Source organism: Neobacillus dielmonensis (assembly GCF_000612665.1).
GTDB classification, from domain to species: Bacteria; Bacillota; Bacilli; order Bacillales; family Cytobacillaceae; genus Neobacillus; species Neobacillus dielmonensis.
The window spans coordinates 19,661-77,331 of record NZ_HG942085.1 but is presented as its reverse complement, the minus strand read 5'-3'; the positions used below and the strand labels follow the sequence as shown (position 1 = coordinate 77,331).

General features: G+C 41.7%; 49 protein-coding genes and 1 riboswitch (1 of these 50 cut by a window edge). Of the genes, 31 read left to right on the top strand and 18 right to left on the bottom strand.

The features are described from left to right. From BN2425_RS21865 to BN2425_RS21830, 8 genes are all read left to right on the top strand, one after another. A protein-coding gene (locus tag BN2425_RS21865) for a helix-turn-helix transcriptional regulator (RefSeq protein WP_042464177.1) crosses the window boundary here: on the top strand, positions 1-641 show its 3' portion. 322 nt of this gene lie to the left of the window's left edge; 641 of the gene's 963 nt are visible here — the last part of the coding sequence; the start codon falls outside the window, past its left edge; it ends in the stop codon at positions 639-641. A gap of 418 nt (positions 642-1,059) precedes the next feature. Beyond that, on the top strand, positions 1,060-3,720 hold the full coding sequence (locus BN2425_RS21860) for a PBP1A family penicillin-binding protein (protein ID WP_042464175.1): 2,661 nt from the start codon (positions 1,060-1,062) through the stop codon (positions 3,718-3,720). Between the two features lie 200 nt (positions 3,721-3,920). Then, a complete protein-coding gene (locus BN2425_RS21855) occupies positions 3,921-4,292 on the top strand; it encodes a hypothetical protein (protein ID WP_042464173.1) in 372 nt (123 codons plus the stop codon). Then, entirely contained in the window at positions 4,279-4,803 is a 525-nt protein-coding gene (locus tag BN2425_RS21850; RefSeq protein WP_042464171.1) for an RNA polymerase sigma factor, read from the top strand. Before BN2425_RS21855 ends, BN2425_RS21850 begins: the two co-directional genes overlap by 14 nt. Beyond that, complete coding sequence (locus BN2425_RS21845; RefSeq protein WP_042464168.1) at positions 4,800-5,036, top strand: hypothetical protein; 237 nt, start codon at positions 4,800-4,802, stop codon at positions 5,034-5,036. Before BN2425_RS21850 ends, BN2425_RS21845 begins: the two co-directional genes overlap by 4 nt. Before the next feature lie 103 nt (positions 5,037-5,139). After that, a complete protein-coding gene (locus tag BN2425_RS21840) occupies positions 5,140-6,129 on the top strand; it encodes a LacI family DNA-binding transcriptional regulator (RefSeq protein ID WP_042464166.1) in 990 nt (329 codons plus the stop codon). 224 nt (positions 6,130-6,353) lie between these two features. Then, positions 6,354-7,757, top strand: a complete 1,404-nt coding sequence (locus BN2425_RS21835) for a sucrose-specific PTS transporter subunit IIBC (protein WP_042464164.1) — start codon at positions 6,354-6,356, stop codon at positions 7,755-7,757. 63 nt (positions 7,758-7,820) lie between these two features. Beyond that, on the top strand, positions 7,821-9,233 hold the full coding sequence (locus BN2425_RS21830; RefSeq protein ID WP_042464161.1) for a glycoside hydrolase family 32 protein: 1,413 nt from the start codon (positions 7,821-7,823) through the stop codon (positions 9,231-9,233). An 81-nt stretch (positions 9,234-9,314) separates the two neighbouring features. Here the strand turns inward: BN2425_RS21830 and BN2425_RS21825 are convergent, their stop codons facing one another. The 4 genes from BN2425_RS21825 to BN2425_RS21810 form a co-directional block, all read right to left on the bottom strand. Continuing rightward, a complete protein-coding gene (locus tag BN2425_RS21825) occupies positions 9,315-10,037 on the bottom strand; it encodes a GntR family transcriptional regulator (RefSeq protein ID WP_042464159.1) in 723 nt (240 codons plus the stop codon). A 205-nt stretch (positions 10,038-10,242) separates the two neighbouring features. Further along, on the bottom strand, positions 10,243-10,980 hold the full coding sequence (gene nagB, locus BN2425_RS21820) for a glucosamine-6-phosphate deaminase (protein WP_042464157.1): 738 nt from the start codon (positions 10,978-10,980) through the stop codon (positions 10,243-10,245). Next, entirely contained in the window at positions 10,967-12,175 is a 1,209-nt protein-coding gene (gene nagA / locus BN2425_RS21815) for an N-acetylglucosamine-6-phosphate deacetylase (protein WP_042464154.1), read from the bottom strand. Before nagA ends, nagB begins: the two co-directional genes overlap by 14 nt. Before the next feature lie 372 nt (positions 12,176-12,547). Next, a complete protein-coding gene (locus tag BN2425_RS21810; protein WP_042464152.1) occupies positions 12,548-13,729 on the bottom strand; it encodes a NupC/NupG family nucleoside CNT transporter in 1,182 nt (393 codons plus the stop codon). A gap of 235 nt (positions 13,730-13,964) precedes the next feature. Here BN2425_RS21810 and BN2425_RS21805 point away from each other — a divergent pair, with 235 nt between their 5' ends. Further along, positions 13,965-14,522: a phospholipase D-like domain-containing protein gene (locus tag BN2425_RS21805; protein WP_052352991.1), complete on the top strand. Its 558-nt coding sequence runs from the start codon at positions 13,965-13,967 to the stop codon at positions 14,520-14,522. 221 nt (positions 14,523-14,743) lie between these two features. On the opposite strand, the gene BN2425_RS21800 is transcribed toward BN2425_RS21805, so the two are convergent. Beyond that, the gene (locus BN2425_RS21800; RefSeq protein WP_042464150.1) at positions 14,744-15,541 is read right to left on the bottom strand and encodes an AIM24 family protein; all 798 of its coding nucleotides are present in this window, start codon (positions 15,539-15,541) and stop codon (positions 14,744-14,746) included. A 253-nt stretch (positions 15,542-15,794) separates the two neighbouring features. On the opposite strand from BN2425_RS21800, the gene BN2425_RS21795 reads away from it, so the two are divergent. Further along, positions 15,795-16,151, top strand: coding sequence for a nucleotide excision repair endonuclease (locus BN2425_RS21795; protein ID WP_042464148.1), 357 nt, complete (start codon positions 15,795-15,797; stop codon positions 16,149-16,151). A 69-nt stretch (positions 16,152-16,220) separates the two neighbouring features. Here the strand turns inward: BN2425_RS21795 and guaD are convergent, their stop codons facing one another. After that, positions 16,221-17,585: a guanine deaminase gene (guaD, locus tag BN2425_RS21790; protein ID WP_042464146.1), complete on the bottom strand. Its 1,365-nt coding sequence runs from the start codon at positions 17,583-17,585 to the stop codon at positions 16,221-16,223. Between the two features lie 104 nt (positions 17,586-17,689). After that, positions 17,690-17,791: riboswitch (purine riboswitch) on the top strand. 152 nt (positions 17,792-17,943) lie between these two features. Here guaD and BN2425_RS21785 point away from each other — a divergent pair. The 3 genes from BN2425_RS21785 (at position 17,944) to BN2425_RS21775 (ending at position 21,347) form a co-directional block, all read left to right on the top strand. Beyond that, positions 17,944-19,311, top strand: coding sequence for a nucleobase:cation symporter-2 family protein (locus BN2425_RS21785; RefSeq protein WP_042464145.1), 1,368 nt, complete (start codon positions 17,944-17,946; stop codon positions 19,309-19,311). 24 nt (positions 19,312-19,335) lie between these two features. Continuing rightward, positions 19,336-20,325 carry an aromatic ring-hydroxylating dioxygenase subunit alpha gene (locus BN2425_RS21780; RefSeq protein ID WP_042464143.1) on the top strand — a complete coding sequence of 330 codons (990 nt, stop codon included), beginning with the start codon at positions 19,336-19,338 and terminating at the stop codon, positions 20,323-20,325. A 179-nt stretch (positions 20,326-20,504) separates the two neighbouring features. After that, positions 20,505-21,347, top strand: a complete 843-nt coding sequence (locus BN2425_RS21775) for a sulfurtransferase (protein WP_042464140.1) — start codon at positions 20,505-20,507, stop codon at positions 21,345-21,347. A 157-nt stretch (positions 21,348-21,504) separates the two neighbouring features. On the opposite strand, the gene BN2425_RS21770 is transcribed toward BN2425_RS21775, so the two are convergent. Together BN2425_RS21770 and BN2425_RS21765 are read right to left on the bottom strand one after the other, a co-directional pair. Further along, the gene (locus BN2425_RS21770; protein ID WP_042464138.1) at positions 21,505-22,014 is read right to left on the bottom strand and encodes a GNAT family N-acetyltransferase; all 510 of its coding nucleotides are present in this window, start codon (positions 22,012-22,014) and stop codon (positions 21,505-21,507) included. A gap of 21 nt (positions 22,015-22,035) precedes the next feature. Further along, the gene (locus BN2425_RS21765; protein WP_042464136.1) at positions 22,036-23,019 is read right to left on the bottom strand and encodes a glutathione S-transferase family protein; all 984 of its coding nucleotides are present in this window, start codon (positions 23,017-23,019) and stop codon (positions 22,036-22,038) included. A 234-nt stretch (positions 23,020-23,253) separates the two neighbouring features. Here BN2425_RS21765 and hprK point away from each other — a divergent pair, with 234 nt between their 5' ends. Further along, positions 23,254-24,201: an HPr(Ser) kinase/phosphatase gene (gene hprK / locus BN2425_RS21760; protein ID WP_042464134.1), complete on the top strand. Its 948-nt coding sequence runs from the start codon at positions 23,254-23,256 to the stop codon at positions 24,199-24,201. Between the two features lie 146 nt (positions 24,202-24,347). Here hprK and BN2425_RS21755 read toward each other — a convergent pair whose 3' ends face one another. Further along, positions 24,348-24,926 (bottom strand): hydrolase, encoded by a 579-nt coding sequence (locus tag BN2425_RS21755; protein ID WP_216628816.1) that lies wholly within the window; start codon positions 24,924-24,926, stop codon positions 24,348-24,350. 293 nt (positions 24,927-25,219) lie between these two features. Between BN2425_RS21755 and BN2425_RS21750 the strand changes: the two genes are divergently transcribed. Together BN2425_RS21750 and BN2425_RS21745 are read left to right on the top strand one after the other, a co-directional pair. Beyond that, the gene (locus tag BN2425_RS21750) at positions 25,220-26,722 is read left to right on the top strand and encodes a malate:quinone oxidoreductase (RefSeq protein ID WP_042464293.1); all 1,503 of its coding nucleotides are present in this window, start codon (positions 25,220-25,222) and stop codon (positions 26,720-26,722) included. Positions 26,723-26,987: 265 nt separating this feature from the next. Beyond that, complete coding sequence (locus BN2425_RS21745; protein ID WP_042464131.1) at positions 26,988-27,491, top strand: 2'-5' RNA ligase family protein; 504 nt, start codon at positions 26,988-26,990, stop codon at positions 27,489-27,491. Positions 27,492-27,688: 197 nt separating this feature from the next. Here BN2425_RS21745 and BN2425_RS21740 read toward each other — a convergent pair whose 3' ends face one another. Beyond that, entirely contained in the window at positions 27,689-28,840 is a 1,152-nt protein-coding gene (locus tag BN2425_RS21740) for an MFS transporter (RefSeq protein WP_042464129.1), read from the bottom strand. Positions 28,841-28,922: 82 nt separating this feature from the next. On the opposite strand from BN2425_RS21740, the gene yeiL reads away from it, so the two are divergent. From yeiL to BN2425_RS21720, 4 genes are all read left to right on the top strand, one after another. Further along, positions 28,923-29,594 (top strand): transcriptional regulator YeiL, encoded by a 672-nt coding sequence (gene yeiL, locus BN2425_RS21735; RefSeq protein ID WP_042464127.1) that lies wholly within the window; start codon positions 28,923-28,925, stop codon positions 29,592-29,594. A 34-nt stretch (positions 29,595-29,628) separates the two neighbouring features. Further along, positions 29,629-30,750 carry a sugar diacid recognition domain-containing protein gene (locus BN2425_RS21730; RefSeq protein WP_042464125.1) on the top strand — a complete coding sequence of 374 codons (1,122 nt, stop codon included), beginning with the start codon at positions 29,629-29,631 and terminating at the stop codon, positions 30,748-30,750. 121 nt (positions 30,751-30,871) lie between these two features. Further along, a complete protein-coding gene (locus tag BN2425_RS21725; RefSeq protein WP_042464123.1) occupies positions 30,872-32,146 on the top strand; it encodes a GntP family permease in 1,275 nt (424 codons plus the stop codon). A gap of 27 nt (positions 32,147-32,173) precedes the next feature. After that, positions 32,174-33,316, top strand: coding sequence for a glycerate kinase (locus tag BN2425_RS21720; protein WP_042464121.1), 1,143 nt, complete (start codon positions 32,174-32,176; stop codon positions 33,314-33,316). A 61-nt stretch (positions 33,317-33,377) separates the two neighbouring features. On the opposite strand, the gene BN2425_RS21715 is transcribed toward BN2425_RS21720, so the two are convergent. From BN2425_RS21715 to BN2425_RS21695, 5 genes are all read right to left on the bottom strand, one after another. Then, entirely contained in the window at positions 33,378-34,607 is a 1,230-nt protein-coding gene (locus BN2425_RS21715; protein WP_154663585.1) for an MFS transporter, read from the bottom strand. Positions 34,608-34,760: 153 nt separating this feature from the next. Beyond that, positions 34,761-36,290, bottom strand: a complete 1,530-nt coding sequence (gene ahpF, locus BN2425_RS21710; protein ID WP_042464117.1) for an alkyl hydroperoxide reductase subunit F — start codon at positions 36,288-36,290, stop codon at positions 34,761-34,763. Positions 36,291-36,303: 13 nt separating this feature from the next. Further along, a complete protein-coding gene (ahpC, locus tag BN2425_RS21705; RefSeq protein ID WP_042464115.1) occupies positions 36,304-36,867 on the bottom strand; it encodes an alkyl hydroperoxide reductase subunit C in 564 nt (187 codons plus the stop codon). Positions 36,868-37,282: 415 nt separating this feature from the next. Continuing rightward, positions 37,283-37,987, bottom strand: coding sequence for a DUF421 domain-containing protein (locus BN2425_RS21700; protein WP_042464113.1), 705 nt, complete (start codon positions 37,985-37,987; stop codon positions 37,283-37,285). An 87-nt stretch (positions 37,988-38,074) separates the two neighbouring features. Continuing rightward, positions 38,075-38,899, bottom strand: coding sequence for a TetR/AcrR family transcriptional regulator (locus BN2425_RS21695; protein WP_042464111.1), 825 nt, complete (start codon positions 38,897-38,899; stop codon positions 38,075-38,077). A gap of 97 nt (positions 38,900-38,996) precedes the next feature. On the opposite strand from BN2425_RS21695, the gene BN2425_RS21690 reads away from it, so the two are divergent. The 10 genes from BN2425_RS21690 (at position 38,997) to BN2425_RS21645 (ending at position 53,241) form a co-directional block, all read left to right on the top strand. Beyond that, positions 38,997-42,080 carry an efflux RND transporter permease subunit gene (locus BN2425_RS21690; protein ID WP_042464109.1) on the top strand — a complete coding sequence of 1,028 codons (3,084 nt, stop codon included), beginning with the start codon at positions 38,997-38,999 and terminating at the stop codon, positions 42,078-42,080. A 342-nt stretch (positions 42,081-42,422) separates the two neighbouring features. After that, positions 42,423-43,085: an acetate CoA-transferase subunit alpha gene (gene atoD, locus BN2425_RS21685; protein WP_074433115.1), complete on the top strand. Its 663-nt coding sequence runs from the start codon at positions 42,423-42,425 to the stop codon at positions 43,083-43,085. Continuing rightward, positions 43,082-43,738 (top strand): 3-oxoacid CoA-transferase subunit B, encoded by a 657-nt coding sequence (locus BN2425_RS21680; RefSeq protein ID WP_154663584.1) that lies wholly within the window; start codon positions 43,082-43,084, stop codon positions 43,736-43,738. The genes atoD and BN2425_RS21680 overlap by 4 nt, the downstream gene beginning before the upstream one ends. A 198-nt stretch (positions 43,739-43,936) precedes the next feature. After that, positions 43,937-45,121, top strand: a complete 1,185-nt coding sequence (locus BN2425_RS21675; protein ID WP_042464106.1) for an acetyl-CoA C-acetyltransferase — start codon at positions 43,937-43,939, stop codon at positions 45,119-45,121. Positions 45,122-45,365: 244 nt separating this feature from the next. Next, complete coding sequence (locus BN2425_RS21670) at positions 45,366-46,805, top strand: GntP family permease (RefSeq protein WP_042464105.1); 1,440 nt, start codon at positions 45,366-45,368, stop codon at positions 46,803-46,805. A gap of 51 nt (positions 46,806-46,856) precedes the next feature. Then, on the top strand, positions 46,857-47,642 hold the full coding sequence (locus BN2425_RS21665; RefSeq protein WP_042464103.1) for a 3-hydroxybutyrate dehydrogenase: 786 nt from the start codon (positions 46,857-46,859) through the stop codon (positions 47,640-47,642). 136 nt (positions 47,643-47,778) lie between these two features. Beyond that, positions 47,779-49,212: a sigma-54 interaction domain-containing protein gene (locus BN2425_RS21660; protein ID WP_042464101.1), complete on the top strand. Its 1,434-nt coding sequence runs from the start codon at positions 47,779-47,781 to the stop codon at positions 49,210-49,212. A gap of 170 nt (positions 49,213-49,382) precedes the next feature. Beyond that, positions 49,383-50,795, top strand: coding sequence for a L,D-transpeptidase family protein (locus tag BN2425_RS21655; protein ID WP_052352990.1), 1,413 nt, complete (start codon positions 49,383-49,385; stop codon positions 50,793-50,795). Positions 50,796-51,456: 661 nt separating this feature from the next. Further along, on the top strand, positions 51,457-52,629 hold the full coding sequence (locus tag BN2425_RS21650) for a ParM/StbA family protein (protein WP_042464098.1): 1,173 nt from the start codon (positions 51,457-51,459) through the stop codon (positions 52,627-52,629). 12 nt (positions 52,630-52,641) lie between these two features. Then, positions 52,642-53,241, top strand: coding sequence for a hypothetical protein (locus BN2425_RS21645; RefSeq protein ID WP_042464095.1), 600 nt, complete (start codon positions 52,642-52,644; stop codon positions 53,239-53,241). 50 nt (positions 53,242-53,291) lie between these two features. Here the strand turns inward: BN2425_RS21645 and BN2425_RS21640 are convergent, their stop codons facing one another. Next, positions 53,292-53,417, bottom strand: coding sequence for a DUF4023 domain-containing protein (locus BN2425_RS21640; RefSeq protein ID WP_154663583.1), 126 nt, complete (start codon positions 53,415-53,417; stop codon positions 53,292-53,294). An 82-nt stretch (positions 53,418-53,499) separates the two neighbouring features. Beyond that, positions 53,500-54,882, bottom strand: a complete 1,383-nt coding sequence (gdhA, locus tag BN2425_RS21635; protein WP_042464092.1) for an NADP-specific glutamate dehydrogenase — start codon at positions 54,880-54,882, stop codon at positions 53,500-53,502. A gap of 170 nt (positions 54,883-55,052) precedes the next feature. On the opposite strand from gdhA, the gene BN2425_RS21630 reads away from it, so the two are divergent. Next, positions 55,053-55,991: an aminoglycoside phosphotransferase family protein gene (locus tag BN2425_RS21630; protein ID WP_042464089.1), complete on the top strand. Its 939-nt coding sequence runs from the start codon at positions 55,053-55,055 to the stop codon at positions 55,989-55,991. A gap of 126 nt (positions 55,992-56,117) precedes the next feature. Here the strand turns inward: BN2425_RS21630 and pepT are convergent, their stop codons facing one another. Continuing rightward, positions 56,118-57,350: a peptidase T gene (pepT, locus tag BN2425_RS21625; RefSeq protein ID WP_042464086.1), complete on the bottom strand. Its 1,233-nt coding sequence runs from the start codon at positions 57,348-57,350 to the stop codon at positions 56,118-56,120. Positions 57,351-57,671: the final 321 nt, after the last annotated feature.

Genomic DNA, 57,671 nt, shown 5'->3' with positions numbered 1-57,671 from the left:
GCCTCATCTCAGAAAATCAGCAAGATGACCTGGTTCATTTAAATCAAATCTTACTTTTTGAAGGGACCAACCCCAATAATCCCGACCTGCTTGAGCTTTCAGACCTTCCCCACCCCATGTTAGAAAAACTTATCCAGATTCTCCTTTTGGATAGTTACTTATTGGTGACGATGAAAGATGAAAAAGTAATAAACAGTTATCATATTTATCTCTTGCACCTTTATCATGAGAATAGCCTGTGGCTGATTGAAGGATTTGACCTAAAGGAAGAAAAGAGGAAGATTTTTAATGTTGACCATCTCCTTCATGTTGAACCCTTCCAGCCACAAACTAGATTAAGTAAGAAAAAGATTTTAGAAAAACTAAGTGAGCGGGAAGAAGAAATAAACCTTGTTCTTGAACTTGGTCCAAAAGCAATTGCCCAGTTCAGAAAATACCATCCTTTAAAGGTTTCTATTTCCTATACAAATCCTTATCAAACTACAGCCATTCTAAGGACTTTTATTCATGTGGATCATCCTGAGGAATTGGCCGAAATAACAAATTGGCTGCTGTTCCTAGGTGGAGATATTAAGGTAAGGGCAATACCAGAAGAAGTCTTAGAAGGTATACAAGAGAGGTTATTATCATTTTGCCCATAAGCAGTGTCAGTTAAAACCTAAATATTTTGAGTTAGTCCAGTTTCGTCTCCAATGCCGAAGTATAGTAAAATATCACAAGAGGGGTAGGATACTGTCTCTATTTTTTAAACAGTCATCTTATTAGGACTAACTTGTTTCCACTTCTCTATGAAATTCTATTAAGGGCTTAAATAATAAAAAACAGCATGTTAAACTATTACCAGCTTACCATTCCGTTTATGAATGATACTTGTTACCTCTGACAAATTGAAAAAATGTCTTATATTGAAAAGGGAGCTAAATGTTCAAAAACATTGAGAATAAAATACTTCTTTTGATAAACTCCAAGTGTAATTATTTTAACAAATGAATACGCCATGGAATAATAGAATACAGATGGTTTACTGGAAGCCATTTTGAAAAGGGAGGAACGCGAACCATGTCAGAAGAGTATCGCTCTCGCACAGAGCGAAGGAAAATACAAGAACAGCAAAAAGCTTCAGGACAAAAGGGGAGCAAGAAGACCGGAAAGAGCGTATGGAAAAAAGTTTTTTATATTTGTCTTACCCTAGGGCTTGTTATGATTTTAGTGGGCGCAGGTGCTTTTCTATATATCATCAAAGATGCGCCGAAGTTTGACGAAACGTTATTAAAAGACCCGTTATCCTCTGAAGTATATGCGGCTGATGAGAAGACTTTAATAGCCGAGGTTGGTAAAGAAAAACGGGACGATATTACGATCGATCAAATACCTGATGTCCTCAAAAATGCGGTGTTGGCAACTGAAGATGCCCGTTTTTACCAGCATCACGGGATCGATGTAAAACGGACACTTGTTGCAATTGGGACGAATATCACTTCTGGTACTTCTCAAGGCGGAAGCACGATAACCCAGCAAATTGTCAAAAATTCATTTTTAACTACTCAAAAAACAGTTACACGAAAAGTGCAAGAATGGTATTTGGCTATCCAATTAGAAAGACAATTTACGAAAGATCAAATTCTTGAAATGTATTTTAATAAAAATTTGTATGGCAGTGATGTATATGGGGTGGCAAAAGCGGCCCAACGATTTTTCGGCTTAGGTCCAGATGAGTTAGATCAATTGACGCTCGAACAAGCGGCCTTACTAGCGGGGATTCCGCAAAGCCCAAATAACTATATTCCTACTGTTGAAAGTAATCTTCCGAATGCAGAAAAGCGAAGGAATTTAGTTCTTCAGTATATGAATAGACATGGTTATATTTCTAAAGCGGAAATGCAAAAAGCACAAAGTACACCGATAAAAGATACGTTAAATATTCAACAAAAACAAACGAATAAATACCAGGCATTTGTTGATACGGTGATACAGGAAGTTCAAACCAAAACAAAAGCGAATATTTTTGAAGACGGGCTAAAAATTTATACAACGATTGATCCGAAAATCCAACAAGTAACGGAAGATGTCCTATCAACCAATGAGTATATCAACTATCCAGATAATGATATGTTACAGTCAGCTGTTGTCATTTTGGATACACAAACAGGCGCCATCAAAGCAATCGGCGGCGGAAGGAATTATCAAACCGGGGGCTATAACTATGCGACAAAGATTAGACGCCACCCAGGCTCAACGATTAAGCCAATTCTTGATTACGGGCCAGCCATTGAAAAATTCCAATGGTCGACCGGACACATTATAAAGGACGAGCCTTATCAATATTCGACTGGTACTCCAATCCGCAATGCCAACCGTTCCTATGCTGGAAATAAGTCGATAAGAGATCACTTAACATGGTCGCGGAATATTCCAGCGTTAAAAACGTATCAAGAAGTAGGGGCTGACTATGCTACAGATTTTGCCAATAGTCTTGGTTTCCCAATTTCAGATACACAAAAAGCAAATGAATCGAATGCCATTGGTGCCATTGATGCCGCATCACCGCTGAATATGGCTGGTGCGTATGCTGCATTTGGAAATGGCGGCTATTATATTGAACCATACACGGTTTCAAAAATTGTTTATGCAAATGGAACAGAAGATAAATTGGCTTCAAGTAAAAAGAAAGTAATGGAGGATTATACGGCATTCCTCATTACAGATATGTTGCGCTCGGTTATGGATTCCGGTACAGGGACCATGGCCAATATTTCAGGTCTTGATTTAGCGGGCAAAACGGGGACCACCAGCTTTGATGAATCAGCCATAAAAAAATATGGATTACCGGGCAATGCAACGCGTGACGCCTGGTTTGTAGGATATACGCCACAGTACACCGGTGCGGTTTGGACAGGATATACCGAAACAAAATCGAAAGATGACTATTTAGGAACCACAAGTGCAAACTTTTCTAAGTTAGTGTTTAAAGCCATCCTGTCACGGGCAGATGCCAGCACAGAAAAATTTAAGCAACCTAGCAGTGTGGCAAAATCCGGGAATGAATACTACGTAAAAGGCGGGGAAAAACCGAAGCCGCCAAAACCGGATAAACCGACGGATGTGAAAGCAGCCTATGATGAAGCTTCCGACAGCATTCAATTAACATGGAATTACAATTCAGGAGATTCCGGGACAACCTTTGAAGTTTCTTATACGGTGGACGGAAAAGCTGCAAGCTTGCCGTCAACGGGTGAGAAGCAAGCAGTTCTGCAAGGCCCTGAGAAAGGAAAAACCTATGTGTTTAATGTCGTTGCAGTTACGGGAGGCACCAAGAGTGATGCGGCTTCTGCTTCCTTAACGGTTCAAGGTACAGAAGAAGCGTTAAAAAGTCCAAGTGGATTGCAAGCTAAATATGATAAAAACTCGAACCAAATTACAATCAGTTGGGGCAACAATAATGCCAATGCACAAAATGTGAGCTATGTAGTTTCTTTTACAGTAAATGGCACTACCCAAACTTTAGCGCCAACATCCGTGACGAATGCAACATTGAGTAACCCGCTGCCAGGTCAAACGTATGTCATTAAGGTAGTGGCTTCCAATAATACAGGAACAAGTGAACCAGCTTCCACATCTGTTACAGTAGATCACCAAGAGAAGAATGACAACAACAATGGGAAAGGGAATACTGGAGAGGCAGAACCAGTGACTGGAGAGACGAAACCAACAAATCCTTAATGTATTCAGTTAGGGAGACCGTCTGGCTTTAGACGGTCTCCTTTTATGTTTTCTTAGTACTGGATTTACTCCACAGGGACGGTTCTTATGGCATTCTCCGGAAAAATATCCACAAGAACCGTCCCCATGGTTCCCAAATGAACCTTTTTATCTGCTCAGTTGTATATGTTTATAGATGAATTAGAGGGAGTGGATGAAAGATGGCGTTAGGCTGGTTAATAGGGACAATTGCAGCAGCAATAATTGGGACGACTTTTGCAATACTCATTGCTACAATGAATAAAAAGGTAGTTAGGGATTACAAAGGGAACATTGATTTCTGTAAGTCTGACATTTATTTTTACTGGACTAGATGGGATTATACGATCATATTAGCTGCTGTTTACACATTTTTGTGTATCATGGGCCTTTTTATATTTTTGCTTCGGGGCGATAATATCAAAAGCCCGTGGATCCAGTTTTTTCTGCATCAAACCTTTGTATTTTCATTAATCACCTTTATTTGGTTTATTACCCGAATATCCTATGTTTTTAAAGGGATTAAAGAGCGGTGGTCTGATGAATTCAAATAGTGAAAAAGCATCTGATGTTGTAGAAAATCAGGTGGAGTATTCGATAGAAGAATTATTTATTACCTACAAAGCTCCCATTTACCAATTTGTTTATCGGTATTGCCAAGATGAACAGCTTAGTATTGATCTTGTCCAAGATACTTTTGAAAAATTTCATAGATATCAGGCACAATTTGATTCACAAAAGTCCAGCCTAAAAACCTATTTATTTCGGATAGCCTACCAGCTGATGATCAATCGGTTAAAAAGGCGAAGCCGCATGAATAAATTGCTGCCATTCTTATACAACCAGAATCATAAAACACAAATTTCACATGATGAGATACTCAGCATCCAAGCAGCCCTCCAGCAGCTGCCTGATGAACAACGTTCAGTTATTTTATTATATTATTATCATGATTTGTCACAAAAGGAGATTTCAAACATTCTTGAAATCCCAATCGGTACAGTGAAATCAAGGCTGCACGTATCACTAAAAAAATTAAAAGGTCTATTGGAGGAGAACGGATGAGTAAAAATGAGATAACGGATGAACTTCAAACCAGGCTGGATGAATTTCATGTGAAAGTTCCGGATATATCCATTAAAAAGAGTAAGCTAAATCGTTTGGCAAACTGGATTTATGCTCCGGCTGCAGATCCGCTTGAAGCACTTTCAATCAATAGAAATTCAATAACTCGAATTGTCTTCTACCCGCTTCTTTTCGTACTGGCATTATTATTTGCCCCGTTCTTCTTTATTTGAAGCCACCGCTTAAAAAAAGGAATGGAGAAAATTCAATCTACCTTAAATAAAATAATTGTGTAAAATAGGGATATGATCATTTGCTGCCCAGGAGGACCCGTACATGGCAACAATTAAAGAAATAGCTGAAAGGGCAAAGGTTTCGCGCACCACCGTTTCAAGAGTTATAAATAATTCTGGTTACGTTAGTGAGGAAGCAAAAAAGAGAGTATTACAGGTAATAGAAGAGACAGGGTATATCCCAAGTGAAAATGCAAAATCGTTACGGACGAAGAAGACAAAAGTAATTGGCGTGATTCTTCCTAAAATTAGTACAGAAACATCGAGCCGTCTTGTAAAGGGATTGGACCATGTATTGGCAAAAGAGGGTTATCAAATTCTTTTAACAAATACAAATCTCGAAACTGAAAAAGAGATAGAATATCTAAGGTTATTGAAAAGTAGACATGTGGATGGAATTATCTTGTCTGCGACTATTATTAACCAGCCTCTAATAGATGAAATTAATCAATTGAATATCCCGTTTGTCACAGTTGGACAATATATCTCGGGACTTGCCAATGTGCTTTTTGATGATTACCAGGCCTCTAAAGATATGGTTAATTACATCGTTAATAAGGGCTATAAACAGATCGCATTTATTGGGGTAGATGAAAAGGACCGTTCCGTAGGTTATCTACGAAAAGCTGGTTACTTAGATGCAATGAAAGAAAATCATTTACTTGTTGAAGATAGCTGGGTGCAAAAAGGAATATTTGATGTAGAATCCGGGTATCATTGCATGAAACAAATGATGGATTTTTCCAAACAAAAGCCTTCTGCAGTACTTGCCGTAACCGATCGGCTTGCGATTGGAGCTATGCAATATATAAAAGAAGCCGGACTTTCCATACCTGCTGATATAGCAGTGGCAGGAATGGGTGCGTCAGAGCTGTCCAAATTTATTTCGCCAGCCTTAACTACCCTCGACTTCTCAATGGAGGAGGTAGGGCGCGAAGCAGCGGGTTTATTATTAGAGCAAATAAACGGAGAAATTTACCATGAAAAAATTAAGATGGTAAAGTATAGACTTATTGAACGTTCCAGTATATAATGACTGTGTAATCGATTTCATATTTGTTTTCTCGGTTACACTTTATTTTTTTGAAAAAGTGGAATCGATTCCACAATGATTGCTTTGTAACAAATCAAAAATTTTTTCTTCTTTATGGAATCGATTCCATAAAAATAGGGTGGAATCTTCTTAATAATAAAAAATAACTTTTATCTTTTATTACGACAGTCCATTCCACAAATTAAAAATAGGGGTGAGTATAGATGACGGAAAATCGCAAAATTGCTGAAGAAGTGATAGAAGCAGTTGGAGGAAAAGAGAATATTCAATCCGTGGCCCATTGTGCGACCAGACTTCGAATTATGGTCAATGATAAAGAAAAAATCGACCAGGAACAAATAGAACAGATTAGCAAAGTAAAAGGAGCTTTCTTTAATTCCGGTCAATACCAAATCATCTTTGGCACCGGTACTGTCAATAAAATATATGAAGAGGTATCGAACCTTGGCCTTGAAACCAAGTCCACATCTGAGCAGAAAAAAGAAGCTGTAAAAAGCGGAACGAAATTCCAAAGAGCCATTCGGACCTTTGGAGATGTATTTGTTCCAATTATACCTGTACTAGTTGCTACTGGCTTATTTATGGGTCTTCGCGGCTTAGTAATGCAGGATCAAATCTTAGCTTTATTTGGAATGAAACCGGATGATGTATCACAGAACTTCTTATTATTTACCCAGGTATTGACTGACACGGCATTTGCCTTCCTGCCGGCTCTTGTTGCCTGGTCCACTTTCAGAGTTTTCGGTGGAACTCCGATTATTGGATTAATATTGGGACTTATGCTGGTCTCGCCTTCCTTACCAAATGCTTATGCCGTTGCAGGCGGTGACGCAGAGGCGCTTCGATTCTTTGGCTTTATTCCGGTAGTTGGTTATCAAGGATCTGTAATTCCAGCCTTTATTGCTGGTATTATAGGGGCGAAACTTGAAAGGGCAATTAGAAAGCGTGTTCCAGAATCATTGGATTTAATTGTTACACCATTTTTGACGCTTCTTGTCATGATTGTGCTTTCCTTATTAATCATAGGACCAATTTTTCATACAGTTGAACAAGGAATTCTACATGTTGCTACGAGTGTTCTTTCATGGCCGTTTGGCTTGGCTGGTCTATTAATTGGTGGATTGAACCAGCTTATTGTCATCACAGGTGTTCACCATGTCTTTAATATGTTAGAGATCCAGCTATTGGCTGAGTATAAAAACAACCCATACAACGCCATTGTAACGTGCGCGGTTGCAGCACAGGGCGGTGCCTCACTGGCTGTTGGCTTAAAGACAAAGTCTGCAAAATTAAAAGCGCTTGCCTTGCCATCCTCTTTCTCAGCATTTTTAGGCATTACGGAACCGGCCATTTTTGGGGTTAACCTTCGTTATGGTAAACCATTTATTATGGCTTTAATTGGCGGTGCCGTAGGTGGATTTACGGCTTCAATCCTTGGACTTAAGGCAACAGGGATGGCGGTTACGGTTATTCCTGGTACCTTGCTTTATTTAAATGGGCAGATATTGCAATATATCTTAGTAAACCTAATTGCCATTGCCGTAGCCTTCATTTTGACATGGCTGTTCGGCTATTCAGATAAGGAAACAAACGAAATTAAACAATAAAGGGGAAAAGGCAAGAATACAACTTGCCTTTTCTTTTTAAGAGAACATACAGGAGGTTCACCTATGACTGAACAAGAAGGTCTCCTCATTCAAAAAGCTTACAATGAAGTGAAAAAATATAAGAATAAGGTGATAAATGACCCTTATCGTTTAAAGTATCATCTAATGTCACCCGTTGGATTATTAAATGACCCGAATGGGCTAATTCAGTATAAAGGGGTTTACCATGTTTTCTATCAGTGGAACCCATTTGACACGGCGCATGGTGCTAAATTTTGGGGACATTATACATCTACAGATATGGTAAATTGGCGTGAGGAACCGATTGCCTTGGCACCGAGTAATTGGTATGAAAGAAACGGTTGTTACTCTGGAAGTGCTGTTGCATCGGATGAAAAGCTCTATCTCTTTTATACAGGGAATGTAAAGCAAGAAGATGGGACTCGCGAGACTTATCAATGTCTTGCAGTATCTTCAGATGGAATCCATTTTGAAAAACACGGTCCTGTACTAAAGCTCCCGGAGCATTATACCCCCCACTTTCGCGATCCAAAGGTTTGGAAAGAAGGGAATCGCTGGTATATGGTTGTGGGCGCCCAGACTTTGGATGAAAAGGGTGCGGCTGTTTTATTTAGTTCACAAGATTTGTATCATTGGGAGGAATTAGGAAAGATAGCCGGATCAGCAATGAATGGTATCGGCGATTTTGGCTATATGTGGGAATGCCCAGACCTGATTCATTTAAATGGGAAAGACATATTATTGGTTTCGCCCCAGGGGCTTGAGCCAAGCGGCCATTTATATCATAATTTGTTCCAATCTGGCTATTTTGTTGGAGAATTAAATTATCATTCCCTTGATTTTCAACATGGAGCATTTACGGAGTTAGACCGCGGCTTTGACTTCTATGCTCCACAAACCTTTACAGATGAACAGGGGAGAACAATTCTTTACGGCTGGATGGGAATTACCGATGAAACGGAGTCGTATCAACCGACTATCGCCAATCATTGGGTGCATGCCTTAACGATTCCAAGGGAATTGGAGCTAAGAGACGGCAAAATTTATCAAAAGCCGGTGGAGGAATTAAAAAAACTTAGGAAAGATCAACAAGAGTATGAAGGGAATCATATCCTACTGAATGGAGTATCAGCGGAATTGCTGCTGCAATTAGACGGGAAAGCTGTTCCATTTCAAATTTCATTCCGGAATGAGGCCACTTTATTCTTTGAGCCGGATAAAAAGGAAATCAGTCTGCAAAGAAGAAATGTGAAAACAGATGCCATTGAAACTAGAACCTGCAAAATAGATTCTGTTTCTAAGCTTCAGATTTTTATCGATCATTCTTCCCTGGAGATTTTCATTAATAATGGTGAAGAAGTTTTTACCTCGCGTTATTTTCCAAATTTAACGAATGAATTGATTAGTTTTGATAGGGAAGCGGTATGTAAATTGACCAAGTGGAATCTTGGTTAGGTGTTCTCCATAAGTCTAGGCACTATTAAAAAAGGTGTGTACAAAAATAATTACACACCTTTTTTAGGTTTTAACAGGCTTTTATCTTTTCATTTGAATCATAAACTTATAGCGGTCAGCCCGATAAGACGAGCGAACATATTCAACTGGCGTTCCGTCCTTTAGAAAGGTTTGCTGCTGAATTAGCATAATGGGAGACCCCTTTTTAATCCTTAAATATTCGGATTCAACATCGCTGGCAATCGACGCTTCAATGACCTGTGATGCATGATCAATTGTAAAATTCAATTGTTCCTCAATAAATGCGTAAACAGATTTTTTTACAATTTGTTCTGTCAGTCCTTTAACCAGGTTTGCTGAAATATAATTCGATTCTAATGCCATTGGAACATCATCAGCCAAACGAATGCGTTTAATTTCATAAACAGGTCCATATTCCTGGATACCTAATTGGCTGGCGATTTGGATGGTTGCAGGGATCACTTCAAAGGAAATGAGTTGGCTTCCCGGTTTAAGCCCTCTAGAAACCATATCCTCGGTAAAGCTTCTTAATTGATGAAGGGGCTGTTCAATCTTTCGCTCTGAGACGAACGTTCCTTTGCCTTGAATTCGATATAAGTATCCTTCATTGACAAGCTGGGTTAAAGCTTGTCTTACTGTCATCCGGCTGATTTGCAGTTTTTCTGCATATTCTCTTTCCGGAGGAATTAAATCGCCAGGTTTTAATTCCCCTTTATCGATTAAATCCTTTATAAGCTCTTGTAGTTGATAATAAATGGGGATTGGGGAATCCTTTCTAATCATTCTCCTCTCAACTGCATCCTTTCTATTTAAACTGAAAACTGTTTGCTTTTCATTAGGCTCTGTTAAACGGAAATGTTTATTTTCTTAACTGATGATTTGGAGCGGAAGGTGCCCCATGCCTGCGGATTCGCTGAGCACCGGGAGCGGAAAATCAACAGCCAAATTTAACAAAGCCTTTCATTAAAGGACTAAAGAGATGAAGATGTTAACAATGGACCTTTAAATCAGCAATCGCAGCCTTATCTGCAATAATTGTAACATATGGATGACTTTTCAGAATGGAGGCTGGAAAACTTTCATCGACATTTCCAGTCACCAGCCTTTTTAAGGCCTCTCTTTTTTGCTCTCCAGAAATAAGTAAGAGAATTTCTTTGCTCTTCATAATTGTGCCGATTCCCATTGTAATGGCTTTTGTTGGTACTTCCTCTAAGCTAGTAAAGAATCTTGCATTCGCTTTTCTGGTTGAAGGAGTTAATTGAACTAAATGGGTTTCGGAATCAAAGGATGTACCGGGTTCATTAAAGCCGATATGGCCATTTGCTCCGATGCCAAGAAGTTGTAAGTCAATGCCTTTATGATTTGCAATTAGTTGCTCATAATCATCGCATTCCTTAAGGACATCATCCACATCCCCACGGGGAATAAAGGTGTTATTCTTCTGAATGTCAATATGATTAAATAAGTTAACGTTCATATAATACCGATAACTATTTACATGATCCCCTGTGAGTCCAACATATTCATCTAAATTGAAGGTTGTGACTGATTGGTATGAGGTTCCATTCTCTTGGTGGTCAGAAATTAATTTAGAATACACACCGATGGGGGTTCCACCTGTTGCAAGCCCAAGTTTTATTTTTGGATTCTCATTCACCTTTTTAATGATATAAGCAGCAGCGATTTTACTCATATCTTGATAATCTTTTGCTTCAATGATTTTCATTGTGTTCTCCTCCTTTAGAGTAGGCAACCTCACCACGGCATAGAGTCATATAGACATCCATGTTCTCGTCAAGAATGACAATATCTGCATCTTTTCCCTCTGAAAGGCTTCCTTTGCGGTCAAAAATATTTAGTTGTTTAGCAGGGTTGACAGCCGCCATTTCAACGGCATCCTCCAGTTGGCAGCCAGCAAAAGAAACGATATTTTTAACACCTTGGCCTAACTTCAAAATACTTCCGGCCAGTGTTCCGTCACTCAAAACAGCCTTTCCATCCTTCACTGTGACATCTTGGCCGCCTAAATCATAATTTCCGTTCTTTAGACATTTTGCCCGCATAGCATCAGTAATTAGAATGATTCCCTTTTTCCCTTTTTGTTTATAGGCAAGTTTCACCATGTCAGGGTGGACATGAACTCCATCAACAATTAACTCTGCTTTTAATTCATCTTTTAGAAATGCAGCCCCCACGACACCTGGTTCACGGTGGTGCAATCCCCTCATTTGATTGTATAGATGGGTAACATGGTTTACTCCTGCCTCAATGGCCTCGATCACTTCTTCATAGGTTGCATCCGTATGACCGATGGAAGCAATAATTCCTTTTTCTTTTAAGTATTTAACCAGCTCGATTCCATTAGGCAGTTCGGGTGCCAATGTGACGAGCTTAATGGTGTCAGCTGAGACTTCTTCCCACTTTTTAAACAATTCTAGATTTGGGTCAATAATATGCTGGATTGGTTGAGCACCAGCCTTGGTTTTATTTACAAAGGGACCTTCAAGATGGATTCCCAGTATTTCTGCTTTTCCGGGTGATTGATATTTGTTGATGTATTTTCCCGCATTATTTAAGGCAGCTTCAATTTGACTTTCTTCCTGGGTAATGGTGGTTGCCAAAAAGCTAGTAGTGCCCTCACCAGGTAATGCATGTGACATGATATCCAGGGCTTCTTGCGTAGCATCCATCGTATCTGCTCCGTTTGCTCCGTGGATATGGACATCGATAAAACCAGGGATGGCTTTGTATCCTAAAGGAAGGTCGATTACTTCAAATTCTTCCTGGGAGGATAGGGTTTCCATCGCTCCTAGTTCAACTATTTTTTGATTCTTTATTTTTAAATACCCATTGTTAATCCATTTATCTTCAGAATAAATTTGGATACCTTTGAGCAATATACTGTTAGATTTTGTCTCCATCAAAGTTCCATCCTTTCCGTTCACCTTAATCTTATCATTCCTATAATATAGATGTCTATACCAATTTAAAGGAAAGAAAATCCGCACCTATATAAAACCCTCACTTACAAGGAATTTTAAATTAGACAGATATCGGGTGGTATATACAACTATATGATATTATGATTAATGGTCTGTTGGAATTGACATTAATCCTATAATAGAGTTGCTCTTTGCGTTAGCGGAGACATATGGAGCGGAAGGCGCACGACTTGCGGGCTCATTCAAGCGACTAGAGCGGAAATCAACAGCTCAATTTAATAGAGTATAATTCAAAAAAATTGTCGAGAAGATACCCTTCTCGACAATTTGATTTAGTAAAAACTAGTTTATTTATAATACAACACTAACAATGATCCCTGAAAGAATGCTGACAAGTGTGGCGCCGTATAACAGTTTCAGACCAAAACGCGCCACGACATTTCCCTGCTTTTCATTCAGACTTTTAACCGCCCCAGTAATAATACCAATGGATGAAAAGTTGGCGAAGGAAACCAGGAACACCGAAAGAATTCCGAGTGTACGGTCACTGAAGTGATAATCGCCGCCAGACAAATCCAGCATCGCAACAAATTCATTCGTTACCATCTTGGTGGCCATGATTCCCCCGGCATTCACTGCTTCCGATGAAGGAATTCCCATCATGAAGGCAATAGGTGCAAACAGATAACCTAATAGCTGCTGAAAGGAAATGCTAAACAATAACTCAAACACATGATTGATGCCTGACATTAAAGCAATGAACCCGATCAGCATGGCTCCAACGATAACCGCAACCTTAAAGCCGTCAAGGATATACTCCCCAAGCATTTCAAAAAAGGTCTGTTTTTCTAAATTTTGAATCTCTAAAATATCTTCACTTGACTGCACCTCGTACGGATTAATGAGCGAAGTGATGATGAACCCGCCAAATAAATTTAATACTAAAGCGGTAACAACGTATTTTGGCTCGAGCATCGTCATATAAGACCCGACAATGGACATCGATACTGTTGACATCGCCGAAGCACATAGAGTATACAGACGCTGTTTTGACAGCAGGCCGAGTTGTTTTTTTACGGTAATGAATACCTCTGATTGGCCTACCATCAACGAAGCTACTGCATTATAGGACTCTAGCTTACCCATGCCGTTTACTTTACTTAATAGCAATCCGATAGCTTTCATGAGCAACGGCAGAATTCTTAAATGTTGAAGGATCCCAATTAAGACGGAAATAAAGACAATGGGCAGCAATACCGTTAAGAAGAATGGGGCCTCTCCTTTGTTGGCCATACCGCCAAATACAAAGGAAACTCCTTCACTTGCATATTCGAGCAGTTGGTTAAAAACCGTAGCTATTGCCTTAATGATGATGTAGCCATATTCTGTGTTTAACAGCAGCACAGATAAAATAATTTGAATGGCAATCATTATGATAATTGGTTTAAACTTTACTTGCTTTCGGTTGGAGCTTGCCAGCCAAGCTAAAAACAATACAACAATAATACCTAAAATCGAAATACCATATCGCATATGTAACCTCCTGATGCACTCAAACTTGTCTATAATATTCTTTTTTATTTATGAATGCAATGGATAATTTGCCCATATTTCATCCGAAGTACCAGACAAATTCGAAATTATTTATATCCTTTTTACTGTTTACCTGCCATTAAAATAAGTGCCTACCACTTTGATTTAAGGTTAGTTTAAGGTTAATTCTTAATATAATAGTTAACGGTTATTATAATATTGGAGGTATAATATTTTGAGCAAAAAAATAGGTACAATTGTTTTACTCTTATCACTGGTAATAAACTTGGTGTTTTTAGGCATCATCATAAAAGATTCTACGCAAGAAGATTCAGGCGGTACGCAGTTATCTTATTCGATCACGGGTTATCAAGGTGACCCCGAGAAAGATTTAGTTCATGTGATTAATAACACAAAAAGCGAATTGAATATTGCCATCTATAACCTTGATAATGAGCAAATTGCAGACGCCATTTATGCTGCTGCAGAAAGAGGAGTTTCCATAAGGATCATTGCGGATGGAGAAAATACAGAAAATAAAGATAGCAGAAAGATATTTAAGGAGTTTGAGAAACTTAATATTCCTATTAAAATTAGTACAGATGAAAAAATGCATGTCAAGCTGACCATATCCGACAATCAAACAGTCGTAACGGGTTCTTTTAATTACACAAAAGATTCTGCAGAGGAAAATCAAGAAAACCTCGTAACGGTGAAGGATTCTGATTTGGCCTCATCCATGAATGATACCTTTAATCAATTATGGAATAGCAATGATTTGGAAGATTGGTAGAAAAAGGGTGTCCCGGAAGTATAACCATTTGGGGCACCCTTTTTATTAACTAAGCTGTAAAATTGTCATCGTAGCTAAGCATTATTGCTGATTTTACTCATCAAGGGCAAAAATATGGTTGGTGAAGTTCACATCATTACCTTTGACGCGGATTTCAAGAGTGACTACAAATTCAATTCCGGGCATAACCGATTTGGATCTTTCTTGAGGTGTTAAAAGGATTACTTTGTTGATGGTATGGGGTTTAAGAGATAACCCAACTTCTCATAAACAGGTAACGTTGGTGCAATGATGACTTTCCCGGTTCCTCTGAATGTCTGAAGCAAACCTTCGCCGGATGCAGCAGAACCGAAAATGCTTTTTGTTGACTTTTCTACCGTGAAATCAATGTTTCCAAGCCGGAATAGTGTGAAATTGCCATCTACTTGAACCGTTTCATTTTGGAGTTCAAACTCCACCAGTTCCTCCTCAGGGACAGGTATTTCAAACACGCAATAGCCGCTTCCGGATACTTTTGTTTGAAACAATCCTTCTCCTCCGGCAATGGCGGAGGATATATTTTTCATGGCCTGAACAGAAACAGTAACACTCGACTCACAGCAATAAAACAGGCCTTTATCGGCAATCATTTCATCGTGGTCAAGTTCCACAATCATATAGTGTTTAAAACTAGGTTCTAAGTAAATAATCCCGCTTCCTTGGTATTGTGGTTTAATCGCTGATTCATTCGTTAATACACTGGAGGTCAAACCTTTTAAAAAGCCCTTTGCGCCGGAACCTCCTAAACTTTTTAACGTAATATTGCCCTTCATAAACTGCAGTGCGCCGGCTTCAGCGGTGAGGGAGCTGTTTTTAAGAGTAATCCTTACTTGTCGTAATTTAATGCTGGATTTTTGCGCAAAGTATAGCTTTTCGGCAACAGTAAAGTTATCATTGCCACCTAAGTTCTGGTACTCCAAAACCTCAATTTTTATATTTTGATTTTCGACGAAACTTACTACTTGATAGGCTTCAGACATTGTAATAACTCCTTCTTTACTTTATAGTTATACTTTATCATTGGTTTTTGTTTATTTTACCAAATGTTTGTTTTATATCGAAATATTTCGGCAAACATAACTTCAGGATAAGGTGAAATGCTTTCCGCATCCTGTTAAGCGTTGAAGAATGAACATTACTGCCCGTTAATGCGGGATAAGTCAATGAAGGGAACCGTATCATAAGCTTGAGACGGTTTTTAATTTATTTTCACATTGCAAAGGAGGAAAAAACGTGATAAATATAACGATCCCAAAACCAAGTGTGAGTATTACCAAAAAGAATAATCCAGAGGAAAGTAATATTTATGGGTTTACCGAGTTCCATCTTATCCCTAGAGATAAAGGTGGAATATTTATGTTCTATAATCACAACCAAGAGCTATTATTTGTTGGGAAAGCCAGAAAGTTACGCCAAAGGATTAAAAAGCATTTTGAGGACAATGTATCTCCAATGAAAATGCATCGGGATGAAGTAGCGAGGATTGATGTATGTATTGTGGATGACCCGGCACATAGGGAAATTTATGAAACGTATATCATTAATGAACTTAAGGCGAAATATAATATAGACAAGGTGTTTTTTAGATAATCTAAGTATTTATAAGAATAGGAATCGAGGTAGTCGAACATTACCTCGATTCTATTTGTTTAAGTCCATTTAACGTGAATGGACTTTTTCGCCTTGTACCCATACTTCCCGAATATTTTCTGGTCGAACATTATAGATCAGTTTCTGGAACACATCATATAAATCTTCATTGTCATCAAAAATTGGAAGCTTTGCAGTGGATACTTTTGTATCAATGATTTGTACATCCCATGTATAGTTTTCTTGGATTTGTCCGACTGGCAAATTCAGGCTATCTCCTCCGCCAGCGGTCGCAAGATAGAAAGCTTCATTAATGGTAATGCGAGAATTTGGTACACCGCGTTCCTCAGCTGGAAGGGCTGTGTCAACACCGTCTTCTAACATTCTGGAAGACACAACGGCCTGTTTGACATTATCATATAGGCTAGGCGTTGCCCCTGCAGAAATATCAGTTCCTAAACCAATATCAATCCCTTTGGCCATGAAGCGGGACAGGGGGAGAACGCTATTGGCGAAGTAAGCATTTGATAAGGGACAATGGGCAATGGCAGTTCCGGTTCTAGCAAAAAGGGAAGCATCATTGTCATCTAAGAAATTGCAATGAGCCATGACTGATTTGTCCGTTAATAGTCCAAAGTCGTTTAATGCAAAAGCATCATGTTTATGAAAACGCTCTTGTACATAATGGTGTGCCCAATCACTTTCGCTGCAATGAGATTGAATATGTGTATCATACTTTAAGGCAAGTTCGCCTAAGCCCTTTAACGCTTCATCGGTACAGCTTGGAATAAACCGAGGTGTAACAACGGGATACACCCCTTGCTTCACTGTTTGAGCTAACTCCTTTACGGCTAAAATAAACTCTTCTGTATTGATGAGTGCTGTTTTGGTATCCTGATCACGATAATAGGAAGGGTTTTGTTCAGCATCGTCCATGACGACCTTTCCCACTAAACCACGCTGACCTTTTTGGGCACAAATTTCTGCCAATAAGATACTTGCTTCTTTATGAACTGTTGCAAAATAAAGGGCTGTTGTTGTTCCGTTTGATAGTAAGGTGTCCACTAAGTCTTCATAAACTTTTTTTGCAAAGGTTAAATCGGAATATTTCGCTTCCAGGGGAAAAGTGTACTCATTTAACCAGTCGTATAGGGGAAGGTCCTGTGCTGTACCTGATTGAGCCCATTGCGGGGCATGTACATGCAAGTCCACAAAACCTGGTAAGAGATATTGGCCCTCCGCCAAACGATGAAAGTTTTCTTGCCCTTTATAGGTATCTAGTAACAGCTGGTAATCAGCTTGTTTAGGTGCAACGATTTTTTCAATCATACCATCTGCATTTACACAGAAAAGGTAATCCTTTAAAATGCTCAGTTTCTTGGGGGAATCACTTGTAAAAGCAGTTCCTTGAAAAATTTGCGTATATTTACCCATAAACATCTTCCTAACGTTCGTATTTTGTGTTATTATCATGATTGTAATGAATAAATAATTTGTAGTCTATAGAAATGCACGAATTCTTTCTGTAAGACGTCATTCAAAAAATAAATATTGTTTTTCATATAATCGTAGGGATATGGCCTACAAGTTTCTACCCGTTTACCGTAAATAAACTGACTATGAAAAGCAGGGCAAGGATGGACTCTTCTTTATTTGGAGTTTATTCTTTCTTTCGTATTTCGTTGTTTAGAAGCTCGAGGTACATGCTTTTCTACGTTTTGGAAAGCATGTGCTTCGGGCTTTTCTATTAGAAACTGTGATTATAGGGAAACAAATGGGGAGATGGACCATAATGGAGAGTACGGCAAGGAAACTCGAATCTGAGGAAATAAGGGATGAAGTCAGCGGGCAGATGAAGCAGGATGTTTCTGCTGGGCAAGCATTATTCTTGGGTTTACAGCAAGTGTTGGCAATGGACCTTTTTATACCACCGGTTATTTTAGCTGGAATGTTATCCTTTTCTGTTTCTGATAGTACAATGCTCATTCAAATGACGTTTCTTGCTTGTGGTATTGCGACCATTATTCAAGCTGGGTTTGCGATGAAACTGCCTGTCATGCAGGGGCCTTCCTTTGTGCCGCTAAGTGCACTGGCTGCCATTGGCACCACATCCGGTATTGGTGCCATGATTGGGAGTTTGATACCAGGCGCCATATTAATTGCGATATTAGGGTCTCTCAAAGTTTTTAGTAAGGTTGTGAGAAAATTCATTCCCCCGATTGTGGCGGGAACAGTTATTGTCGTGGTCGGCATTTCGCTAATGCCGAGTGCCATCAATTCCATTTATACGGCACAAGGAAGCTTTGGAACTAATATATTGGTGGCTTGTATAACAGCGGCTGTGCTTATTTTTTGTATGTATGTCGGGGAAAAGTCAAAAACAAAACTGAAATATATTAAGCTGGTATCAGTTATTTTAGCACTGGGGATTGGAACGATTGTTGCTTCATCTTTTGGTTTGGTCAACTTCTCATCGGTTGGAAAGTCAGCCTGGTTCCAGATGCCAAGTATCTTTGCGTTTGGAACACCAACATTTGATGTTAATTCAATCTTGATCATGCTTGCAATCTATTTCATCGTCACCATTGAAACAACTGGTACATGGTTTACGGTTGGTAATGTAACAGGAGAAGAGCTTACAGATAAACGCTTAAATGGCGGGGCGTTTGGTGAAGGCTTAGGTTGTTTTATCGGCTCTTTCTTTGGGGGAACACCCGTAACAGGATATTCTTCCAATGCAGGAATTATTGCGATTACGGGCGTAAAAAGCCGGAAACCAATTGTTATGGGCGGTGTCATTTTAGTGATTCTGGGAATGATGCCTAAACTGATGAATGTTATTGCTTGTATTCCTGGGGTTGTCATTAACAGTGTGTTTGCGATTTTATGTGTCGTGATTATGATGAATGGATTTAAAGTCATCAAAGAAGTGCCGTTTACAGAAAGAAATATGCTTGTAATCGGTGTGTCCATCATGCTTGCGATGTTTGCGGTGCTAATGCCTGCCGATATTTCAAAGGGGCTGCCGCATATCGTCACTTATTTTGTTTCATCAGGAACAGCAGTGGGGGCTATTACGGCATTAATTCTTAATTTGGTTCTTCCGCAAAAGCTTGAAGACAGCGGACTAAAAAGTAAAGTAAATGTAACGATAAACTAATAATCTTAAAGTGGAGGATTCATCATGCAACAGGATCGATTATGGAATGAATGGCATCCGGTATGTAGGGCAGAGGCATTGCTGGATGACCCGAAACAGGTATTTGTCCTTGGTGAACGTGTCGTTATTTTTCGCAATGAAAAAGGCGTACATGCATTTAAGGACCTTTGTATTCACCGCGGAGCGGCATTATCACTCGGAAAAGTAAGAAATGGCAATCTGGCCTGTGCGTATCATGCTTGGGAATATAATTGTGAAGGCACATGTGTAAAAATTCCCGCGCTGCCAAGCGGCCGGCCAATTCCTACTAAGGCACGGGCAACCGTTTATCATTGTCAGGAATACCTTGGATTAATCTGGGTCAACTTGGGTGATGAACCAGCACCACTTGCTGCATATCCTGAATTTAGCCAGGAAGGCTATCGTACGGCGCTATGCGGTCCGTATGATGTGAAGGCAAATGGGCCCAGAATTATTGAAAATTTCCTTGATGTCTCTCATCTTATGTTCGTTCATGAAGGCTTGCTTGGAGATGAGGATCACGCTGAAGTGGCCAATTACGATGTGAATTTCCTTGATAATCGCATTGTCACTAGTAAAATTCCAGTTTATCAGCCGAACCCGGATGGCCGGTCAAAGGGTGGATATGCCAACTATGTGTATGAAATTTTAAATCCTACGACAGTCAGGTTTACCAAAACGACTGAAGGATCCGATGAGGAATTTACGATATTGCTTGCTGTCAATCAAGAGGATAACGAAAAATCAAAGGCTTTTATGCTATTAACCAGGAATTATGATTTGGATAAGCCGGATGAACCGTTTATTGAATTCCAGGATATTATTTTTAATCAAGACCTGGATATAGTGGAAAGTCAAAAGCCTGAGCTTCTTCCATTGGATCTGCAAGCAGAAATGCACTTAAAGTCAGATGCCCTTACGATAGCTTATCGGAGATGGTTACAAGAGCTTGGTGTGGAAAACGGGACAATAGCTCAATTAACGGTGAAGTAAGGATTAGAAAAGGAATAAACTAGTTAAGAATAATAAAATGTCTGGTTCAACGTAAAGTGAACAGGCATTTTTTGTTGTTAGTAAAGCCTTTTGAAGTAGGAAATGGACTGGTTGGTGTCCAATAATACAAATTAGGTCTTATAAAAATGTATGCTGGCTCAAGATGGAGGTTGGTTGGAGTGAATTTTGTTGTTAACAAGGAATGGCTCGTTGAACAATTAAATAATGAACAGGTGAAGATTGTAGATTGCCGCTTTGAATTGGGCAATCCGGATAAAGGGGAGCGGCTCTATCAAGAAAGCCATATCCCGGGAGCGGTCTATTTTCATCTAGAAAAACAGTTATCTGCTCCTGTTGGAGTACACGGAGGGCGGCACCCGCTTCCAGATATCAATGAGTTTAAGCTTGAAATTGAAAAGGCTGGAATCAGCAATACGAGTACAGTAGTCGCATATGACGGCGGAGAGGGGCAGTATGCATCCCGCCTTTGGTGGCTGCTTACCTATATTGGCCATGACAAAGTATATGTATTAAATGAGGGCATTACAGGTTGGAATGAAGCAGGTTATCCAACAACAGTAGAAGTGCCTAAGTACCAACCAGCAGAATATGAGGTGAAAATTCGAAAAGATATGCTGGCTTCTTATGATGAGGTAAGAAAAATTGTCGACCAAAAGAGTTCATCCCCGGTATTAATCGATTCGAGGGATGAAGCTCGGTATTTAGGAAAAGTGGAACCACTAGATCGAATAGCAGGACATATTCCGGGTGCCATAAACAAGTTTTGGGCAGAAGGATTGGAACAGGGAACATTTAAAAATAGCGATGAGCAAAAAAAGAGATTTGCTGAGCTTAATCAGGAAGAGCCTATCATCGTTTATTGCGGTTCAGGGGTAACAGCCACTCCAAATTATATTGCTTTAAAAATAGCAGGCTATCAAAATGTAAAGTTATATGCAGGCAGTTATAGTGATTGGGTCTCTTATGAAGAGAACTCAGTAGCAAAAGGGAAGGAATCTTGAACAGGAAATACGGTTCAAGAAGAGGATAGTTTCGAATGAAAATAAACGGGTGTAGTGTTCTCTACACCCGTTTATTAATCGAGCAGTTTATTCATACAGATTGGCGGATGATGATTACAGTTTTATTTGCTGGTTATTTATCTAGCAATTCTTGAAATTAGAGTTTAAGTTGATAGGCCCTGACAAGAATTCCGTCATTAGCTGGTTCAAAGTCAAATTGGGGCAATCGCTCAAAGCCAAATCTTTCATATAGACTGATGGCATTTTTCATAAATTCCCCAGTATGCAGCCCAATGGTACTGAATCCTTTTGCCTTGGAGCGTTTTATACATTCACGTATAAGTGCTGAAGCCACTCCTTTGCCCCGGGCCTCTGATGCTACGGCAAGCATGCGAATTTCAGGATAGTCGAGTTCGCCGATATATCCTTCATAGGCATTTGTTTTGGCAGGAAATAAAGCAACACTTCCAACCATTTTCTCCTGTATGAGGGCAACAATTAATTCTACTCCTTCCTGTTCAGCCACAGCCGAAGAAATGGACTTGGCTAAAGCCTCCCAGTGGTCTGCTGGCAGAACATCTTTGTATTGGCGATAAGCCTCTATTCTTTGTTCTCGGATAGACGGGTACATCTCTTTTTCAGCATCGTAAATTACTAATTTTTCCATTCCATCCATATCCCCTTTGTTTTATTGAATAAGGAACTTTTCTTGGTTTCCACTCAGTGCATCTCTGTAATGCTCCGAATTCCACACGGATAGATCAGGGCCTTTTGGCAGGATTTTCGGTTCTGACTTCTCGGGTGAAATCGTAATTGATAAATGATAGTGTTTTTTTATAGCATCAAAATCTGTCGTGTCACCAAAACCTGGCGTTTGATATAAGTCACGCACATAACCCCATAAGTACTGAAATTCACGGATTAAATTCCGGTTTGTATGGAACGCTGTAAAGTAAGCCGCATCGAAGCGGACAAGTGTTGTGTATAGCCTGACGTCTGAATCGGTTATAAAATCACCGAATAAAAATCTCTGTTTCGATAAGCGTTGCTCAAATTCATCTAATCTATTAAATAACACATCATAAGCCGCTTCATAAGACTCCTGAGATTGTGCAAACCCACATTTATAAACCCCGTTGTTAATGTCCGTAAAAATAATCTCATTTAATGTGTCTATTTCCTGGCGGAGAGGCTCAGGATACAAATCCGGTGCATTTTCCCTATGATAGGGTTTCCAAACTGTTTCAAAATAATTGGTCAGTTTAAAATAATCATTATTGACAACCTTACGGCTTTGAATGTCAACGATGGCCGGGACAGTCGGACGGCCCGAATAGTTTGGATCGGTGTTGTTATAGACTTCACTCATGTACTGGAAACCTAAAACGTCATCTACCCCGCCTTTATTCAATGAAAATTCCCAGTCTACATGTGGCAGCCTCGGACGGATTGGACTAACAGTTCCTAGACTGATGGCTTCTTCTAATCCAAGGACCTTTCGTACAATGACAGAACGATGGGCCCAAGGACATGCTGCAGACCATATGAGTCGATAGCGGCCCGCTATAACTGGAAGGTCCTGTGGTTTATCTCCAAAAGGTGTGGTGAATTTATTTACTTGACGCTTGAAAGAGCCATCTGTGCTAATTTCAGCTGGTTTTTGAACAGTCATTTTAAAAATCCTTTCTAGCTTTTTTTCTTTAATGAGGTAGGGTCCACCATTAAAAATTCCACTTTCATTTTAAAATTCCTGTTATAACCCAGAAGGGAGGTTTAGAAAAAATGTTTCATGTGGAACATTAGAGTCACCCATATGGGTAACATTGGGATAATCAGTTGATGACGTTTTCAGGAATCTTAAGTATAATGGCAATTATAACAAGGTTAATTAGGACGTGAGAATAGGGTGAAAGAAATTACAGTAGGAGACTTGGTTAGGAAGTTTTCTTTGAAGGTCCTGGCAGGTGAACGTCAACTGCAGAAACAAATTACGCAACCACGGGTGCATCGTCCAGGCCTGGAGTTTGTTGGCCATTTTGACTTTTTTCCAACAGAACGGGTTCAAATTTTGGGAAAAAAGGAAATTACCTATTTGCATAAGTTAAGCAGAGAAGAACGCAAAGTCCGCATCGGCAATATTGTCCACTATCATCCGCCGTGCTTTATTGTAACAGCTGGGGAAGAAGGACTTACCTACTTAATTCACCACTGTACCGAACAGGGCATTCCATTGCTAGTCACAAACAAGCCGGAAACAACTTCAGAATTTATCACTAAAATAGATGCTTATTTGGTGAAGGAATTGGCACCGGAAATGGCAATTCATGGGGTTTGTATGAATGTGTCTGGTATCGGCATCTTGCTTCGCGGAAGCTCAGGAGTAGGAAAAAGCGAGACTGCACACACATTAATCCGCCGAGGACACCGGCTGGTAGCGGATGATATTGTTGTGCTAAAGAAACTAAGTACGCAAACCATTTTAGGGACACATAATGAGAAAAATAAAGAGTTTTTGGCGCTTCGGAGCATTGGCCTGTTAAATGTGGTCCGCTTGTACGGGCGCAAGGCTTTTCAAGATGAGACCCGAATCTCTTTGGATATTCATTTAACCAAATGGGAAAAGGATGCCTTGTATAATGATTTGGAACAGGAGTTTCACTATACTGATTATATGGGGGTTAAAATTCCTTCCATTGAAATTCAACTCCAGCCTGGACGGGATGTGGCGGGATTAATTGAGGCAGCCGCAAATAACTGGTATTTGAAGCAGCAGGGCTACAGCGCGGCAGAAGAATTTATGAACCGAATTGAAGCGGACATGGCCAAATCTAGCACAAACCAATTTGAACCTTAGTCAATTTGACACCGTATATCGGTGTCCTTTTAATAATTTAACTAAAATTGATGGCCGCGCATGGAATAGCCGAGTAAATGGTAAAAGGTCTTAGAGAAGGGAACGATGATATAAGTTCGCTTCTCTAAACAGGAATAAACTCTACTTTAATCCAATAGGGATTCAATAATTTCATCTACTGTACGCAGTCTGCCGATTCTTGGAAAAATATACTTCAAAACATATTCATGTTCTTCTTGGCTGATCCCGGTCATCGCATCAATGGCAAATACTTGGTTGTAGCCATGTTGAAATGCTTCCCTGGCGGTCGTATCAACGCCGTAGCCTGTGGCTATTCCGCAAAGAACAATCGTATCGATTCCCCTCCTGCGGAGCTGAAGATCCAAATCTGTTCCGTAAAACGCACCCCATTGATGTTTGGTAATCAGAAAATCTGTATCCGTCACGCCGATTTCCGAAACAATATCCCCCGGATTCTTTGGCGGCTTTCCAGTAATTAATGGCGAGGAAATGTCGGTTAGGGGTTTTAAAACATCTTTCCCGTCTTTCGATGTTACTCGAACAATTCCAACAAATGCCCCTTCTTCCCGGAACACATTAATAAGCTTAGCAGCTTTTGATACCACATCTTTTGTTGAATAAGGTTTTCCTTCAAGAGCTACCACACCGTTTTGCAAATCAATGACCACTAATGCAGCTTTTTTAAGATTTAATTCATTGTTCAAGATTGACCACGCTCCTTCCGTTAAGAATTCAAACCATAGTATAAAACAATCTGTAGCCATTTCAAAATAAACACGCTTAGGAGATGAATTGAACGGCATGTGGAAGGACTTTTCACTTTTTTAAAAGCTCTAAATAGTTTATAATAGTCAGATAATAGTAGTATAATGATTTTAGACTATGAATCTTTGTGATGGAGACAGAAAAGGTGTGTTTCTAAGTGATATCTTGCTTTTTGAAACCAAGCAGGAGCACTTGCCCTTTTTTGCCAATATAGGGGATAAGGATGGATATCATGAGTAACATACAGGGGAAAACAGATGTTATCTTAATCGGGGCTGGAATCATGAGCGCCACGTTGGGATCCTTATTGAAGGAACTGGCGCCGGAATGGGACATAAAAGTATTTGAAAAACTTGAAAGTGCAGGAGAAGAAAGCTCGAATGAGTGGAATAATGCAGGAACGGGACATTCCGCACTGTGTGAGCTAAACTACACTGTCGAAAAACCGGACGGGTCGATTGATATCAGCAAAGCTATCAGCATTAATGAACAGTTCCAGCTGTCAAGACAGTTTTGGTCTTATCTTGTGAACAGCAATCTGATTCAAAATCCGCAGGAGTTTATTAGACAATTGCCTCACATGAGTCTGGTGCTAGGCGAAAAGGATGTTACTTTTTTACAAAAGCGTTTTAAAGCGCTTTCGGATAACCCTCTATTCCAAGGAATGGAATATACAGAAGATCCTAAAAAGCTGAAGGAATGGGTTCCGCTCATCATGGAAGGCCGTGCATCCAATGAGCCGGTTGCGGCAACCAAAATTGACTCTGGAACGGATGTTAACTTTGGTGCGTTAACCCGCATCTTATTTGATCATTTAAAGAGCCAAAACGTTGAGGTCAACTACAAGCACAGTGTGGAGGATATCAAGCGTACGGAAGATGGCTTATGGGAACTCAAAATTTGGAATATGGCTACAGGCAACATCGAACGGCATTATGCCAAGTTTGTGTTTATTGGCGCCGGCGGCGGAAGTTTGCCATTACTGCAAAAGACAGGAATTCCTGAGTCAAAACATATTGGCGGATTCCCAGTCAGCGGACTATTTATGGTATGCAACAATCCGGAAGTGGTGGAGAAGCATCACGCAAAGGTGTATGGTAAAGCCAAAGTAGGTGCTCCGCCAATGTCTGTTCCGCATCTTGATACAAGATTCATTGATAACAAGAAAACCTTGCTGTTTGGACCGTTTGCCGGTTTCTCACCAAAGTTTTTAAAAACCGGATCGAATCTTGATTTAATTGGTTCTGTGAAACCCAATAACGTCCTTACAATGCTGGCAGCAGGAGTAAAAGAGTTATCTTTAACAAAATATCTCATCCAGCAATTAATGTTATCGAAGGAACAGCGACTGGAAGAGTTACGGGAGTTTATCCCGAATGCAAAGCTTGAAGATTGGGATATGGTAGTAGCTGGACAGCGTGTTCAGGTGATTAAAGATACAGAAAAAGGCGGCAAAGGAACACTTCAATTTGGTACGGAAGTGATTACGGCGGCGGATGGCTCAATCGCTGCCTTGCTCGGTGCTTCTCCGGGTGCTTCGACGGCTGTTCACGTTATGCTTCAGGTATTGGAAAGATGCTTCCCTCGTCAAATTGAAGACTGGGAATCGAAAATCAAAGAGATGATTCCATCGTACGGCGAGTCACTAATGGACAATCCAGAGCTTCTTGATAAAATTCATGGTACAACAGCAGAGGCACTTGGCCTAGTCGAAAAAGAACTGGTTCTGCATTAAATTAGATTAAACCTTTAATTCATTTTGAATTGAAGGTTTTTTTTCAAAAAGGCTCTGTTAAACGATAATGTTGATTTTTAAAACCTGTTGATTGGAGAGGATAAGCTCGACTCCTGCGGGAGTACGGGGCTGGGGAGACCCCGCAGGCGCTTTCATCGCCGAGGAGACTCCCCGGCACGCCCGCGGGTTCGCTGAGCGACTGGAGCGGAAATCATCAGTCAAATTTTAAAGGTACTTAAAAAATATACAGAGCGAGGTGACATATATGCAAAGGGCAATTCATATTTTTCCCGAATTTAAGAATATAAATTTGATAGAAGAATTAAGAAAAAAGTATGACCCATTGTTTGGGGTTGTGCAGCCACATATTACGCTTGTCTTCCCCTTTGAGAGCGAAATCTCATCTTTAACTCTTGAAGAACACATAAAAAATACATTAATTGGGGTCAAACCTTTTCCTATTCTGTTGAAGGGAGTTACTGGTTCGCTAAATAATTACCTATTCTTAAATGTTAAAAAGGGAAACGACAATTTAATCGAATTGCACGATCGGTTATATTCTGGTCCATTATTTGAATTTATGAGCCGTCAACATACCTATTCTCCTCATTTGACTGTTGGGAGATTAAAAAATGATATTGAGTTTCTAACAGCATTGGATGTTACAAAGCCATTTGAGGAGAGCTTCGAAACGATTGTCACTGAAGTAACTTCTGAAGTCATTGAAAGTAATGGGAATTCAATCATTGAATTTAAGGTTTCTTTTTGAATTTAAGCTAAAAAATTGAAACGAAAATAACTCCTATTTAAAAAAAAGCAATGGAATAACGAATTCCATTGCTTTTTCATTTACTAATTTGGTTTCAAAACGCTTGTTAATTTAGGTGCTAAATGGGTTGCAAATTAACGTTTTCTTCTCGAAAACCGAACCCGTTACACGAAGGGTGGCTTCTTTAAATTCTCTTCCTATGCACTTTCTGTTTTACGAAAGGTGAGGGCTAACAGCATGGCTGGTACCGAACAAGCAATCATGCCGATAAAGGCATATCTTGGCTCCATTTCGAATAAATAGCCGCCGAATATCGTGAACACAGCTGTGCCCCAGCTAAGCGCCAATGCGGAATACAGACCCTGTGCAATTGGTATTTGGTCATTAGGGATATGTGTGATTAAGTATTTCATAAACGCATAATGCCCCATGGCAAAGGAAAAGGCATGCAGTGTTTGGGCAAAACAAAATACAACCACATTTGGAAAGGCGAATACTAAGATCCACCTTAGCGTTGAGCCCAAGGCCGATAGTGCCAGCAAAGCACCTGCTGAAAATTTAGGAAATACCCGATCGGCAATCGAGAAAAAGATGATTTCTGCCAGCACGGCAATGTTCAGGATGACTCCAATTAAATATTTTGGTGCATGAATGTCTTGTAAAAAGAGATAGCCATAGCTGTAGTAAGAAGCATGTGCTGATTGCAGTAAAATGACAATAATGAGCACTAAACTAAAGTGCTTAATGCGAAACAATTTGAGCATGCCCGCCTTCTCTTTTGGCTGCTTTTGCGGTTTTTCCGATAAAACTTGTGGAGCAGGCATCAAACCAAGGCACACAAATGCTGCTGAGCCAAGTAACAGTGTCCATAAAATAACCTCATCGCCAAACTTTCCTGTAAAGACCGTTAAAATCATACCAGCCGCGACAAATCCTATAGATCCCCATGAACGGCTTTTTCCGTAATGTTTTAATAGACCCTTTTGTACCAGAACACCAGCCGCACTATCCAATGCGGGCATTAAGGTAGGGTAAAAAATATGAAGAAGTAAGGTTACCAATAGTAAACTATTAAATGAGTTTACTGGGATATAGCACAATAAGGCGGCCAGCGTGATAACGGCCATGCCATTTAATAATGTTTTGCTGCTGAATTTCCCCGATAAGTACGGAAAGGCAAATAGGGTGGAAAGTCCCCGGGCAACCAAACCTAAGCTCATAATCAAACTCGCTTGTGAGATGGAAACCCCTTTTGTTTCGACCAACCATCCCGTCCAATAAGGAAGAAAGATGCCCCAAGTCAAATAAAAAGTGAAAAATTGTCTGCCCATCCAGCGTTGCGTATTCATTTTCTTGAATCCCCCCAATGATTGCATGATATCATGGAGAAAGATAAGATAATAGGAGATATCTCATATTTTGGGGTGGAGAATGGAAATTTATAAAAATGAAAAAAGACAGCATTTTTTGGAGAAACATTCGATTAAACATTTATTCTCTTTTCCGATTGAAGACTATATCGAAGTCCATGAATATAAACGCGATGAATGGATAATCCAAGAAGGCACACGGCCGGATTATTTATTTTATGTGATCGAAGGAAAAGCAAAAATATATGTGACCCATCAAAACGGCAAAGTGTCCTTGATCAATTTTATTAACCCGAACGAGTATATTGGGGAAATGGAGCTTTTAAATGATATCTACTATACAAAAGGGATTCAAAGCTCTACAAAGACAATCTGTTTGGCGATTCCATTTAATCGTTGCCGGGCGCAATTGCTCGAAGATGTGGTATTTCTTCGTGAACTGACCAGATTATTAAGCCTGAAATCCACCATTATGGCGGCAAAGTATACACAAAGCCTGGCCTTTCCACTTGAAAACCGACTGGCGGAGTTTATTTTGCAAACAGCAGATGGCCATGTTTACAAAGAAAAACACGTAATGGTTTGTGATTTTTTAGGGGTTTCTTATCGCCACCTTTTACACGTCCTTGGGCAATTTTGTGAGAAAGGATACTTGCAAAAGGAAGGCCGGTCCTATTTGATTCAGCAGCCAGACGCATTGCGTAAGCTTGCTGATATGTTAAGGAATGAATAACAAACAAAAGAAATCATCGAGTAGAGGGATTGAAATGAGATTTTTGAACCAGGGCTTGGCACAGGAAATTGTCAATCGGACGATGAAAATCATCAACCGAAATATAAATGTGATGAATGAAAAGGGAATCATTATCGGCTCAGGAGATAAAAAAAGGATTGATACGATTCATGAAGGAGCCGTAAGGGTAATTGAGAACAAGTCCGGTTTTGAAATTGAGGAGGCTGAAGCGAAACTGCTTCACGGAGTCAAGGCAGGCATCAATCTGCCGATTACCTTTCGGGATCATGTCGTCGGTGTGATCGGGATTACAGGAGCACCGGATGAAATCCGCAACTATGGGGAATTAGTCAAAATGGCAGCCGAAATGATTCTGCAACAGGCTGTCCTTGTCGAAGAAATGCAGTGGGATGAACGGCTAAAGGAAGAATTAATCAGCCAGCTGCTTCAGGGCACCGACAAATTGACACCATTTTATTTTGAACGGGTGGAACGGCTGGGGATTAACCTGGATATCCCCAGAGTGGTGATTCTTTTGAGTGTTGAAAACCAATCCAATGCGTATAAATATATTCAGGAAAAATTGGAGAAAGATGACTTATACGTGATGCATCCTGATCATATTGTCCTGTTAAAAAAGGTACATATAAAGGAGTATGAATGGGACTATTCCAGAACTTTGCATAGATTGGAAAAGTGGATGTTGGGACTAAAAAGCCAGCAGCAGAATCGTTTAAAAGTAGTAATGGGTGATTATCATGCTGGTTTAGACGGGGTTTCCAAGTCTTATCAGGATGCTGTTGATACTTCGAAGGTGGGAGAAAAACTACATCCAGACAAAACGATTTATTTTTATCAGGATTATAAGCTGCCTGTGTTTCTAGCGCGAGCAAATCAACTTGGAATTGCGGAGGATATTGGTCCTTATTTTGCACAGCTGCAGCACCATGATAAAAAGGGGGAACTGCTGGAGACCTTGATGAGTTATGTCGAGGAGAATGGGGATATCAATAAGGTAGCAGGAAGACTCTTCATTCACCGAAACACCCTCCGTTACCGTTTAGAACGGATTACGGAAATAACCGACAAAGACCCTCGAAAGGTAAAGGATTTACTGGAACTTTACTTATCTATTTTGCAGCATCAAGTAAAATGAAATTGTGCAAATGCACAAAAAGGCCTGGGATTGCCAGGTCTTTTTTTGATAGGGTGAATAATGAAAACATTTTCGCAACCGCTTACAATGTAAGTACAACAAGACAAGGGGGAATAGAGTTATGGATGCTCAAGTTCAAGTAAGCGCTTTAGGTGCAGTTGTCGCTTTAGTTGTTGCGATTGTTTTGATTTTAAAGAAAGTTTCTCCTGCCTACGGAATGATCGCCGGTGCGTTAGTCGGAGGTCTTGTCGGCGGTGTTGATATAACCAATACAGTTACATTAATGATGGAAGGTGCCAAAGGCATTATTCCAGCTGTGTTAAGGATTTTAGCAGCAGGTGTTTTAGCAGGCGTCTTGATTGAATCAGGTGCTGCTGCTGTTATTGCAGAAACGATTGTAAAAAAATTAGGGGAAACAAGAGCGTTGCTTGCTTTGGCTGTTGCTACGATGATTTTGACAGCAGTTGGGGTTTTCATTGATGTAGCGGTTATTACCGTTTCTCCGATTGCCCTGGCCATTGCCAAACGAGCTGGCATTTCAAAGACTGCTATATTACTAGCGATGATTGGCGGCGGTAAAGCCGGAAACATTATGTCGCCAAATCCAAATGCCATTGCCGCTTCGGATGCGTTTAAAGTTCCATTAACATCGATTATGGCTGCTGGAATCATACCAGCCATTTTTGGACTGGTTGTAACGTATTTCTTAGCTAAAAAACTAGTCAAAAAGGGTTCAGTTGTACAAGGACAAGAAATTCAGACACATAACGGCGGCCCGCTTCCTTCCTTCATAGCGGCTTTGATTGCGCCAATTGTGACCATAATTTTATTAGCTTTACGGCCTTTATTCGATATCAGTATTGACCCGATGATTGCATTGCCTATTGGAGGAATCGTTGGTGCAGTCGTGATGGGCAGAGGAAGAAAAGTAAACGAGTATGCCATTTCAGGTTTGGGAAAAATGACCGGTGTTGCGATCATGCTACTTGGAACCGGTACTCTTGCTGGCATTATTGCCAATTCCGGATTAAAAGATGTTTTAATTGAAGGATTAAATGCACTAGGTCTTCCAGGTTATGTTCTGGCACCAGTTTCAGGTATCTTTATGTCAGCTGCCACTGCGTCAACAACAGCTGGTACAGCAGTAGCCAGCCAAGTGTTTAGTTCAACGATATTGGGAATGGGCGTTTCCGCCATCGCAGGCGCTGCTATGATCCATGCCGGTGCGACTGTACTCGACCACTTACCGCACGGAAGCTTTTTCCACGCGACAGGAGGCAGTGTCAATATGGAAATCAAAGAACGCCTAAAAGTGATTCCATATGAAACATTGGTTGGTTTAACGTTAGCGATTGTTTCCACGTTGATTTACGGGGTATTCCATATCTTTGGGTAAGAATAACTAGACAGGAGAGGGAAAAAGATGAAGATTGTCATTGCGCCAGATTCCTTTAAAGAAAGTTTATCCGCATTAGAGGCAGCAGAATCGATTGAGAGAGGCTTTAAACGGGTCATTCCTGATGCTGAATATGTAAAGGTGCCGATGGCTGACGGTGGTGAGGGAACCGTTCAGTCGCTGGTAGACGCAACTGGCGGTCAAATCATTTCTAAAACAGTGACTGGACCGCTGGGAGAACCTGTAGAAGCTTTTTTTGGGATCCTTGGCAACAAAACGACAGCGGTCATCGAAATGGCGGCGGCTTCTGGAATTCACCTTGTTCCTGCTGAGCAGCGAAATCCACTGGTGACCACGACAAGAGGAACCGGTGAATTAATAACTGCAGCACTCGACCATGGGGTTGACCACATCATCATTGGTATAGGCGGAAGTGCAACGAATGATGGCGGTGCTGGTATGGCTAAGGCACTTGGGGCAAAGCTGCTTGACCAAAATGGGGCGGAAATAGAGGAAGGCGGCGGTGCCCTAGGGTGCTTAGATTCTATCAATCTCTCAGAGTTTGACCCACGTCTCTCCCATGTGAAAATTGAAGTAGCGTGTGATGTTGATAATCCGCTGACAGGGGAAAAAGGAGCATCGGCGATTTTTGGACCGCAAAAAGGGGCAGACCAACAAATGGTAGCCCTGCTTGACCAAAATCTTGCGCATTATGCTGCCGTTATTGAGCGGGACCTTGGCAAAAATATAAACGATGTCCCTGGTGCTGGTGCCGCTGGGGGACTCGGCGGCGGATTGCTCGCCTTCATGTCGGCAGAGTTGAAGCGGGGTGTCGATATTGTGATTGAAGCAACAGGTTTATCTAGTATCGTTGAGGATGCGGATTTGGTCATTACGGGAGAAGGAAAGATTGACGGGCAGACCATTTTTGGCAAGACTCCCATTGGTGTTGCGAAAACAGCCAAAAAACATGGCATCCCTGTTGTTGGGATTGCTGGTAACGTCGCCAAAGATAGTGAGGCAGTTTATGAACATGGCATCGATGCCTTGTTCAGTATTGTTCCTGGGGTGACTTCTTTGGAGGATGCTTTCAAGCATGCAGGAGAATACGCCGAGAGAACGGCTGCGAGCATAGCTGCTGTTTTTAAGATCGGTTTTGTTAAACGATAATGTTGTAAAAAACAAGGTCTGACAATGATGTCAGGCCTTGTTTTTTTGTTAATCGATCTCGTCATATTACCGTATCCTGCCGGGCTCTTCGAAGCATTTTATATAAAAAGAAACAGCAAAGTGAACAAAGAATGGCCATTCCAGCAATAAATCCATATCCGGCTTGCAGGCCAACAAGTTCGTTCCCTTGATTTTTTCCAAAAAACTCATTCACCATATCAATAATGAACCCGATTAACAGGTTTCCGATTACGCTGGCAATTCCCATCAATGTAACCGTAAAGGTAATCGCCGTCCCCACTCCTTTGGCATGGCGCTTCGCTAGCAGTGCCATCACCGTAGGATAGATAGGGGCAATTCCAATCCCGGCAATCGCAAAAAGAATGGCCCCGGTTTCCCCAATGAAAATTGCAGCAAAGCTGCATATGCCTGAGAAGGCAGAAAACAGCATGATGGAAAGAGCGTAACCGATTTTGTCAGTGATTGGACCGGCAAATAAACGGGATAGGGTAAAAAACAGGAAAAATAATGATAGCATTCCTGACGATTGCTTTAAGGACCAATCGTAGGCATGCTCCAAATAATAGACAAGCCAGCTTCCGACCGCCAACTCGGAAATCACCCCAAATGAAAGTACCGCTACAATCAGCCAGGCAATCGGGTCGCGCAATAACCCGCTAAACGAGGCTGCTTCTCCCTCGCTTTGATGCTCCTCAGGAAACCTTCCTATTAGCGAAGGAATAATCGGCAAGAGGGACAAGGAAAGAAGAATCAGGTACATGCCCCGCCATCCCAATTGATGATCTGTCAGGTGCCAGCCCATCATAGCAGCTCCTAAAATCGGCGCCCCAATCGAGCTAAGACCATAAAAAAAGTGGGCCAAATTCATCATGGTCCCTGTATTCTTAGTGAAAATGCGGGCGGCCATGATGCCAAGTCCAATTTCTAACATCCCGTTTCCTATGTATAGAAGAAAATAGGAAGCAGTTAAGGAGAGATATCCCTTTGATAGAAACATAAAGACTCCCGATAAGGCCATTGAGGCAAAAGCGAGAATCCCTGTAAATTTAATGCCAATTTTATCAGCAAGAACCGAGGTGAACGAGCAGGCTAGTAAATATCCTAAAGAGTTAAGGGAGAGCAGGACACCGAGCTGTGATTCCTCGAGAGAGAACTCCGATTGCATACTCGGGAGAGCGGGCCCCTTGATATTTTCCGATAGCCCGAAAAAAAGAAATCCACCAAAAACAACGAATAATAGGATCCAACTATTGATTCTATGACTCTTCAAGTACGGTACCTCCATATGCCAGTCAAATTTGTATGTATGATTAATTTTAAAGCAAAGAGAGGGGGTGTTGAATCATATTCTAAGTTTTGGAGAGATTTCTAATATAGTAGACAAAAAATAAAAAATCCGCTGTGCAAAACACAGCGGATAGTATTAATTTCGGATGAGGTAATCGAATGCACCTAAGGATGCTGTCGCACCTGATCCCATTGAAATAATGATTTGTTTATATGGACTATTCGTACAGTCACCTGCAGCGAATACACCAGGAGTGCTGGTTGCGCCACGATTATCGACAACCACTTCACCCATTCGAGTGCGTTCAAGCGTGTCGGCTAACCATTCCGTATTTGGTACAAGACCAATTTGGACAAACACACCTTGTAATTCAATATGATGTTCTTCTTCTGTTTCGCGGTCAATGTAGGTAATGCCGTTTACTTTGTCAGTACCGGTAATTTCCTTTGTTTGAGCATTTTTTACAACCGTTACATTTGGAAGACTGTAGAGACGGTCTTGCAGTACAGAGTCAGCTTTCAGTTCTGGCGCAAATTCAATGACCGTGACATGCTTAACAATGCCAGCAAGGTCAATGGCTGCTTCAATACCAGAGTTACCCCCGCCGATTACAGCAACGTCTTTTCCGGCAAACAATGGTCCATCACAGTGAGGGCAATAGGCTACCCCTTTGTTTTTGAACTCAGCTTCGCCTGGGACATTGACATTGCGCCAGCGGGCACCCGTCGAAAGAATGACTGTCTTGCTTTTTAGAACAGCGCCGTTTTCAAGTTCGACTTCAATGAGGTCTTTCTTTTCCAAACGCTTCGCACGCTGTGCTGTCATAATATCCACATTGTACTGTTTCACATGTTCTTCTAGACTTGCGCCTAGCTGTGGACCTTCAATATATTTAGTACCAATCAAGTTCTCAATGCCAAGGGTATCAAGCACCTGGCCGCCAAAGCGTTCCGCTACAATTCCAGTACGAATGCCTTTACGAGCTGCATAGATAGCGGCACTGGATCCGGCAGGACCACCGCCGACAACCAATACATCAAATGGCTCTTTCTCGGCAAATTCAGATGCATCTGGAGCACTGCCCATTTTGGCAAGGATTTCATCCAGTGTCATCCGGCCGCTTCCAAATGGTTCTCCATTAAGGAAAACAGTTGGTACTGCCAGGATGTTTCGGCGTTCTGCTTCTTCTTTGAATGCAGCACCATCAATCATCGTATGGCTGATCCCGGGGTTGAGGACACTCATCACGTTCATGGCCTGTACCACATCAGGACAGTTATGGCAGCTTAATGATACAAATGTCTCAAAGCGATATTCGCCTTTTACATTTTTCACTTGATCGATTAATTTCTGATCGACCTTTGGAGCTCGGCCGCTGACTTGGAGCAGGGCTAGCACAAAGGAAGTGAATTCATGTCCGAATGGAAGACCGGCAAAAATAATGCCGGTGTCTTCCCCAGGACGATTGACACTAAAGCTTGGTGTTCGATCTAATGCTGTTTTTTCTACTTTAATTTTAGGTGACATCGTTGCCAGCTCATCCACAAGAGACAACATGTCTCTTGAAAGTTCATCTGTGCTAGCACTGACTTTAAGCAGTACGTCATTTTCCAATAATTGAAGATATTGGTTGAGTTGTGCTTTTATATCTGCATCGAGTATCATTTATAGCACTTCCTTAAATTTTACCTACTAGGTCAAGGCTTGGCTTAAGTGTTGCAGCTCCTTCTTTCCATTTAGCTGGGCAAACTTCGCCAGGATTGTTACGCACGTATTGTGCAGCTTTAATTTTATCAACTAATGTGCTAGCATCACGGCCAATACCGTCTGCGTTGATTTCAACAGCTTGGATCACGCCGTCTGGGTCGATGATGAATGTACCACGGTCAGCAGCGCCTTCGCCTTCTCTTAATACTTCAAATTGAGTAGAAAGAACATGGGCAGGGTCACCAATCATGCCATAAGTAACTTTGCCGATGGCGTCTGAAGTTTCGTGCCATGCTTTATGAGTGAAATGAGAATCTCTTGATACAGAGAATACTTCAGCTCCAAGTTCTTGAAGTGTTGGGTATTGATCTTGAAGGTCTTCAAGTTCAGTTGGGCAAACGAATGTAAAGTCTGCTGGATAGAAACAAACAACAGTCCAGTGACCTCTGAAATCTGCATCTGTTACTTCGATAAATTCACCATTTTTGAAAGCTTGTGCAACAAATGGTTGTACTTCTTTTCCAATTAGAGACATAATAAAATTCCTCCTAAAAATTTATGTTTAATAATAGATAGCTTGTCCACTACTAGTAATAGTATGTCCAGGCTTATCTAAAATTATTATTAATTTATATTAGTTATTATAGATATCTTATAATATTTTTGTCAAATAAAATAAATAATTATTTTAAATAGATATAAACTATAAAAAAGATGAATTTATATGTAAGCGCTTTATCGCTATTAGTATACCTATATAGTAATGTAGTTAAATAGATAGCTTATTCTTGCTTAAGAAGCGTGAGTTATCGGATTTTTGTTCATTATCAGTAGTGAATGACTAAATTTAATTATAGTTACTGTATAAATAGGGTAAATGAGAATTCAGTTTGTAAATGATAACCACTGGTTTCCATCAAAATAAGGCAGCTGTGTTTTCTTCTGCTGCCTTATTTGTAGAAAAACACCTTCAGATTATCACGATTATCTAGAGTAGCAAGTAGGACATTATGTACTTCAGCCTGATATTGGTTTTGTAATGTGGAGATGACCCATTCCCGGGTTTTTTGGGACTGGTATAACTCCTCCGTGTTGATTTTCCCTTCTTTAATTATAGTCCGTGGTAAGTTGAAAGGTTGTGTTTCTATTTGGCAGTCTGCTGGGGTAACAGGTTCATACTTTGGATCAAGGAATACAGAAATTTTTCCATCTGCTTCAAAAATCGCCAAAGCGACTTTTTTGACATCGTCCGCCTTTTGTTCCCGCAGCTGCTCTAATAACACGTCTAGGGAGATCCTAGCCTTCTTTAATCCATGATAAAGGATTCTTCCCTCCTTAACGACGGTAATCGCTGGAGGAGTAATTAATTTCCTGAAACTAGGAAATTTCAGAACAAGATAAATGCCAATGAGGTATAAAAGGACCAGTACACATGTTGTGATAAGGGCTCCTTTAAAACTATGTTCCTCATTTGATAACGGGTGGGCTATCACGTCCCCGATCACCAATGCAATGACAAAATCAATCAATCTCAATTGAGAAATGGCACGCTGGCCTAAAATTCTTGCGATCACGATTAAAAAAACAAATCCCACTACTGCCCTTAGTACCCACTGGATCACAGTAAGTGATTCCTGGCTTGAAATGAAGTTCATTCAAGACACATCCTTTACCGGTTTAAACTACCGATTAGTTTAACCCGACGGTTGTGAATTAACCTTGGAGCAGAAAATAAGCCTTGTTCAACCTAGACGCTGGCGGAGCAAGTAGGCAACCCACTTGCAGTGCGGATGTTCTTGAATGTTTTTTAAAAGCCCGGCCACAATGGCCTGGGGAAATACAGGTTCGTTAAGCTGTTGTTTTAATAAGATAAGAGATTCCTTAACCAATGCGTTATCCAGTTCTTCCACTTTTTGTTCTAATAACTCCATTACGTTCTCTTTTGTGGTTTCATCGACTGACTGCTTTACAATGGTAATCATATCTTTTGATATAAAGGGGATCGTTGTTTGCTTGGCCAGCAGATTTGTTTTTTCAACAAGTGATTGAGACAGCCGGGTCAAATCATAAGGAAGATGGCTAAATAGGAAAAACTGTGAAAAAGTATTCATGAATCCTTTTATACAAAACATTAAATCATATCTAGTATCCTCGATTTCGCAGCCATATAAACGGTCAATCATGGATAATATAATATTTTCAAGTAAGCTGTCATAATAACGCATTTTAAGGAACAGTTCTTTGTTCAACGAGTGTGACTGTTCCTTCATAAGAACCTTTGCAAAATTAGAATGCTTTTGAAAAGAATCAAAGGTGTTGTAATAAAACTGATATAAAACCTCATCATCGTCCGTGTTTCTGACTGAGTAGTCAGTATTGGAGATGAATTCACTTAAAAAATAATCGATCAAGGCTAAAATTAATTCATCCTTGGACTTGAATGATAGGTAAAAGGCGCCTTTAGAGATGCCGCAATAATCGGTGATTTGTTGGACGGAGGTGGCCTCGAATCCTTGTTTGGCAAATAGCTCTAATGCCTTCTCCATAATTAATTGTTTTTTCAACATATAGTAATTCTCTCCTAAGTCTTTGATTGACAAATGACTGGCTGGTCATTAGTATAAATAGTTGAGTGCAATAAGTCAATCAAGGGTAGGTGTCACAGTGAAAGGATTAGTCAATTTTGTTCTGAAAAATAAACTAGCAGTCTGGCTGCTTACGATTATTATTACCGTTTCCGGGATTTATTCTGGTACCCGGATGAACATGGAGACGATTCCGAATATCTCTATTCCTTATTTAATGGTAATGGACGTATATCCCGGAGCGACTCCTGAAAAAGTAATGGAAGATATTTCGATGCCGATTGAGAAGGCAGTCGAAGGACTTGAAGATGTGAAGGCTGTTTATTCCAACTCCTATTCCAACATGTCGAGCCTTCAAGTGGAATATGAATATGGAATTGATATGGATGAGGCAAAACGGGCATTAGAATCAGCGCTAGATACAGTGAAACTGCCTGAAGGGGCTCAAGAGCCAAAAATTACGGCGATCAGCATGAATATGATGCCGGTTGTTGCCCTTAGTGTCAGCAGCTCCAAAGAAGATATTGTCGAACTGACATCGACCGTGGAAGATGTACTGCTTCCTAAAATTGAGAAAATCGATGGGGTGGCCTCAGCTACGATTACAGGTCAGCATATTGAGGAAGTGGACCTTACCTATGATGAGGCAAAACTGGCTCAGTATGGCTTGACGGAAGATAAAGTCAAACAAATGATTCAGGCTAGCAACATGGCAGTTTCCTTAGGACTTTATGAATTTAAAGAAGGGGAACAGGCCGTTTCAATTGACGGTAAATTCATGACTGTCGATGAATTGAAGAACATGATGATTCCTGTGACACCGTCTGCAGCCAATCCATCACCGTTTATCAAGTTAAGTGATATTGCAAGAATTGAAACGGTTGGTAAAGTGCAGTCTGTATCACGGACAAACGGCAAAGATGCCATTGCCATTCAAGTGGTGAAAGAGCAGCAAGCGAATACTGTTGATGTGGTCAATAAAGTAAAAGATTTAATGAAAGACCAAAAAGCAAAAATTGATGGATTAACCGTTGATGTATCGCTTGACCAAGGAAAGCCAATTGAAGAGTCGATTTCAACCATGGTTGAAAAAGCTGTATTCGGCGGTTTGATTGCCGTGCTGATCATCCTGTTGTTTTTACGGGATGTTAAATCAACAATTATTTCGATTATCTCAATTCCGGTATCGGTATTCATGGCCTTCCTGCTGCTGCACTGGCTGGATATTACCTTAAATATCATGACACTTGGAGCGGTTACAGTGGCGATTGGCCGGGTAATCGACGACTCCATCGTAGTGGTAGAAAATATCTACCGCCGCCTGCACCTAAAAGGAGAAAAATTATCAGGCCGGGCCTTGATTCGTGAAGCGACGATTGAAATGTTCAAGCCAATTCTGGCATCGACGTTAGTAACCGTTGCAGTATTTGCGCCGTTGATTTTCGTTGGCGGTATGGTAGGGGAATTGTTCGCACCGTTTGCGTTAACGATGACCTTTGCCCTGGGTGCTTCTTTGCTCGTGGCGATTACGATCGTACCTGCCTTGGCGCACGGATTATTTAAGAAAAAGTTATATGGTGAGAAAACAGAATCTAGTCATAAAGAGGCTGGGAAATTAGCCAAATGGTATAAGGGCGTACTTGAAAAGGCCCTTAATCATAAAGTCATTACTTCTGTGATCGCGGTTGTATTATTAGTAGGAAGCTTAGCGCTGACGCCAATTATTGGCTTCAGTTTTATGGGCAGTGAAGAAGAAAAGGTTATGTACTTGACGTATACTCCGGGAACTGGCGAGTTGAAGGACGATACGTTGAAAAATGTGCAAACTGTTGAAGAGAAGCTGTTAAAACGTGAAGATATTGATATCGTTCAATTATCTGTAACGGAAAGCGGCGACCCGATGGCAGCGATGATGGGCGGAGGCGGCGATGGTGCCTTGATGTATCTCATCTTCGACCCAGACATGAAGGATTTCCCAGAGGTGCGGAAAGAAATTGAGGACTATGTGACCAACATTGGCCAGTCTGGCGAATGGAAGAGCCAAAACTTCTCGTCGATGTCGATGAATCAAAATGAACTCAGCTACACCTTCTATAGCGAGGACTTAGATAAACTAACAGAATCAGTCAAAAAGGCTGAAGATATCTTGAAGAAGAATGACGGATTAGAAAAGGTAACTTCCAGTCTTGAAGACCCATATGTGGAATATACTTTCCGAACCGATCAAAATGAATTAATGAAATATGGCTTAACCACAGGGCAAATTGTTATGATGTTAAGTCCGGATAACACGAAAGATGTGTTAACGACTGTTGAGAAAGATGGGGATTCGCTGGATGTTATTGTTCAGCAAAAGCAATCGAAACAGCCAAAATCAATTGATGAAATCCTAGATACTCCTGTACCAACAGCGCTTGGCAGCACGATGCCGCTTTCTGAACTGGTGACAGTTAAAAAAGGGACGACTTTAAATACACTGGCACGCAGTAAAGGCGAATATTATGCAAGTGTATCCGGTACTGTCAAGGGTGATGATATTTCGAAAGTCACTTCTGAAGTCGGTAAGAAGATTGATAATTTAGATTTACCAAAAGGTGTAACAGCAGGAGTTGCCGGTGTCCAGGCGGATATGACGGAAACCTTTACCCAGCTTGGAATGGCGATGCTTGCAGCGATTGCGATTGTCTATTTTATTCTAGTAGTGACCTTTGGAGAAGGTTTGGCGCCGTTTGCCATCCTATTCTCGCTGCCGTTTGCAGTAATTGGCTCGTTTGTTGGATTGTTAATTGCAGGCGAAACGATATCGGTATCGGTCATGATGGGTCTGTTAATGCTGATTGGGATCGTCGTCACCAATGCGATTGTATTGGTTGACCGGATTATCCATATGGAACGTGCTGGCATGGGCATGCGTGAAGCTATCCTGGAAGCAGGAGCGACTCGTCTGCGCCCAATCCTGATGACAGCGATCGCCACCATCGGAGCGCTTATCCCACTAGCTCTGGGAAGCGGCGGCAGCGGACTTATCTCCAAAGGACTCGGCATCACCGTCATCGGCGGCCTAACCAGTTCAACCCTATTAACACTAATCATAGTACCAATCGTATATGAAATACTATCCAAACTATTCAAGAAAGATCGTAAAAATATAGACGAAAACTGACAGATGTGCGGGTGAAGCGTAGGGACGGTTCTCGTGCTTCAAATAGGTGGTTTCAAGAAAGAGGCTGAGTGGAAAACTTGGTCTCTTTTTTGGCGTTTATTGGTTCCCCGCTTATCGACAGCAATTCTACGACACTACTTTTTAACAAACTTTCCGGAACTTCGGAAGGACTTCTAATAAACTTCCGTCTTTGCGGAACTTTCCGTTTTTGTGGAAAACTCTTTTTGTTATTTCAATATAAAACCAGTTTCTGTACATGGATTTTTGCTGCCCCTCACAAGTTGGCACAAAACTTGCAAGATTATTAAATGAAAAGATTATTCACCTAAGGAGGGGCTTGACGTGAATAAAATTACATCATTGGAAGAAGTATCTTCTTTTTTAAAAGATGGGATGACCATCATGGCCGGCGGATTTATGGGGGTTGGGACACCGCAGGAGCTGATATCCGCCATTCTTAAGGCGGACGTCAAAAATATTACTTTGATTGCAAATGACACCGCTTTCGTAGAGACGGGGGTGGGACCCTTAATTACAAACAAGCGGGTAAAAAAGGTGATAGCATCACATATTGGCACCAACCCTGAGACTGGCCGGCAGATGATTGCTGGGGAAGTAGAGGTTGAATTGGTTCCCCAGGGGACTCTGGCAGAACGTGTCCGGGCAGGCGGTGCGGGGCTTGGCGGTGTTCTCACTCCAACTGGGGTTGGAACTGTGGCAGAAGAAGGGAAAGAAAAGCTGATGGTTGATGGACGGGAATACTTATTGGAAAAGCCTCTGCGAGCTGAAGTCGCCTTATTAAAAGCTTATAAAGCGGATAAGGCAGGGAATCTAGTCTATCACCGGTCAGCCCGTAATTTTAATCCATTAATGGCTCTGGCTGCAGATACCGTCATTGTTCAGGTGGAGCAACTTGTCGAAATCGGAGAAATTGATCCAGATGAAGTGATGACCCCAGGAATCTTAATCGACAAAATTATTGTAAATGGAGGGTATGTATCATGACTCCTACAATTATCAATCCAAAGCAGATCATTGCAGCACGTGTGGCAAGGGAACTGAAGGATGGAAATGTCGTCAATCTTGGAATTGGGCTGCCGACGATGGTGCCGCACTTTCTTCCCGAGGGTGTTAATGTGATTCTCCAATCTGAAAATGGGTACATCGGTCTCGGGCCGCTCGAGGGAGAAGTGGACCCGGACATTGTGAATGCCGGCGGGCAGCCAGCAGGAATTGTAAGCGGCGGTGCATTTTTTGACAGCTTGTTCTCTTTTGAACTGATCCGCGGCGGCCATATCGATGTAACGGTTCTTGGCGGACTGGAGGTCGATGAGGAGGGGAATCTGGCAAACTGGATGGTTCCAGGAAAAATGGTACCCGGTATGGGCGGGGCAATGGATTTAGTAACGGGTGCAAAAAAAGTGATTATTGCGATGGAGCATACAGCAAAAAACGGGTCGTCTAAAGTTCTCAAGAAATGCCGGCTTCCGTTGACAGGTAAAGGGGTAGTCGATTTGATTGTGACGGAGCTAGCCGTTTTCCGGGTAACCGAAGCTGGACTACTGCTGGAGGAACTTCAAGAAGGCGTTGACCTTGAGACAGTGCAGGAAAAAACGGAGGCTTCGTTTCGAATAAATCCGAAACTTCAAATATCCTAATTAGTAGATTGTCAGTGCCGGAGTAGGCAAAAAGAGAGGAAACGGTTATTGATGCGAGTCCTCAGTGCCTGAAGGAGGTCAAAAAAGGGAAGCGGTCACTAAGGAGGAAGCTCAGCGACCAAAGGCGCCCAAAAAATGAGCCAGCAGTAACTGAGCCGACCGATTCATAAACTGGAAGTTCAAAGGGGAGGAAATTTTATGCGTGAAGTCGTTATTGTTAGTGCTGTTCGTACAGCGATAGGCAGTTTCATGGGGGCGTTAAGCAATACCCCGGCAACCGAATTAGGTGCGGCGGTGATCAAGGAAGCCATCATCCGGGCCGGTATCACTGGTAAACAAGTTGATGAAGTCATCATGGGAAATGTGCTTCAGGCTGGTCTCGGACAGGGACCTGCCCGTCAGGCAGCACTGAAAGCCGGGCTTCCGGTTGAGGTCACGTCAATGGCCATCAACAAGCTTTGCGGTTCCGGACTAAAGGCCGTCCACCTTGCCGTTCAAGCAATCCAAACAGGCGATGCGGAAATTGTGGTGGCCGGAGGGATGGAAAATATGAGCATGGCTCCTTATCTTCTCCCCCAAGGTCGCACAGGTTATCGTATGGGTGATGGGAAAATCATCGATAGCATGATTCAGGATGGTTTAGAATGTGCGGTCAACCATTACCATATGGGCGTCACTGCTGAAAATATCGCCGAGCAGTATGGTCTAACCCGTAAGGAGCAGGACGAATTTGCCGCCTGGAGCCAGCAAAAAGCTGAAAAAGCCATCAACGAAGGGAAGTTTGAGGGGGAGATTGTTCCAATTGTGATTCCTCAGCGGAAAGGAGATCCGATTGTATTTCAAAAGGATGAATTCCCCCGAGCTGGTGCCAAGGCTGAAACATTGGCTAGATTAAAGCCGGCCTTTAAGAAGGAAGGAACGGTAACAGCAGGAAATGCCTCAGGAATCAATGATGGTGCCGCCGCACTAGTGCTCATGAGCCGAGACAAAGCTATTGAACTTGGAATTAAACCAATGGCTGCTATCCGCGGCAATGGTACCGCCGGAGTTGATCCGAAAATTATGGGAATCGGCCCAGTCCCGGCAACGAAAAAAGCATTGAAAAAAGCAGGGCTTACCATAGAGGACATGGATTTAATAGAGGCTAATGAGGCTTTTGCCGCCCAGTCCTTGGCTGTCGGTCGTGAACTAAACATACCAAACAATAAACTCAATGTGAACGGTGGTGCAGTGGCTCTCGGACACCCAATTGGTGCCAGCGGCGCGAGAATTCTCGTAACCTTGCTGCATGAAATGAAACGGAGCAGCGCGCGATACGGCTTAGCTGCCCTTTGTATCGGCGGCGGCCAAGGCATTGCAACCATTGTCGAAAAGGAAGAGTAATAATCTAATAAAACAGCTTCCGAAAAACCGGAACAATTCCGCTGTTTCGGAAGCTGAAATTCCTGAAATCTGGAAATCGATAAACATGATTCATGGAATTAACCCTATAATGATAATGGAAATGCTAGAATCTTCATTTCAAATCGTTTTGGCATGAAACTTGCAAGATATCAGATAAAGACAATTTCATGTAAACGCTTACTATAGAAATTGTTCTTTTTAATAATATACAAGGGGGATTTGTATGGATTTATTAGTTATTTTATTGGCACTGGGATTGTTAATCTTTGTTGCCTACCGAGGTTACTCCGTCATTTTATTTGCACCAATTTGTGCGCTTTTGGCTGTTCTGTTGATAGCACCAAGCCACGTATTGCCATTCTTTTCCGGAGTGTTTATGGAAAAAATGGTCGGATTCATTAAATCTTATTTTGCCGTTTTCTTATTAGGTGCTATTTTTGGAAAGGTTGTCGAAATGTCGGGAATCGCCGAATCGATTGCCAAAACCATCGTTCAATGGCTGGGCGCAAAGCGGGCCATGTTAACCATCGTTTTACTGGGTGCCATCTTAACCTACAGCGGCGTCAGCTTATTTGTGGCCGTATTTGCCATTTATCCGTTTGCCGCACAAATGTTCAGACAGGCAAATATTCCGAAACGGTTAATCCCGGGTACGATTGCTCTTGGTGCATTTACCTTTACGATGGACGCACTGCCAGGCACACCGCAAATCCAAAATGTTATCCCAATTTCATTTTTTAAAACAGACATCTATGCTGCACCGACTCTCGGAATCATCGGCGCAATTCTCGTTTTGGGAGCAGGCTTGCTTTATCTCGAAACCAGGAGGAAAAAGGCTGAGAAAGCCGGCGAAGGCTATTATGGGTTTGGGGAAGAAACAGCTGCTGCTTTGGAAAAGGAAAAGCTGGCTGATAATGAGCCTGCGGTTCCAGATCTTACAACACAGCAATCATTAGCAAGACAGATCCTTGCTTTTGTTCCGCTTATTCTAGTAGGGGTTTCCAATAAGATTTTTGTGACCAATATTCCGAAATGGTATCCAAATGGCTTTGACTTTAAGGCGATTGGTTTACAGGCGTATACCGTCGATGTGGCCGCATCTGCCTCGATATGGGCAATCATAATGGCACTTATTGTCGGAATCGTTACCTCTATTGCTTACGATTGGAAGCGGGTTACCGCAGGCTTTAAAGAAGGGGTCAATACCGCAATCGGCGGGTCGCTTCTGGCTACGATGAATACAGGTGCAGAATACGGATTCGGCGGTATCATCGCTGCCCTTCCAGGCTTTACGAAAATCAGTGATGGAATCTCCGGCACGTTCACCAACCCGCTAGTAAATGGCGCGGTTACGACCAGTACCCTCGCTGGAATGACGGGATCAGCCTCCGGCGGTATGGGGATTGCTTTAGGTGCCATGGCCGATAAATATAACCAAGCGATCGCTGCGGCCAACATCCCGCCTGAAGTCATGCATCGCGTAGTGGCAATGGCTTCAGGCGGCATGGACACCCTGCCGCATAACGGAGCAGTCATCACCCTGCTCGCTGTAACAGGACTTACACATAAACAGTCCTATAAAGACATTTTTGCCATAACGATTATTAAAACATTAGCGGTATTTGTGATTATTGCCATTTACACATTATTTGGAATTGCTTAATAGGAAGACAAACTACGAGACATCAAGGTTGAGAGTTTAGGAGGATTAAGTATGAGTAAAGCATTAGCAGGAAAAACAGCATTTATCACAGGATCGGCCAGCGGGATTGGCTTGGAAATTGCCAAAACCTTTGCCTTGGAAGGCGCCAATGTGGTGATTTCCGACCTAAATGCGGAAAAAAGCGAACAGGTTGCCTCAGAGCTAAGGAAACAAGGGGTTGCAGCAATTGCTGCACCTTGTGATGTCACGAACGAGGATGCCTTTAAATATAGTCTGGAGTCTGCCCGCAGCCACTTTGGAACATTGGACATCTTAGTCAATAATGCCGGCCTTCAGTATGTAGCGCCGATAGAAGAATTCCCAACGGAAAAATTTGAACTATTAGTAAAAGTTATGTTAACAGCACCATTTGTCGGTATTAAACATGTATTCCCATACATGAAAGAGCAGGGCTTTGGCCGGGTGATCAACATGGCCTCCATAAACGGCCTCGTCGGCTTTGCCGGAAAAGCCGCGTACAATAGTGCCAAGCACGGGGTCATTGGTTTGACCAAAGTCGCCGCATTGGAAGGCGCCCAGCATGGAATTACTGTAAACGCCTTATGCCCTGGCTACGTGGATACTCCATTAGTCAGGGGCCAGCTGGCTGACTTGGCAAAAACCAGGAACGTCAGCCTTGACCAAGTAGTGGAAGAAGTCTTATTGCCGCTTGTTCCGCAAAAAAGATTATTAGCTGTTTCGGAAATTGCTGATTATGCGGTATTCCTCGCAAGTGTGAAAGGCCGAGGCATAACAGGGCAGGCTGTCGTACTAGATGGTGGATATACCGCACAGTAAGGCTGCCCGTTTTTAGGAAAATGTAGTGAAGAGAAAGAGAATCCTATTTTGATAACAGGATTCTCTTTTGCTCTAATTCACATAATTTTCTAAAACATTTTGCTATAATGGACTTATTGGACAAGGGGGGGATGAGATGAATCGGCCATTTGAACAAGTTCCCAAAAGCTGGCACGAGCAAATTATTAATCTATTAGCAGAACGAGTTGTCATAGTCGATCGCAATGGAATGATTTTATACATAAATGAGGGGTATTGTGAATTTATCGGGACAACGGTTGAAGAGGCAGTGAACCGACCCGTACAGGATGTGATTGAAAACTCCCGCATGCACATTGTGGCTCAGTCTGGACAAAAAGAATTGGCAGCGCTTCAAAAAATAAATGGCAGTGAAATGATTGCCAACCGGTTTCCTATCTTTGAGAATGGAGAACTCGTTGGCGCAATAGGAAGTGTAATGTTCCGCAACCCTGAGGAGTGGCGGATGTACAAAACCAAAATCCAGAGTTTAGTTGAGGAGCTAAATTATTACCAGGCAAAGGTCCAAAGGGATTTACGCAGTAAATACACCTTCAAGGATTTAATCGGCAGCAGTCCCGCTTTCCTGGCAGTCAAAAAACTGGCGGAACGGGTATCCGGAAGCAATTCATCAGTCCTGTTAAATGGTGAATCCGGTACAGGGAAGGAGCTGTTCGCCCATGCGATTCATAACAGCAGTGTCCGGGCTGCTTTTCCGTTTGTTGCCATCAACTGTTCATCCATCCCGGAGCATTTGCTGGAATCTGAGTTGTTTGGCTATGAGGACGGTGCTTTTACCGGAGCGAAAAAAGGAGGAAAGAAAGGACAGTTTGAAATTGCCAACGAAGGAACTCTGTTCTTGGATGAAATCGGGGATATGCCTCTATCGATGCAAAGTAAACTGTTAAGGGTTCTTCAGGAGAAGGAGCTTCATCGTGTGGGCGGACATAAACCGATACCGGTTGACGTCCGAATTATCGCAGCCACCCATCGGGATTTAGAACAATTGGTAGAGGAAGGAAAGTTCCGCCAGGACTTATATTATCGTCTAAATGTCATCAAAATTGACATCCCCCCGCTAAGAGAACGAAATGAAGATATTCCAGACATAGCAAAGGCTTTATTAAACAAACTGGAGCCAAAATTTTATCGTCATGGTCTCGAGATCTCAAATGAAGTAAAGGAGCGGCTAATGCAGCACTCTTGGCCGGGAAACGTTCGGGAACTGGAAAATGTGTTGGAACGATCCATCAATGTTTTGGATGGAAAAACAATACAACTGGTCCATCTCCCTTTATATCTTAGAGATCAGGAAACCAAATCTAAAGAAGAAAATGATGGACAATCTTTTACAAGGTCGCTGTCCACCCCGTTTCGGTCCTCTATCCCATTGACTGTGCAGCCGTTAAAAGAAACGCTTGCCCAAGCAGAAAAGCAAGCCATTCAAAAAGCACTTACCATGACCAATGGCAATAAAATCGAAGCGGCAAAACTGCTGAAAGTCGGTAAAACTAGCTTTTATGACAAATGTAGGGCATATCGAATTCAATAAACCATGTAAAAGCACCTAGAATTTAGGTGTTTTTTTACATATAAATTTAAATTATTTCTAAAAAATGAATAAAATACAAAAAGATTACAAGTTTGCGCTAAAATATGACAAAATATTCCTGCTATAAATGGTATTTTTATTAGTAACAACATAATATTGGGGAGATTTATATGAAGAGATTATCAGCAATTTTCATTTTGTTATTCTGCTTCTTTCTTTACGCTGGCCAGACTGAGGCCAACGGTGGTTCCCAAATGATTATTATTAATAAAAAAACCAACACTCTCGCATTTTATGAGGGTGGGGCATTAGTGAAAACCTTTAGAGTGGCAACGGGTAAATCAAGGTCATTAACGCCGGAGGGGACATTCAGGATTGTCACAATGATAAAGAATCGGCCTTATTATAAGCACAACATCCCCGGGGGCAATCCCCGCAATCCATTGGGTGACCGCTGGATGGGGCTTGAAGTCGGTGGCACATATGGCACGACGTATGCTATTCATGGCAATAGCAATGAAAGTTCGATTGGAAAATATGTTAGTGCTGGCTGTGTTCGAATGCACAACGCGGAGGTCCGCTGGCTATTTGACCAGGTGCAGATGAATACACCAGTCGTCATTACCTATTCAGCAAGCAGCTTTGATGAAATTGCCATGGCAAGTGGGTATGGCGTGACTGTTCCATCCAGCGTTGCTGGGGTTTCCACACCGACAGACGGATGGGTACAAGCGGGCGGAAAAAAGTCTTACTATAAGAACGGTGCCGCTAGTACGGGATGGCAAACCATTGACGGTAAAAAGTATTTTTTTGATAAACAAGGTGCCATGAAAACAGGCTGGATGACCAGTGACGGTAAAAAATATTACCTGGACAGTAATGGTGTCATGAAGACGGGTTGGATTGATGTTAATGGTAAGCGCTTTAACTTGGATCAGGATGGTGTCATGAAAACGGGCTGGCTGGAGGATGGCGGCCAAAAGTATTACCTTGAAGATGATGGGGCCATGAAAATAGGATGGTTTGAGGTGAATGGACAGAAATATTATTTTGACGGCACAGGGGTTATGAAAACGGGCTGGGTGGAAGACAACGGAATGAAATATTATCTGAATGCAAATGGCATCATGAGGACCGGCTGGTTACTCGATGGCGGCACCAAGTATTATCTGGATCCAAGTGGTGTGATGAAGACGGGCTGGCTGGAGGAAAACGGTCAAAAGTATTATTTTGATTCCAATGGGGCGGTAAAGACCGGTTGGTTGGAACAGGGCGGACAATGGCACTATTTTGATGAAACAGGAATGATGAAGACGGGTTGGATTAACGAAACGGGCAAATGGTATTATATCCATTCCAATGGGGCTCTCAAGACGGCATTTTCTCCAGTCGATTCTGGAAGTTCCGCTCAAGATGTGTCGAACACAGGCTGGGTTGATTTATCTGGAAACTCTTATTTCTTAGGCAGCACTAAGGTGACCGTACCCGGTTGGGTGAACTATCAAAATAACTGGTACTATTTATATGTTAATGCTGATATGGCAGCTAGTTCCATGAATGATGTACAGATAGCGGGCTTTTAAGTTCATATGTAATAAAAATAACGGCACCTTCAGAGGTGTCTTTATTTTTTGCAGGGCTTTTTTAAAATTTGGTTGTTAATTTCTGCTCCAGTCACTTAGCGCCCCCCGACCCCGTACACCGCAGGACACTGAAATTCATCTTCGAATCCGTCCACGCACGAAGAAAGTGCGATAGTACAAAGAGAGTTTCCATGAGCTTTCTTCGCGTGAAACTATCCAATAGCATAATTGAGAATATTCGAGGTGTCGAGCTCCTTCCGTTCCAATCAACATAGTTAAAAAATCAACAATATCGTTTAACACAGCATTTTGCAAAGAAGAAAAGAATGATTCAGTAAGACTGCTAACGCAAGATAAATGGAAAGTTTTGGGTTGTAAACATATTTGTATACATGTTTACTATTTGTCTACACTGTGTTTACAAATATGTTTATATGTATACAAAGTTGTGTACATTTGATAAGAACGCCATGTATACGACTTTGTATTCAATGTTTACAAATGCGTTTACATTGAAGTTTAATGTTTACATATTGTTTACACTTTTACACTTGTATTTCTTTTGCTTCAGAGTTATTGAACAATCTATCAATCTACTATATTGTTAATAGAAGACACCCTTTTTACATACATCTATTTATTTTGGGAAGGAATGAGGAATTTGACGAAATCTAGAATTGCCGCTGTTGATGTAGGTAACGACTCAATCAAAGCAATTTTTGGCCAATTAGAATATGAATTAAATATTCCAAACATTATTGCGAGGGATACGGAGGACAGACCGGTTATCGGAATTGAGGAACTTGATTCCAAAAATCCATTGGATGGGATTCACATTAAAGTCCACTCCCCTGCCCTAAAAGAGAACAATGTCATTTACCGGGTTGGCCAGTTAGCTACTAAAGCCGATAACGCAACCGAATTAGATCCAGGCTCAAGCAAGTCAGAAGAAGATCAGACCCTGGTGATGCTGTTTGCCACATTGGCCTTGGATGCTGTTAAGGATGAAAATGCACAAATTTTTCCGCGAACAAAAAACGTTATTGACGCCCAATATACTTTAGGGACAGGCCTCCCGCTTCGTGAGGTTAAGGAAGGCAAAGACGCCGGCTACCGTTCGAGATTAGTAAGCTCTGTGCACCAGGTAGAATTCCTGGTCACTCCAAAGTATCAAGGATTAAAGGTTAATATTAAATTTAATGAAGTGAAAGTATATCCTGAAGGCTTCGCCGCTTATATTAACTTAGTCATGGACAATGATTTAAAAATCATCAACAAGGATTTGATTGATAAACGAATTCTTATTCAAGACATTGGCGGTTTGTCGACAGATATCGCAGTCATTAAAAATCGCAATGTCGACGATGATAAAGCCCAAGGATTCAATCTTGGGGTATCCGAATCATTGGAATCAATCCGTGAGGAAATCAGGAAAAAGCATGGGGTTGAACTGGATAGCCGCCGGGATGTAGTTGAGATCATAACTCGGAAAAATGACCGCAACCATATCATGGTGAAAGGAAGCCGCACCAGCGTCCATGATATTACCGACCGTATTCTGCTAGAGTTGGCTAAAAAGCAATACCGCCTGCTGCGCAATGTTTGGCAAAAGAATTCACAGTCGGAAATTTGCTATTTTGTCGGCGGCGGAGCTCATGTGCTGAAGGATTATTTGAAAACATTAAATAATAATTTGGATGGCTACAATATTGAGTTCTTTGAGGATGATAAAGAAAGCATCTGGATGATGGCCAATGCCTACTATAAACTGATTATGGATTATGTCCGGAAGCAAGAGAAACCGAAAGCGGACAAGCAGCCTGTGAAAAGCTGATAAGGTGATCCTATGAATAAGGCTGCTGGTAATGAAATGAAGAGGGGCCAGGCTATTTCGTTCCGCATCCCCTCTGATACGCCGGATCATTTAGTAAAACAGCTACAAAAAATTAAGGAAACAGAGCGGAGAAATTTTTCCAGCACCATTGCGGAATTTGTACTGCAGGGGGTCAGCCAGTCTTTTTCGCGTGAAAAAGAAACAATTACGATCCCCTTGCCTAGGAAATTGACCAAGGCGCAGCGGGATTGGCTTAAGCATGAGCATTCTGAGGCACTGCTGGGCAGCATCGTTTATCAATTGATTGCTGACCCTGTCCGCTCGGCCTCTTTATTAGCCTCATTAACAAGTAATGCATTGGATATTGATGAGGCTTTATATTTGCAGGAGCAGCTGCTTACAGAACAGCCAAACCACCATGAACATGCAGAAAAGGCCGCTAAGTTAGAGGAGGAACCGCCCTCCCCTCCTGACCTGGATATCATGGATGATTTAAACATGTTTGATTGGGAAAATGCCGTCAAAGAAACGGCGGCTACTGAGGAAGAGGAAGAAGAAGAATTGGATGCAGATGACCTGCTTGGCGGGTTTTTAGCTAATATGAATAAGTAAGGAAAAAGCCCCGCTCATAATTGATGCGGGGCTTTCTAGTAGACAAAAACTTAGTGCTGTTTATTTGGCAGCTTTTTGCTGGGCGTATTGCTCCCTTGCTGCTGGCGGTTCTTTTGATCTTTGGCTTGTTTTTCATGGATTTTTTCAACAAACTCATGTGTGCTTTCTTGATTCATTTCAGCATCCTCCTTATCCATTGGACAAATGTTAATGTGTCCTATCAGACAAGAAATCATGCGGGAAATATGGAAAATCTTTTTAAATGATTCCGTGAGCGACCATGGCGTCGGCAACTTTTAGGAAACCGGCAATATTGGCGCCAACCACGAGATTGCCTGGGCATCCATACTCTTCAGCAGCTTTCATGCTGGTTTGATAAATGTTGGTCATAATGCTATGCAGCTTTTGGTCTACTTCTTCAAAAGTCCAAGCTAATCTGGCACTGTTTTGTGCCATTTCTAAGGCGGAAACAGCGACCCCGCCGGCGTTTGCTGCCTTACCAGGACCAAACAATACCTCATTTTCTAAAAATACGTCAATTGCTTCAAGTGTCGAAGGCATATTCGCTCCTTCACCAATGGCTTTTACACCGTTTGTGACCAATAGCTTGGCGGCTGCCTCATCAATTTCGTTTTGGGTTGCACATGGCAAGGCAATGTCACATGGGACGGTCCAAATGCCCGAGCATCCTTCAATATATTGGGCTTCCGGATGATGGAGAACATACTCACTAATTCTTTTGCGTTCAACCTCTTTGATCCTCTTAACAGTTTCTAAATTAATTCCATTTTCATCTACAATATATCCGTTAGAGTCACTGCAGGCGATTACCTTTCCGCCAAATTGAGCAGCTTTTTCCATGGCATAAATCGAAACATTTCCCGAACCGGAAACCACGACTCTGCTATTTTCAAAAGTTAGACCCTTCGCTTCTAACATCTCGTTGACAAAATAAACTGTTCCATATCCTGTCGCTTCAGTGCGGGTAAGGCTTCCTCCATACCCAATGCCTTTTCCGGTTAATACGCCCGCTTCAAAGCTGCCACGAATTCGTTTATACATTCCAAATAAGTAGCCGATTTCTCGGCCCCCTACCCCAATATCCCCGGCAGGAACATCGAGGTCCGGCCCGATATGACGATACAGTTCCGTCATGAAGCTTTGGCAGAATCGCATGATTTCGCCGTCCGATTTTCCTTTGGGGTCAAAGTCCGCGCCGCCTTTGCCGCCGCCAATTGGCTGGCCAGTCAACGAGTTTTTAAAAATTTGTTCAAATCCCAAAAACTTAATAATGCTAGCGTTGACCGAGGGGTGGAAGCGTAATCCGCCTTTATATGGTCCGATAGCACTGCTAAATTGTACGCGGAAGCCGCGGTTTACCTGGACTTTTCCTGAGTCATCTACCCATGGAACGCGAAAGGAGATAATCCGATCTGGTTCGACAATTCGTTCAAGAATCCCTTGCTGTTTATAAATGGGATGCTTTTCAAACACTGGTACGAGGGAATCAAAAATCTCCTTAACAGCCTGAAGAAATTCAGGCTCATGAGGATTGCGCTTCTTCACTGTTTCAAACACCTGGTCTACATAAGACTTCGCAGACAAGGCATCTACTTGCTGGTCATAATCCACAATTTGCATAACTTCACCTTCCTGTTAATCAGAATTTTCAAACTAGATTCTATAATTGTATAATAAATTTGTTGTTATTAGCAATTATCTTGCCGACTTTTGCTGTAATAAATATTTTTTCTACCAATATTTTACTAAAAGTCGATATATAATTAATTTAAAAACTAGAAGGTGGGAAAATGAGAAAATTGCCCTGGAATATAGTTACTGCGGAAGGCAGATTAAATGATAAGTTGATACGAAATCGGGAAGTTCTTTACAAAGGCTTAAATGGCCGGTTGGTGGAAAGGTTTGTTCTTGAGAATGGGTCTTCCTACATTTTTAAGCCGTTAACCCAAAACAAACAGCTTGGGAAAGAGGTTTGGGTATATGATCACTTGCTGCCCCGCTTGCCTGAGATTTACCCAAAACTAATTGCTCATTCTGATACGGGCAATCCTGAAACATCTTGGATCATTTTGGAGGATGTTGGTTCTCTTTCCCATCAATATAACGAAGAAACCATCTGGAACGTGACAAAATGGATGGCGCGCTGGCACTCCCTTCCGGTTGAGACGTTTGCTGACATTCCAAATACAGGGCAGAAGCCACGTTTCGAGAATATTATGGCTGATGTGATAGCTAATCGTAAAGAGCTACAACTACCTCTGTTTGACATCAATCAAGCAGATATTTTTCAAGTTTTCTCCCTACTTAATAGTTTCGTATTTTCAAAGAAACTAGTCTTATCGCATGGCGATTTGCATTTGGGGAATTTTGCTGTTGCTGGTGAGCGTCTGGTTGTCCTAGATTGGGAACACGCCCATATTAACTCTCCTTTCTGGGATTTGTACCATCTACTCGATTTGTCTCACCCCCTTTTTCCCAAAAAAATGACTAGTGAACTTCGGGCCCAAGTGCTGCAGCTTTACCTGGATGAGGTCATGTTTGAAGTAGAAGATTATGATGCATTTAAACAAGAGTATTATTTATATTCAGCTGTGTTTTCGATGTGGATGGTGGGGCTGATTCAACGGGACCTTGCGGCGGAGGATGGTAAATGGCCACGGGAGAAGCTGGAGAATCAGCTGGAGGAAACAACTTCTGTATTAAAGCAGTGTCTGGAGCGGCTTTTTTAAAAAATGGCTCTGCTAGACGAAGAGCTCAAATCCTGTCTGAGTACAGGGCTGGCCGCGCCCGCGGGTTCGTTGAGCGACAAAAAAATAAGCTAACCAAGGCATTGGTAGGCCCCAGTTAGCTTGGAATTAAGCTCTTTGTTCGTAAAGCTTGATGATCTCAACAATCGTGTTGGTGGCTTTTATCATATTGTCCACGGAGATAAATTCATATTTGCCGTGGAAGTTTTCGCCGCCAGTAAAGATATTTGGTGTTGGCAGACCCATGAATGAAAGCTGGGAACCATCTGTGCCGCCCCGGATCGGTTGGACAATTGGCGTAATGCCTAAGTTCTCCATTGCCTGATGGGCGATATCGACGATTTCTTTGACAGGCTCGATTTTTTCCCGCATGTTGTAATATTGGTCTTTTAAATCAAGTACGATGGTGTCTTGGCCGTATTTTTCATTCAGCTCTTTGACGATGTTTTCCATAGTCGCTTTGCGGTTATTGAAGCTTTCTCTATCATGGTCACGGATAATGTAGTAGAGTTTGGTTTGCTCGACTTCGCCATTGAACGAGATGAGATGGTAGAAGCCTTCGTAGTTCTCGGTATATTCAGGTGCTTCTTCTGCTGGCAGCTTGCTATGTAATTCCATGCCAATTTTCATGGAGTTAATCATTTTCCCCTTAGCTGAGCCTGGGTGAATGTTGTTGCCTTTAATGGTGATTTTGGCGGCAGCAGCATTGAAGCTTTCGTATTCGAGTTCCCCTAACGGACCGCCGTCGACGGTGTAGGCGTATTTGGCATCAAAGGCTTTGACGTCGAATTTATGGGGTCCTCTGCCAATTTCCTCGTCTGGTGTGAAGGCGACACGGATTCGGCCATGTTTAATTTCAGGATGTTGAATCAGGTAGTTCATTGCGGTCATGATTTCGGTGACCCCAGATTTGTCGTCGGCTCCAAGTAAGGTGGTTCCGTCGGTGGTTATTAAAGTATGGCCTTTGTAGTTTTGCAGGTTAGGAAAATCACTTGGTGACATCACTACTTTGAGTGCCGCGTTTAAGACGATGTCTCCGCCATTGTAGTCCTCGACAAGTTGCGGGTTGACGTTTTTCCCGGTGAAGTCGGTTGCTGTGTCTACGTGGGCAAGGAAGCCGATGGTTGGCACGTCTTTGTCGGTGTTGGCAGGCAGTGTCGCCATGACGTAGCCATTCTCGTCGATGGTTACTTCTTGCATGCCGATTTCGTTTAGTTCGTCGACTAGCATCCGGAGCAATGTCCACTGGCCTTCTGTGGATGGCGTAGTGTCGCTGTTTTCGTCGGATTGGGTCTCGACTTTTACATAGGAAGTAAATCTTTTGATTAGTTCATTCTTCACTGTAGGTACACTCCCTTTTTTGAGTTTTCATGATTATCATATCACTTTATAGGGTTAGCTACACTTTTTTAGGGAGTTAAAGGGAAAGTTGACTTGTGGATAGCGGGCTTCAACTAGCGAAAGGCAAGCTAACTAGCGGAAGGAGTGCTTCAACTAGCGAAAGGAAAACTGACTAGCGGATGGAGCGCTTCAACTAGTGGATAACACGATCCAACTAGCGGATAACCCGCTTCAACTAGCGGATAAGCGGCTTCAACTAGCGAAAGGCAAGCTGACTAGCGGAAGGAGTGCTTCAACTAGCGGATACCGCGGTCCAACTAG

Excerpts from the sequence above, each read along its gene's own strand:
- gdhA (WP_042464092.1), bottom strand. The coding sequence starts at position 54,882 with ATGCAAATTGTGGATTATGACCAGCAAGTAGATGCCTTGTCTGCGAAG.
- BN2425_RS21680 (WP_154663584.1), top strand. The coding sequence starts at position 43,082 with ATGACTCCTACAATTATCAATCCAAAGCAGATCATTGCAGCACGTGTG.
- BN2425_RS21770 (WP_042464138.1), bottom strand. The coding sequence starts at position 22,014 with ATGGAAAAATTAGTAATTTACGATGCTGAAAAAGAGATGTACCCGTCT.
- BN2425_RS21655 (WP_052352990.1), top strand. The coding sequence starts at position 49,383 with ATGAAGAGATTATCAGCAATTTTCATTTTGTTATTCTGCTTCTTTCTT.
- BN2425_RS21785 (WP_042464145.1), top strand. The coding sequence starts at position 17,944 with ATGGAGAGTACGGCAAGGAAACTCGAATCTGAGGAAATAAGGGATGAA.
- BN2425_RS21810 (WP_042464152.1), bottom strand. The coding sequence starts at position 13,729 with ATGCGATATGGTATTTCGATTTTAGGTATTATTGTTGTATTGTTTTTA.
- BN2425_RS21695 (WP_042464111.1), bottom strand. The coding sequence starts at position 38,899 with ATGTTGAAAAAACAATTAATTATGGAGAAGGCATTAGAGCTATTTGCC.
- BN2425_RS21720 (WP_042464121.1), top strand. The coding sequence starts at position 32,174 with ATGAAGATTGTCATTGCGCCAGATTCCTTTAAAGAAAGTTTATCCGCA.
- nagB (WP_042464157.1), bottom strand. The coding sequence starts at position 10,980 with ATGAAAATCATTGAAGCAAAAGATTATCAAGATATGAGTAAAATCGCT.
- BN2425_RS21860 (WP_042464175.1), top strand. The coding sequence starts at position 1,060 with ATGTCAGAAGAGTATCGCTCTCGCACAGAGCGAAGGAAAATACAAGAA.
- BN2425_RS21645 (WP_042464095.1), top strand. The coding sequence starts at position 52,642 with ATGAATAAGGCTGCTGGTAATGAAATGAAGAGGGGCCAGGCTATTTCG.
- BN2425_RS21745 (WP_042464131.1), top strand. The coding sequence starts at position 26,988 with ATGCAAAGGGCAATTCATATTTTTCCCGAATTTAAGAATATAAATTTG.
- BN2425_RS21780 (WP_042464143.1), top strand. The coding sequence starts at position 19,336 with ATGCAACAGGATCGATTATGGAATGAATGGCATCCGGTATGTAGGGCA.
- BN2425_RS21665 (WP_042464103.1), top strand. The coding sequence starts at position 46,857 with ATGAGTAAAGCATTAGCAGGAAAAACAGCATTTATCACAGGATCGGCC.
- BN2425_RS21725 (WP_042464123.1), top strand. The coding sequence starts at position 30,872 with ATGGATGCTCAAGTTCAAGTAAGCGCTTTAGGTGCAGTTGTCGCTTTA.
- BN2425_RS21700 (WP_042464113.1), bottom strand. The coding sequence starts at position 37,987 with ATGAACTTCATTTCAAGCCAGGAATCACTTACTGTGATCCAGTGGGTA.
- BN2425_RS21740 (WP_042464129.1), bottom strand. The coding sequence starts at position 28,840 with ATGAATACGCAACGCTGGATGGGCAGACAATTTTTCACTTTTTATTTG.
- BN2425_RS21840 (WP_042464166.1), top strand. The coding sequence starts at position 5,140 with ATGGCAACAATTAAAGAAATAGCTGAAAGGGCAAAGGTTTCGCGCACC.
- BN2425_RS21640 (WP_154663583.1), bottom strand. The coding sequence starts at position 53,417 with ATGAATCAAGAAAGCACACATGAGTTTGTTGAAAAAATCCATGAAAAA.
- BN2425_RS21630 (WP_042464089.1), top strand. The coding sequence starts at position 55,053 with ATGAGAAAATTGCCCTGGAATATAGTTACTGCGGAAGGCAGATTAAAT.
- guaD (WP_042464146.1), bottom strand. The coding sequence starts at position 17,585 with ATGGGTAAATATACGCAAATTTTTCAAGGAACTGCTTTTACAAGTGAT.
- nagA (WP_042464154.1), bottom strand. The coding sequence starts at position 12,175 with ATGGAGACAAAATCTAACAGTATATTGCTCAAAGGTATCCAAATTTAT.
- BN2425_RS21750 (WP_042464293.1), top strand. The coding sequence starts at position 25,220 with ATGAGTAACATACAGGGGAAAACAGATGTTATCTTAATCGGGGCTGGA.
- BN2425_RS21675 (WP_042464106.1), top strand. The coding sequence starts at position 43,937 with ATGCGTGAAGTCGTTATTGTTAGTGCTGTTCGTACAGCGATAGGCAGT.
- yeiL (WP_042464127.1), top strand. The coding sequence starts at position 28,923 with ATGGAAATTTATAAAAATGAAAAAAGACAGCATTTTTTGGAGAAACAT.
- BN2425_RS21835 (WP_042464164.1), top strand. The coding sequence starts at position 6,354 with ATGACGGAAAATCGCAAAATTGCTGAAGAAGTGATAGAAGCAGTTGGA.
- ahpC (WP_042464115.1), bottom strand. The coding sequence starts at position 36,867 with ATGTCTCTAATTGGAAAAGAAGTACAACCATTTGTTGCACAAGCTTTC.
- BN2425_RS21830 (WP_042464161.1), top strand. The coding sequence starts at position 7,821 with ATGACTGAACAAGAAGGTCTCCTCATTCAAAAAGCTTACAATGAAGTG.
- BN2425_RS21660 (WP_042464101.1), top strand. The coding sequence starts at position 47,779 with ATGAATCGGCCATTTGAACAAGTTCCCAAAAGCTGGCACGAGCAAATT.
- BN2425_RS21855 (WP_042464173.1), top strand. The coding sequence starts at position 3,921 with ATGGCGTTAGGCTGGTTAATAGGGACAATTGCAGCAGCAATAATTGGG.
- ahpF (WP_042464117.1), bottom strand. The coding sequence starts at position 36,290 with ATGATACTCGATGCAGATATAAAAGCACAACTCAACCAATATCTTCAA.
- BN2425_RS21850 (WP_042464171.1), top strand. The coding sequence starts at position 4,279 with ATGAATTCAAATAGTGAAAAAGCATCTGATGTTGTAGAAAATCAGGTG.
- BN2425_RS21825 (WP_042464159.1), bottom strand. The coding sequence starts at position 10,037 with ATGATTAGAAAGGATTCCCCAATCCCCATTTATTATCAACTACAAGAG.
- BN2425_RS21845 (WP_042464168.1), top strand. The coding sequence starts at position 4,800 with ATGAGTAAAAATGAGATAACGGATGAACTTCAAACCAGGCTGGATGAA.
- BN2425_RS21670 (WP_042464105.1), top strand. The coding sequence starts at position 45,366 with ATGGATTTATTAGTTATTTTATTGGCACTGGGATTGTTAATCTTTGTT.
- BN2425_RS21800 (WP_042464150.1), bottom strand. The coding sequence starts at position 15,541 with ATGTCTGAAGCCTATCAAGTAGTAAGTTTCGTCGAAAATCAAAATATA.
- BN2425_RS21765 (WP_042464136.1), bottom strand. The coding sequence starts at position 23,019 with ATGACTGTTCAAAAACCAGCTGAAATTAGCACAGATGGCTCTTTCAAG.
- BN2425_RS21730 (WP_042464125.1), top strand. The coding sequence starts at position 29,629 with ATGAGATTTTTGAACCAGGGCTTGGCACAGGAAATTGTCAATCGGACG.